Source organism: Pseudotabrizicola sp. L79 (assembly GCF_036553525.1).
In the GTDB taxonomy this organism is placed as follows: domain Bacteria; phylum Pseudomonadota; class Alphaproteobacteria; order Rhodobacterales; family Rhodobacteraceae; genus Pseudotabrizicola.
Genome location: NZ_JAZHDA010000051.1, coordinates 1 through 57671, shown reverse-complemented (window position 1 = coordinate 57671; position 57671 = coordinate 1). Strand labels below are relative to the sequence as shown.

General features: G+C 63.8%; 46 protein-coding genes and 1 tRNA gene (1 of these 47 running past the window's edge). 19 read left to right on the top strand and 28 right to left on the bottom strand.

The genetic code is table 11. The features are described 5' to 3' along the window. Window positions 1-1077 carry the 5' portion of a sugar ABC transporter permease gene (locus tag V3C85_RS12035; RefSeq protein WP_331795342.1) on the bottom strand. Its footprint begins 249 nt before the window's first position, so 1077 of the gene's 1326 nt are visible here — the first part of the coding sequence; it begins with the start codon at window positions 1075-1077; the stop codon falls past the left edge of the window. A gap of 167 nt (window positions 1078-1244) precedes the next feature. Next, entirely contained in the window at window positions 1245-2270 is a 1026-nt protein-coding gene (locus V3C85_RS12030; RefSeq protein ID WP_331795341.1) for a substrate-binding domain-containing protein, read from the bottom strand. 231 nt (window positions 2271-2501) lie between these two features. Here V3C85_RS12030 and V3C85_RS12025 point away from each other — a divergent pair, with 231 nt between their 5' ends. Continuing rightward, window positions 2502-3761, top strand: a complete 1260-nt coding sequence (locus V3C85_RS12025; protein WP_331795340.1) for an ROK family transcriptional regulator — start codon at window positions 2502-2504, stop codon at window positions 3759-3761. Next, entirely contained in the window at window positions 3758-5290 is a 1533-nt protein-coding gene (locus V3C85_RS12020) for a CRTAC1 family protein (RefSeq protein WP_331795339.1), read from the top strand. Before V3C85_RS12025 ends, V3C85_RS12020 begins: the two co-directional genes overlap by 4 nt. A gap of 28 nt (window positions 5291-5318) precedes the next feature. Here V3C85_RS12020 and V3C85_RS12015 read toward each other — a convergent pair whose 3' ends face one another. Next, window positions 5319-6635, bottom strand: a complete 1317-nt coding sequence (locus tag V3C85_RS12015; protein ID WP_331795338.1) for a cytochrome-c peroxidase — start codon at window positions 6633-6635, stop codon at window positions 5319-5321. A 162-nt stretch (window positions 6636-6797) separates the two neighbouring features. Between V3C85_RS12015 and V3C85_RS12010 the strand changes: the two genes are divergently transcribed. Beyond that, the gene (locus V3C85_RS12010) at window positions 6798-8603 is read left to right on the top strand and encodes an autotransporter assembly complex protein TamA (protein ID WP_331795337.1); all 1806 of its coding nucleotides are present in this window, start codon (window positions 6798-6800) and stop codon (window positions 8601-8603) included. After that, the gene (locus V3C85_RS12005) at window positions 8603-12745 is read left to right on the top strand and encodes a translocation/assembly module TamB domain-containing protein (RefSeq protein WP_331795336.1); all 4143 of its coding nucleotides are present in this window, start codon (window positions 8603-8605) and stop codon (window positions 12743-12745) included. The genes V3C85_RS12010 and V3C85_RS12005 overlap by 1 nt, the downstream gene beginning before the upstream one ends. Before the next feature lie 15 nt (window positions 12746-12760). Here V3C85_RS12005 and V3C85_RS12000 read toward each other — a convergent pair whose 3' ends face one another. Next, the gene (locus tag V3C85_RS12000) at window positions 12761-13582 is read right to left on the bottom strand and encodes an LOG family protein (RefSeq protein ID WP_331795335.1); all 822 of its coding nucleotides are present in this window, start codon (window positions 13580-13582) and stop codon (window positions 12761-12763) included. 88 nt (window positions 13583-13670) lie between these two features. Here V3C85_RS12000 and dapD point away from each other — a divergent pair, with 88 nt between their 5' ends. Then, a complete protein-coding gene (gene dapD / locus V3C85_RS11995) occupies window positions 13671-14498 on the top strand; it encodes a 2,3,4,5-tetrahydropyridine-2,6-dicarboxylate N-succinyltransferase (protein ID WP_331795334.1) in 828 nt (275 codons plus the stop codon). Window positions 14499-14565: 67 nt separating this feature from the next. Beyond that, window positions 14566-14901, top strand: coding sequence for a hypothetical protein (locus V3C85_RS11990; protein ID WP_331795333.1), 336 nt, complete (start codon window positions 14566-14568; stop codon window positions 14899-14901). A gap of 12 nt (window positions 14902-14913) precedes the next feature. Here V3C85_RS11990 and V3C85_RS11985 read toward each other — a convergent pair whose 3' ends face one another. Both V3C85_RS11985 and V3C85_RS11980 read right to left on the bottom strand, forming a co-directional pair. After that, a complete protein-coding gene (locus V3C85_RS11985; RefSeq protein ID WP_331795332.1) occupies window positions 14914-15903 on the bottom strand; it encodes a Hint domain-containing protein in 990 nt (329 codons plus the stop codon). A gap of 7 nt (window positions 15904-15910) precedes the next feature. Next, entirely contained in the window at window positions 15911-17488 is a 1578-nt protein-coding gene (locus V3C85_RS11980; RefSeq protein WP_331795331.1) for a Hint domain-containing protein, read from the bottom strand. A 281-nt stretch (window positions 17489-17769) separates the two neighbouring features. Between V3C85_RS11980 and dapE the strand changes: the two genes are divergently transcribed. Then, window positions 17770-18924, top strand: coding sequence for a succinyl-diaminopimelate desuccinylase (gene dapE / locus V3C85_RS11975; protein ID WP_331795330.1), 1155 nt, complete (start codon window positions 17770-17772; stop codon window positions 18922-18924). After that, window positions 18921-19340: a GNAT family N-acetyltransferase gene (locus V3C85_RS11970; RefSeq protein WP_445942014.1), complete on the top strand. Its 420-nt coding sequence runs from the start codon at window positions 18921-18923 to the stop codon at window positions 19338-19340. Before dapE ends, V3C85_RS11970 begins: the two co-directional genes overlap by 4 nt. A 73-nt stretch (window positions 19341-19413) precedes the next feature. Here V3C85_RS11970 and V3C85_RS11965 read toward each other — a convergent pair whose 3' ends face one another. Continuing rightward, window positions 19414-19920: a hypothetical protein gene (locus tag V3C85_RS11965; RefSeq protein ID WP_331795329.1), complete on the bottom strand. Its 507-nt coding sequence runs from the start codon at window positions 19918-19920 to the stop codon at window positions 19414-19416. A 334-nt stretch (window positions 19921-20254) separates the two neighbouring features. Between V3C85_RS11965 and V3C85_RS11960 the strand changes: the two genes are divergently transcribed. Then, window positions 20255-23158 carry an error-prone DNA polymerase gene (locus V3C85_RS11960; RefSeq protein ID WP_331795328.1) on the top strand — a complete coding sequence of 968 codons (2904 nt, stop codon included), beginning with the start codon at window positions 20255-20257 and terminating at the stop codon, window positions 23156-23158. 10 nt (window positions 23159-23168) lie between these two features. Here V3C85_RS11960 and V3C85_RS11955 read toward each other — a convergent pair whose 3' ends face one another. From V3C85_RS11955 to V3C85_RS11945, 3 genes are all read right to left on the bottom strand, one after another. Continuing rightward, complete coding sequence (locus V3C85_RS11955; RefSeq protein WP_331795327.1) at window positions 23169-24218, bottom strand: LLM class flavin-dependent oxidoreductase; 1050 nt, start codon at window positions 24216-24218, stop codon at window positions 23169-23171. Window positions 24219-24389: 171 nt separating this feature from the next. Beyond that, a complete protein-coding gene (locus V3C85_RS11950; protein WP_331795326.1) occupies window positions 24390-25157 on the bottom strand; it encodes an NYN domain-containing protein in 768 nt (255 codons plus the stop codon). A gap of 115 nt (window positions 25158-25272) precedes the next feature. After that, entirely contained in the window at window positions 25273-26403 is a 1131-nt protein-coding gene (locus tag V3C85_RS11945) for an S-(hydroxymethyl)glutathione dehydrogenase/class III alcohol dehydrogenase (protein ID WP_331795325.1), read from the bottom strand. Between the two features lie 178 nt (window positions 26404-26581). On the opposite strand from V3C85_RS11945, the gene V3C85_RS11940 reads away from it, so the two are divergent. Both V3C85_RS11940 and V3C85_RS11935 read left to right on the top strand, forming a co-directional pair. Then, window positions 26582-26896, top strand: coding sequence for an I78 family peptidase inhibitor (locus tag V3C85_RS11940; RefSeq protein ID WP_331795324.1), 315 nt, complete (start codon window positions 26582-26584; stop codon window positions 26894-26896). Beyond that, a complete protein-coding gene (locus V3C85_RS11935; RefSeq protein WP_331795323.1) occupies window positions 26896-27171 on the top strand; it encodes an I78 family peptidase inhibitor in 276 nt (91 codons plus the stop codon). Before V3C85_RS11940 ends, V3C85_RS11935 begins: the two co-directional genes overlap by 1 nt. 39 nt (window positions 27172-27210) lie before the next feature. Here the strand turns inward: V3C85_RS11935 and V3C85_RS11930 are convergent, their stop codons facing one another. Beyond that, complete coding sequence (locus V3C85_RS11930; protein ID WP_331795322.1) at window positions 27211-27645, bottom strand: c-type cytochrome; 435 nt, start codon at window positions 27643-27645, stop codon at window positions 27211-27213. 185 nt (window positions 27646-27830) lie between these two features. Here V3C85_RS11930 and V3C85_RS11925 point away from each other — a divergent pair, with 185 nt between their 5' ends. Further along, window positions 27831-29471 (top strand): Y-family DNA polymerase, encoded by a 1641-nt coding sequence (locus tag V3C85_RS11925; protein WP_331795321.1) that lies wholly within the window; start codon window positions 27831-27833, stop codon window positions 29469-29471. Window positions 29472-29490: 19 nt separating this feature from the next. Here the strand turns inward: V3C85_RS11925 and selD are convergent, their stop codons facing one another. Then, window positions 29491-31698: a selenide, water dikinase SelD gene (gene selD / locus V3C85_RS11920; protein WP_331795320.1), complete on the bottom strand. Its 2208-nt coding sequence runs from the start codon at window positions 31696-31698 to the stop codon at window positions 29491-29493. 129 nt (window positions 31699-31827) lie between these two features. Here selD and V3C85_RS11915 point away from each other — a divergent pair, with 129 nt between their 5' ends. Next, window positions 31828-33078, top strand: coding sequence for an RNA polymerase factor sigma-54 (locus V3C85_RS11915; RefSeq protein WP_331795319.1), 1251 nt, complete (start codon window positions 31828-31830; stop codon window positions 33076-33078). On the opposite strand, the gene V3C85_RS11910 is transcribed toward V3C85_RS11915, so the two are convergent. The 9 genes from V3C85_RS11910 to glpD all read right to left on the bottom strand — a co-directional run bounded on the left by V3C85_RS11910 (window position 33079) and on the right by glpD (window position 43596). Then, on the bottom strand, window positions 33079-34215 hold the full coding sequence (locus V3C85_RS11910) for an iron-containing alcohol dehydrogenase (protein WP_331795318.1): 1137 nt from the start codon (window positions 34213-34215) through the stop codon (window positions 33079-33081). After that, on the bottom strand, window positions 34212-35696 hold the full coding sequence (glpK, locus tag V3C85_RS11905; RefSeq protein WP_331795317.1) for a glycerol kinase GlpK: 1485 nt from the start codon (window positions 35694-35696) through the stop codon (window positions 34212-34214). Before glpK ends, V3C85_RS11910 begins: the two co-directional genes overlap by 4 nt. A gap of 186 nt (window positions 35697-35882) precedes the next feature. Continuing rightward, entirely contained in the window at window positions 35883-37610 is a 1728-nt protein-coding gene (locus V3C85_RS11900; protein ID WP_331795316.1) for an ABC transporter substrate-binding protein, read from the bottom strand. Window positions 37611-37696: 86 nt separating this feature from the next. Next, window positions 37697-37978: a DUF2160 domain-containing protein gene (locus tag V3C85_RS11895; protein WP_331795560.1), complete on the bottom strand. Its 282-nt coding sequence runs from the start codon at window positions 37976-37978 to the stop codon at window positions 37697-37699. 137 nt (window positions 37979-38115) lie between these two features. After that, window positions 38116-38919, bottom strand: a complete 804-nt coding sequence (locus V3C85_RS11890) for a carbohydrate ABC transporter permease (protein ID WP_331795315.1) — start codon at window positions 38917-38919, stop codon at window positions 38116-38118. Then, window positions 38919-39806 carry a carbohydrate ABC transporter permease gene (locus tag V3C85_RS11885; RefSeq protein WP_331795314.1) on the bottom strand — a complete coding sequence of 296 codons (888 nt, stop codon included), beginning with the start codon at window positions 39804-39806 and terminating at the stop codon, window positions 38919-38921. The genes V3C85_RS11890 and V3C85_RS11885 overlap by 1 nt, the downstream gene beginning before the upstream one ends. Beyond that, the gene (locus V3C85_RS11880; protein ID WP_331795313.1) at window positions 39806-40894 is read right to left on the bottom strand and encodes an ABC transporter ATP-binding protein; all 1089 of its coding nucleotides are present in this window, start codon (window positions 40892-40894) and stop codon (window positions 39806-39808) included. Before V3C85_RS11880 ends, V3C85_RS11885 begins: the two co-directional genes overlap by 1 nt. Window position 40895: 1 nt before the next feature. Then, complete coding sequence (locus V3C85_RS11875) at window positions 40896-41999, bottom strand: ABC transporter ATP-binding protein (protein WP_331795312.1); 1104 nt, start codon at window positions 41997-41999, stop codon at window positions 40896-40898. Window positions 42000-42009: 10 nt separating this feature from the next. Beyond that, window positions 42010-43596 carry a glycerol-3-phosphate dehydrogenase gene (gene glpD, locus V3C85_RS11870; protein ID WP_331795311.1) on the bottom strand — a complete coding sequence of 529 codons (1587 nt, stop codon included), beginning with the start codon at window positions 43594-43596 and terminating at the stop codon, window positions 42010-42012. A 286-nt stretch (window positions 43597-43882) separates the two neighbouring features. Here glpD and V3C85_RS11865 point away from each other — a divergent pair, with 286 nt between their 5' ends. Then, a complete protein-coding gene (locus V3C85_RS11865) occupies window positions 43883-44644 on the top strand; it encodes a DeoR/GlpR family DNA-binding transcription regulator (RefSeq protein WP_331795310.1) in 762 nt (253 codons plus the stop codon). A gap of 44 nt (window positions 44645-44688) precedes the next feature. On the opposite strand, the gene V3C85_RS11860 is transcribed toward V3C85_RS11865, so the two are convergent. Both V3C85_RS11860 and V3C85_RS11855 read right to left on the bottom strand, forming a co-directional pair. Next, window positions 44689-46920 carry a xanthine dehydrogenase family protein molybdopterin-binding subunit gene (locus tag V3C85_RS11860; RefSeq protein ID WP_331795309.1) on the bottom strand — a complete coding sequence of 744 codons (2232 nt, stop codon included), beginning with the start codon at window positions 46918-46920 and terminating at the stop codon, window positions 44689-44691. A gap of 1 nt (window position 46921) precedes the next feature. Then, window positions 46922-47389: a (2Fe-2S)-binding protein gene (locus V3C85_RS11855; RefSeq protein WP_331795308.1), complete on the bottom strand. Its 468-nt coding sequence runs from the start codon at window positions 47387-47389 to the stop codon at window positions 46922-46924. A 106-nt stretch (window positions 47390-47495) separates the two neighbouring features. Here V3C85_RS11855 and V3C85_RS11850 point away from each other — a divergent pair, with 106 nt between their 5' ends. After that, window positions 47496-48092: a TetR/AcrR family transcriptional regulator gene (locus V3C85_RS11850; protein WP_331795307.1), complete on the top strand. Its 597-nt coding sequence runs from the start codon at window positions 47496-47498 to the stop codon at window positions 48090-48092. A gap of 100 nt (window positions 48093-48192) precedes the next feature. On the opposite strand, the gene V3C85_RS11845 is transcribed toward V3C85_RS11850, so the two are convergent. From V3C85_RS11845 to V3C85_RS11835, 3 genes are all read right to left on the bottom strand, one after another. After that, a tRNA-Met gene (locus V3C85_RS11845) sits at window positions 48193-48269 on the bottom strand. Window positions 48270-48318: 49 nt separating this feature from the next. Then, window positions 48319-50337, bottom strand: coding sequence for a hydantoinase/oxoprolinase family protein (locus V3C85_RS11840; RefSeq protein WP_331795306.1), 2019 nt, complete (start codon window positions 50335-50337; stop codon window positions 48319-48321). 93 nt (window positions 50338-50430) lie between these two features. Continuing rightward, window positions 50431-51336 carry a hydrogen peroxide-inducible genes activator gene (locus V3C85_RS11835; protein ID WP_331795305.1) on the bottom strand — a complete coding sequence of 302 codons (906 nt, stop codon included), beginning with the start codon at window positions 51334-51336 and terminating at the stop codon, window positions 50431-50433. A gap of 153 nt (window positions 51337-51489) precedes the next feature. On the opposite strand from V3C85_RS11835, the gene katG reads away from it, so the two are divergent. Beyond that, window positions 51490-53667 carry a catalase/peroxidase HPI gene (gene katG / locus V3C85_RS11830; protein ID WP_331795559.1) on the top strand — a complete coding sequence of 726 codons (2178 nt, stop codon included), beginning with the start codon at window positions 51490-51492 and terminating at the stop codon, window positions 53665-53667. Between the two features lie 15 nt (window positions 53668-53682). On the opposite strand, the gene V3C85_RS11825 is transcribed toward katG, so the two are convergent. Beyond that, window positions 53683-54384 carry an SGNH/GDSL hydrolase family protein gene (locus V3C85_RS11825; protein WP_331795304.1) on the bottom strand — a complete coding sequence of 234 codons (702 nt, stop codon included), beginning with the start codon at window positions 54382-54384 and terminating at the stop codon, window positions 53683-53685. A 172-nt stretch (window positions 54385-54556) separates the two neighbouring features. On the opposite strand from V3C85_RS11825, the gene V3C85_RS11820 reads away from it, so the two are divergent. After that, window positions 54557-55264 carry a tellurite resistance TerB family protein gene (locus tag V3C85_RS11820; RefSeq protein WP_331795303.1) on the top strand — a complete coding sequence of 236 codons (708 nt, stop codon included), beginning with the start codon at window positions 54557-54559 and terminating at the stop codon, window positions 55262-55264. 22 nt (window positions 55265-55286) lie between these two features. Here the strand turns inward: V3C85_RS11820 and V3C85_RS11815 are convergent, their stop codons facing one another. Continuing rightward, window positions 55287-56681 (bottom strand): cytochrome P450, encoded by a 1395-nt coding sequence (locus V3C85_RS11815; RefSeq protein ID WP_331795302.1) that lies wholly within the window; start codon window positions 56679-56681, stop codon window positions 55287-55289. 157 nt (window positions 56682-56838) lie between these two features. Between V3C85_RS11815 and V3C85_RS11810 the strand changes: the two genes are divergently transcribed. Together V3C85_RS11810 and V3C85_RS11805 are read left to right on the top strand one after the other, a co-directional pair. Then, a complete protein-coding gene (locus V3C85_RS11810) occupies window positions 56839-57429 on the top strand; it encodes a hypothetical protein (RefSeq protein WP_331795557.1) in 591 nt (196 codons plus the stop codon). Between the two features lie 101 nt (window positions 57430-57530). Then, a partial coding sequence (locus V3C85_RS11805; RefSeq protein WP_304619878.1) for a GTP-binding protein occupies window positions 57531-57671 on the top strand: 141 nt, incomplete at its 3' end.

Sequence of the window (57671 nt, the reverse complement as noted above, 5' to 3'; positions counted from 1 at the left end):
GTTCAGGCGGGCCGAGGCGATGACAGCGGCAAGGCCGGTCAGCGCCCCCATCAGCGCAAAGATCTTGGTCGTCATCATCTTGGTGTTGATGCCGGCCAGCGCCGCGGCCTCGGGGTTGCCACCGATGGCAAAGACATAGCGGCCAAAGCGGGTGCGGGTCATCAGGATGGTCATGACGATGCCGACACCGATCAGGATCAGCACGGGAATGGCAAAGCCATGGCTGATGAACAGCGTGTCGGGGTCGGCCTCTAGCCCGTTGTCGCGGATATAGGCGCGCACGATGCCGATGGGCCAGGGATAGGCGTTGACCAGAAGAACCGCGCCGATCACCGCGCCACAGCCGACGGCCCCCAGAAAATACTCGGCCCACAGCGGGCGCAGCGGAAAGTCATGCTTGCGCCGCCCCGCCCGGCCCGAGATCAGCAGAAAGACGATGCCGGCACAGGCCAGCAGGCCGACGATCCAGCTGCCGGTTGATCCGATGGCGCCATATGGCCCGCCCCCCAACAGCGCAAAGGTGGAATCGACCGGAGAGATCGTCTTGCCGCCATTGGCGATAAAGGCCATGCCGCGCCAGACCATCAGCCCGCCCAGCGTGACGATAAAGGACGGGATCTTGCGATAGGCGATCAGCCAGCCATGCAGCGCCCCGATCAGCGCGCCCAAGGCAATGCCGAACAACGTGGTGATAATCCAGATCGACCAATGCCCGATGCCAAGGATATTTGGCAGGATGTCCACTTGCAGGATGCCCATGGCCATGCCCGTCACCCCGATCAGCGACCCGACCGACAGGTCGATGTTGCGGGTGACGATCACCAGCACCATTCCGGTCGCCATGATGCCGATGCTGGATGTCTGAACCGACAGGTTCCACAGGTTGCGCGGCGTCAGGAAGGCGCCGCCATTGTTGAACAGGGCACCGTAAACGTGAAAGCCAACCCAGATCAGCAACAGCGCGCCCAGCATCCCCAACAGGCGGGTATCAATCTCGGTCGCCTTCAGCAGCTTGGTCAGCGGGTTTCCGCCAGCTTTCTGCATCGGTGGGGGGGCGGAATGGGATGTATCAGTCATCTTCTGGTCCAGACTGCAGGGGGACAGAATTCAACAAGGCGCATCAGGCTGGCCCCAAGGGTTGGGGGCAGATGCAGGCCGAGCGGCGGGTAAAGGGGGCGTGTCTTAGCAAGAAAGGGTGCCGGGCACAGCCTTTGCAGGCACTGGCCCGGCACCCTAGGGCTGATTTATTCGCAGCCAACAACGCCGGGCATTGCGCCTTCGCAAGCCTGCTCTTTGGTGATGTGGCCTGCGTCGATGGCGACGTTCAGGTTGTCTTTGGTCAGCGGGGTGGGTGCCAGCAGGATGGCATTCATCTCGATGCCCTTTTCGCCGCCCGAGAACTTGGACGCACCGGCGATCGAGTCAAGTGCCGCCCCATCGGCCAGAGCCGAGGCGATTTCGCCCGCTGCCTTGCCAAGCTGACGCGCGTCTTTCCAGACCGAAACGGTCTGGGTGCCACGGGCAACGCGGTTGATGGCCGCAAGGTCACCATCCTGGCCGCCGACCGGAATGGTCAGGCCCTGCCCGGCAAGGGCTGCCACGGCACCACCCGCCATGCCATCGTTCTGCGACAGAACGGCGTCAACGGCGTTGTTGTTGGCGGTCAGGATCTGCTCCATGTTCTTCTGGGCATTTTCCGGCTTCCAGCCATCCGAGAAGGCTTCACCGACGATCTTGATCTTGCCCGCTTCGACATCGGGGCCGATCACTTCCATCATGCCTTGCAGCAGGAAACCGGCATTCGGATCACCGGGGTCGCCCTTGATGATGGCGTAATTGCCTTCGGGCTGCACGCCCTTGACGGTTTCGGCGATGATGCGGCCGACGCCGACGTTGTCGAAGGTCAGGTAAAAGGTGCGCTCGTCTTCGATCAGGCGGTCATAGCCAACGACCGGAATACCTTCGGCTGCGGCCTTTTCGATGGCGGGGCCGATGGCGTCTTTGTCCCATGCGTTGATGATCAGGGCATCGACGCCTTGGGCGATCAGCGCCTCGATATCGGTCAGCTGCTTGGCCGAGGACGATTCAGCATCGGCCGAGACATATTCATTGCCCGCCGCGGTCAGTGCGGCGACGACAGCGGCTTCGTCGATCTTCCAGCGCTCTTCCTGAAAGCTGCCCCAGGAGACGCCGATTTTCTTGCCTTCGGCGAGTGCTGCCGAAGAAAAGCCAGCCGCTGCGATCACGGCGAGCACGATTGCGTTACGCATAAGTATCCTCCCTATGGATGCGGTCTGCGTAGACCGGTCCGGCAGATTCGCCGATACGGGTGAAAAATTGCCCGTAATAAATTCAGTTGTCAAAATAAAAATAATCCGCAAACTGCGGGCTGCCTAATATCTGGTTGAAATTACGCTGCTGTGCAGCAATTTTTGGGCGGTGAGGGGATAAGTTGGCTGATTTTTACTTTGGAAGATGAATAAATGCAGGCCAGAGACCCCGTGAGCGAGGCAAATGAGGGGCGCAAGGGGGTGGGGCCGCTGATCCCGCCGCTGACCGAATCGCAGCGCCCCCTGCGGCAGCAGATCTTTGAGAGGGTGCGCGCGGCCGGGTTGATCCCCCGCGTGCAGGTCGCCAAGGAACTGGGCGTCTCGCCGGCCTCGGTGACGACGATCACATCCGAATTGATCGACTCTGGTCTGATCGAAGAGGTGACCACCGCGCGCGACGGAGAGAGCGTGCGTGGCCGGCCTGCCGTGGCGCTGGGCGTGCGGGCCAGTGCGCATCGGGTGGCGGGGATGAAGATTTCAGACCGCGAGCATACGGCGGTGATCGTCGATTTCGCGGGCAAGCTGATTGCCGATGATGCCGTGCCACGCCGCCCCGGCCCGATGACCGTGGCCGAATTGCTGGAAGCGGTCGAATCGTTGCTGGATCGGGTCTGCGCCAAGGCCGGGCTGGCGCGGGCCGATCTGTCGGCGGTGGGGCTGGGCGTGCCGGGCTATGTGGACAGTCTGGAGGGGATGGTGCTGTGGTCTTCGGTGCTGACCGACCGGAATGTGCCGGTGGCGGCCGAAGCCGCGCGGCGTCTGGGCCTGCCGGTCTGGGTGGATAACGATGCCAATCTGGTCGCACTGGCCGAACAATGGTTTGGCGCAGGGCGGGGGCTTTCGGATTTTGCGGTGGTGACGATCGAACATGGGGTGGGCATGGGCTTTGTCATGAACCACCGCCTGTATCGCGGCACGCACCGGGTGGGGATGGAGTTGGGCCATACCAAGGTGCAGCTGGACGGGGCCCTGTGCCGCTGTGGCCAACGCGGCTGCCTTGAGGCCTATGTGGCCGATTATGCGCTGGCGCGCGAGGCGGCGACGGCGCTGAACTGGGGGCACAAGGACGGGCAGTCGATCGGGGTGCTTCTGGAAAGCCTGTATGACCGTGCCAAGGCCGGGAATGCCACGGCGCGGTCGATCTTTCGGCGGGCGGGGCGGTTTCTGGCGGTGGGGTTGTCGAATGTGGTCAACCTGTTTGATCCGGCGCTGATCATTCTGTCGGGCGAAAGGATGCGCTATGATTATCTCTATGCCGCCGAAACCCTGGCCGAGATGGATAATCTGGTAATCAACACCGGGCGGGCGCGGACGCCGATCGAAATCCACGCCTGGGGCGATCTGTTATGGGCGCATGGCGCGGCGGCTTTGGCCTTGTCGGCCGTTTCGGAAAGCCTGTTGGCGCAAAACCGCGAGATGGCAGCGCAATGATCCGGCTGGTCTTTGGTCTTTTGCTGATCGCCGCGCCGGTCTGGGCCGAGCCTGCCTTTGTGAACCGCGCGGGCGCCCTGCCGGCGGCGCAGGTCTATGATGGCGAGTGGGAGCATTATGTAGGCGGCGGCGTTGCGATTTTCGATTGCGACAATGATGCCCGGCCCGATCTGTTTGCCGCAGGCGGCAGCAATCCGGCGGCACTGTTTCGCAACACCACGCCTGCGCCGGGGGCGGATATTGCCTTTGAACGGGCAGAGTTTCCGGCCATGACGGGCGTGACCGGGGCCTACCCGCTGGATGTCGATGCCGACGGGCTGCTGGATCTGATGGTGCTGCGGGTGGGGCCGAATGTGCTGCTGCGCGGGCTGGGGGCCTGCCGTTTTGCCGATGCCACAGCCGAATGGGGTTTGGAACCGGGCGATCACTGGACCACCGCCTTTGCCGCCACATGGGAGCCGGGGAACAACTGGCCCAGCTTTGCCGTGGGCAATTACGTTGATCTGAAAGACCCGACCGGCCCGTTCGAGGCCTGCGACGCCAACCAGTTGCATCGCGGCGGGGCAGGCCGGTTTGAACCGCCCCTGCCGATCACCCCCGGCTTTTGCGCCTTGTCGATGCTGATTTCTGACTGGAAACGGACAGGCAGCCCCGAATTGCGCATCTCGAACGACCGGCAATATTATGTGCGATCAGGATATGAACAGATGTTCACCCTGCGCCCCCTGCGCGAATATGGCGAGGCCGAGGGCTGGCCCAAGGTGCGGCTGTGGGGAATGGGCATTGCCAGCCGCGACATCACCGGCGACGGTTTGCCCGAAGTGATGTTGACCTCGATGGCCGATCAGTTGTTGCAGATCAACACCGGTGGCGGGGTGATGAAAGACGCGCCCTATGGCATCGGCACCTATGCGACCACGCCCTATACAGGCGATGACGGGCGGCCATCGACGGGCTGGCATGCCGAATTCGGCGACATCGACAATGATGGGCGCGACGATCTGTTCATTGCGAAGGGCAATGTGAACCAGATGCCGTCAAACGCCATTCACGACCCCAATAACCTGCTGATGCAGCAGGCCGATGGCACCTTTGTGGAAAAGGGCGATGTGGCCGGGGTGGGCACTGTCGAACGGTCGCGCGGGGCGGGGCTGGTCGATCTGAACGCAGACGGGCGGCTGGATATTGTGGTGATCAACCGCCGGGCGCCGATGGAAATCTGGCAGAATGCAACCAAGCCGACGGGCAACTGGGCCGCAATCGACCTGCGCCAGCCGGGGCCGAATGCGCGGGCCGTTGGCGCCTGGGTCGAGTTGCGCAGCGGCGGGCAGGTGCGAACGCAAGAGATCACCGTCGGCGGCGGCCATGCCTCGGGCCATGCGACGCCGGTGCATTTTGGCCTGGGCACAGCCACCCAAGCCGAGTTGCGGGTGATCTGGCCCGATGGTGCCACCTCCGCTTGGGTGCCCTTGCCCACCGGGCGGGTTGTGGCCGCGATGCGCGACGGCGACGCCCTGCGGTTAGAGTGACGCCGCAGCACAAGGACGGGCCTGCCCCCTATTGATCGACCGGCAGGCCGCTGGGAACGTGATCGGGCACGCCAAGCCGGCCCGTGCGGGCTGTCGGGCTTTCCAGACTGCCAAGAAAGGCAAGGATGTCGGCCAGTTCCGTCTGCGACAGCGCGACGGGGGTTTGTGTGACCGCCGCGGCGATGGCCGCGTATTCCTCTTTGCCGTCAAGCAGGGCCCAATCGGGTTTGGCGGCATCGAACGGGGCCAGCACGGCCTGCGGCTGATAGCGGGCCAGCCCGGCCACCGGATCGATATGATGGCGCAAAAAGGCGGCAAGATCGGCATGGGCCCCGGCATGGCCATAGGGCGCCGTCAGGGTGATGTTGCGCAGCGATGGGGTGCGAAAGGCGTAACGATCGGCCGGATCATTCGTGACCCGCATCCGGCCAATGTCACGCTGATGGCGTTCAAACCGTTCGCCCTTGCCGGGGCCAAGCTGCGGCTCTCCCATCGCGTGGAAATTATGGTCGGTCTGGAATGGGCCGGAATGGCAATCGGCACAACCGGCCTTGCCATAGAACAGGTCCATCCCGGCCTTGGCCGCGCCGGTCAGCGGGGCCTCGCCGCGCAGATGGGCGTCAAACGGGCTGTCATCCGACCGGAATTCAAAGGCCACGAAATCGGCGATCATGTTCGAGACATCGGAAAATTCCAGCTTGCGGCCACGGGTTTCCGGGGCGGCCTGATCATACAGCGCGCGATAGTCAGGGATGCTTTCGACGCGGGCGGCGATCTTGTCCCATGCGCCGCCGGGCGCGGTGATGATGCCCTGACGCACGGCAATGGCGATCTCGTTTTCTTCGTAATGGCCGGCCATTTCATCGCCCGACAGCACCGGGAACATGTTTTGCGCCGACAGGATCGACGAAAAGCCCATCACCATTTCATCCTCCAGCGGCGTGCGCAGGCCCGAGGCGCGGCTGGCGTCTTTTTCCAGCCGCCCATCGTGGAACAGGCGGGTGAATTCATGCGCGCCAAGGTTCCACAAGGCGGGCGCATTGCGCGGAATGCGCTGTTCGGGCAGGTTGTCCGGGTCGGCTGTGCGGCTGGGGCCAAGGCCGATCCCGCCCTCTCCCAGGGCCAGCGACTGACCGTCGGATGTGCCAAAGCGGGGGTGATGGCAGGTGGCGCAGGCGATGGTGCGGTTGCCGGAAATCACCTTGTCATAGAACAAAAGCTGGCCCAATTCGGCCCGCGCCATCTCAATCTGGCGGAAATCGGCCTCTGTCACGGGAACGGGAACCGGCGTGTCGGCGTTTGCTGCAAGGGTCGTGGCAAGAAAAAGCAGGGGCGTGATGCGCATGGTGGCTTCCTTGAGTTCGGGCAAGACTAGCCGTGGGGCAGGCCTTGGCAAAGCGGAATTCTCACGGTTCTGTTGGCGCGCGTTGCACAATCACGCGCGACTTGCGATACTGTTGATTGTACGATTTGGAGTTCGCCCGTGACGCACCGATTTTCTCGCAGATTGCCGCTTGGGATATCGGTGTTTCTGGCCACCAGTCTGGCTGTAACCCAGATGTCGGTGGCGCTGGATGGTGTGCAATTCAACGTGGTCGGGCAGGATGAGGATGTCGGGGCCGATCTGCGGGCCTCGTCCTTGCTGCTGGCGCTTGAAAGTGACGCGCCCGATGATGTGTTTGCCGCGGCACAGGCCGAATACGGGCGGCTGATCGGGGCGCTGTATGCGCGCGGTCATTATTCGCCGGTGATTTCGGTCAAGATCGACGGGCGAGAGGCCGCGTCGATCGCCCCGCTGGATACCCCCAAATCGGTGGGCCGCATTCAGGTGTCGGTTGATCCGGGGCCGGTCTTTGCCTTTTCGGAAACGCGGGTGGCCCCTTTGGCGGCGGGCACCGATCTGCCCGATGGTTTCCGCAAGGGAGAGGCTGCGCGCAGCGGCACCGTCAAGGCGGCTGTGGCCGCAGGGGTCGAGGGCTGGCGCGATGTGGGCCATGCCAAGGCTGCCGTTGCGGGGCAGCGCGTCATTGCCGATCACCGTGCCAGCGAACTGGCAGTTGATGTCAGCCTGACGCCGGGGCCGCGGCTGCGGTTTGGCCCGGTGGTGATCAATGGCAACGAACGCACCCGCACCAATCGGGTGCGCAAGATTGCGGGCCTGCCCGAGGGCGAGGTGTTCAGCCCCGCCGAGGTTGAGAAAGCCGCCAACCGCCTGCGCCGCACCGGGGCGTTCAGTTCCGTCAGCATCACCGAAGATGAACAGATCACCGCGCCCGACCTGTTGGGTATGACGGTGACCGTGGTGCCCGAAAAGCCGCGTCGCCTGTCATTCGGGGCCGAGATTTCCAGCCTTGACGGGCTAGACCTGACCGCGCTGTGGATGCATCGCAACCTGCTGGGCGGGGCTGAAAAGCTGGTGATCGAGGGCGAGGTGTCGCAGATCGGCGCGCAGGAAAACGGGGTGGATTACCGCCTTGGCGTCACCATCGAAAGACCTGCCACGCTGACGCCCGATACCACGCTGCAATTCTCGACAGAATTTGAGCATCTGGACGAGCCGAATTATCTCTCGGACGGGGCGACGGTGGCCCTGGGGTTTGCGCATATCTTCAGCGACACGCTGTCAGGCCGCATCGGCGTGGGCTATGAGTTTGAGGATGGCAAGACGATTGCCGATGACGGCAGCGTGGTGGGCACGTTTCAATACAAATCCCTGACCCTGCCCATTGGCGTGACATGGGACAAGCGCGACAGCACAACCGATGCGAAAAGCGGCTTTTACATCGATGCCGAGGCCAAGCCGTTCCTGGGCTTTGGCACCACGGATTCGGGCCTGCGCGCCTATGGCGATCTGCGCGGCTATTACGGCTTTGGCGCTGACAAGCGGTTTGTGCTGGCCGGGCGCGTTCAGGCCGGGGCGGTGTTTGGGGCGTCGCTTTTGAACACCCCGCGGGATGATCTGTTCCTGTCAGGCGGCGGCGGCACCGTGCGGGGCCAGCCCTATCAATCCTTGGGCATCGAGATTCCCAGTGGCGGCACGACCTATACGGTGGGCGGCAACCGCTTTCTGGCCACATCGCTGGAGGCGCGGGTAAAGGTGACAGAGACGATTGGCGTTGTCGGCTTTGTCGATGCGGCGCGGGTGGATGAGGATTCGTTCTTTGGCGCCAGCGGCGACTGGCATGCCGGGGCGGGCTTTGGCCTGCGCTATGCCACCGGCATCGGCCCGATCCGTCTGGATGTGGCCGCCCCCGTGCAGGGCACGACGGGCAATGGCGTGCAGATCTACGTCGGCCTTGGGCAGGCATTCTGATGCGGCGCCCCCTTATCCCCCTTGCGCTGATCGCGCTGACCCTTGCCCCGCAAGGCATGGCCCAGGAAACCGATGAAACCCGCGAAGACCGTGGTCGCATCGTGGCCTTTATCGAAGACAATCTGTCGGGCGCGGGCCGGCAGGTGATCTTGCGTGATTTCGAGGGGGCCTTGTCCTCGCGCGCCACCGCCTCGCAATTGACGATTGCCGATGATCAGGGCGTCTGGCTGACGGTGAATGACATCGTGCTGGATTGGAACCGGGCCGCGCTGCTGACCGGGGCCTTGTCGGTGAATGAACTGACAGCGGGCGAGATCATCGTTGACCGCGCCCCCGTGGCCCAGGCCGATGCGCCCGCGCCCGAGGCAACGGGCTTTAGCCTGCCCGAACTGCCGGTGTCGGTGAATATCGGCAAGATCAACGCCGCCCGCGTGGTGCTGGGCGAAAGCCTGATCGGCCAGGCGGTGGAAGGCACGGTTTCGGCATCGGTGGCGCTGAACGGCGGGCAGGGCGACGTGTCGCTGTTGATCGACCGCACCGATCAGGGGCCTGCGGGCCAGATCAACCTGCAAGCCAGCTATGACAATGAAACCCGGCAACTGGCCATTGATCTGGCGGCAGTCGAGTCGGCAGATGGGCTGGCGGTCACTCTGCTGGGCATTCCGGGCCAGCCTTCGGCCGATCTGACGGTGCAGGGCCAAGGCTCGCTGGATGATTTCGTGGCGCAGATCGCCTTGCAAACCGATGGGCAAGATCGCCTGTCGGGTCAGGCGGCGCTGCGTGCCGGGGCGGCCGAGGGCGATCAGGCGTTCAGCGCCGATCTGTCGGGCGATCTGGCCCCGCTTTTCGTGCCAGAATATCAGGACTTTTTCGGCGATACCGTGGCGTTGCAGGTAGCGGGCCAAAAGGCGGCCACCGGTGTTCTGGATGTGTCGGCCCTGTCGATTACCACCAGCAGCCTGCAACTGGATGGCGCGCTGCGCCTTGCCGGGGATGGCCTGCCCGAGCAGTTGCGCCTGACCGGGCGGCTGGCCAATCCGTCGGGGGCGGCGGTTGTGCTGCCGGTGGGCAGCCCGGTGGCGCTGGATGGTCTGGATCTGGACATCGCCTATGACAGCCGTCAGGGCGAAACATGGACGGCACGCCTGACCGGGCAGGGCCTTGATCTGCCACAGGTGCAGATCCCGGCCTTTGATCTGGCCGGGTCGGGGCGCATCAACCGTCAGGCGAATGATCCGCTGTTTGGCGGCACATTGCGCGGCACGGTTGGCGGCATGGTGTTTGACGATGCGCGCCTGTCGCAGGCGATTGGGGCCGATCTGGCCTTGGAAACCCGGTTCTGGTGGCAGCGCAGCGCCGATGTGTTCAGCATCGGCAATCTGACAGCCACCGGCCAAGACCTTGCGCTGCGCCTCTCGGGCGAGGTGGACGGCCTGTCGGCAGGGCTGCGCCTGAATGGGCGCGTGCAGGCCACCGCCAGTGATCTGGGCCGCTTTTCCGGGTTTGCCGGGCGCGATCTGGCCGGCGCGGGCGAGGTGCTGCTGACCGGTCAGGGCAGCCCCTTGGGCGGCGATTTTGACGTGGATCTGCAAGTGGTGGGCACCGATCTGGGGGTGGGCATCGCGCAGGTTGACAGCCTGCTGGCCGGGCGATCCCAGCTGGATCTGGCCGTGGTGCGTGACCCCACGGGCACCGAACTGCGCCGCCTTGCCCTGCGCAGTCTGGCCGTTTCGGTCGATGGCAGCGGGCAACTGGATTCTGATACGGCGCAGGCCGAGATCACCTTTACCGTGCCTGATCTGTCGGTGGCGGGGGCTGGCTTTGGCGGGTCGGCCAGTGGTCAGGCCAGCCTGTCGGGGCCGCTGATGCAAGGCCGGGCCGATATTGCGGCCAATGTGCAGGCACAGGATATTCAGGTTTCTGTGCCCGAGGTGGACCGCCTGTTGGCAGGCCGCACCCAGATTGATTTCGCAGGCGCGCTGACAGATGCGGCCTTGCAGATCACCCGCGCCGATCTGCAAGGCCAAAGCTATGCAGCGCAGCTGTCGGGCATCGTTTCGGCCGATGTGAATGACATCGCGGGCAGCGTTTCGCTGGCTGATCTGTCGGTGATCCGGCCCGAATATGGCGGGGCGGTGCAGGCCGATTTCACGGTGCAAGGCACGGTGGATCAGGCGGCGCTGACGCTGAACGGCGCAACCACCGATCTGGCGATCGGGATTGCCGAGGTGGATGGCCTGCTGCGAGGCCGGACTGTGGCCAGCCTGACCGCCGATCTGCAAGGGCAGGCGCTGAACATCGCCTCGGCCCGGATCGAGGGGCAACAGGTGACGGCGCAGGTGCAGGGCCTGCTGGATGCCAAGGGCAGCGATGTGACCGGCCGGGTGGAACTGACCAATCTGGCCACGGTGCGCGCAGGGTTTGGCGGCGCTGTCGCGGCAGATTTCACCGCCAAAGGCACAGTTGATGCGGCGGCGCTGACGCTGGCGGCCACGGCGCGCGATTTGCGGGTGGGGCAGTCGCAGGCCAATGCGCTGTTGGCGGGGGCCACCAGCCTTGATGCCGTGGTGCGTGTGCAGGATGGCCAGTTGCGCATCGACAGTGCCCGGTTGGATAACCCGCAACTGACGGCCAGTGCCGCAGGTCAGGTGGCAGGTGGGGCACAATCGCTGGAACTGGACGCGCGGCTGGTGAACCTTGCGCTGCTGCTGCCCGAATTTCCGGGGCCCGTCACCCTGCGCGGCACAGCCGCCGAACAGGCGGCGGGCTACCGCGTCGATCTGGCGGGCACCGGGCCGGGGCAGATTGATGCCACCATCCGGGGCCAGATTGATGGCGATTTTGGCGGCGGCGATCTGGCGATTGCCGGCTCGGCTCAGGCGGGGCTGGCCAATCCGTTTCTGGGCACGCGCGTGCTGTCGGGGCCGATTGCGGTGGATCTGCGCCTGAACGGGCCGTTTGCCCTGTCGTCGCTGTCGGGGCGGGCCACCCTGTCGAATGGCCGGATGGCCGATGCGACCTTGCCGTTTTCGCTGACCGATCTGTCTGCCGATATTGGCCTGAACGCAGGGCAGGCCGATGTGACGGTGTCGGCGGGCGTTTCGACCGGCGGGTCGCTTGGCGTGCGCGGCGGGATCGGGCTGGCCGCACCCTTTGCGGCCGATCTGGGCATCACCCTGTCGGGCGTGGTGGTGAAAGATCCGCAGCTTTATCAGACCCTTGCCAATGGTCAGCTGCGGCTGGCCGGGCCGCTGACCGGGGGCGCGGTGCTGTCGGGCCGGATCGCTTTGCCCGAAACCGAGATCCGCATCGCCTCGACCGGGCTGGGGGGGGCGGGTGATCTGCCGGGGCTGGAACATCGCGGCGAACCGGCGGCAGTGCTGGAAACCCGCCGCCGCGCGGGCCTGCTAGAGCAGACGCAGGACACCAGCAGCACCCCGCGCCGCCCCTATGGGCTTGATCTGGTGATCTCGGCCCCGAACCGATTGTTCATCCGGGGCCGTGGCCTTGATGCCGAATTGGGCGGTGAACTGCGCGTGGCGGGCACCAGCGACAATGTGATCCCGTCGGGCGGGTTTGATCTGATCCGGGGGCGGTTGGAAATTCTGGGCCGCAGGCTGGACCTGAGCGAAGCCTCGATGCAGCTTGAGGGCAGCTTTGACCCCTTTCTGCGCATCGTGGCCAGCACCGAGGCCGATGGCGTCACGGCCAATGTGGTGATCGAAGGCCAGGCAACCGACCCGACCGTCAGCTTCACCTCATCGCCCGATTTGCCAGAAGAGGAAGTGATCGCCCAGATCCTGTTCGGCAAACGGCTGGAAAGCCTGTCGGCGCTTCAGGCCGTGCAACTGGCCAATGCAGTGGCCACATTGGCGGGCCGGGGCGGCGAAGGCATCGTGTCGCGCCTGCGCAGCGGCATCGGCCTTGATGATCTGGATGTGCAGACCACCGATGACGGATCGGCCCAACTGACGGCGGGCAAATACATCACCGAGAATGTCTATTCCGAAGTGACAGTCGATCAGACCGGCAAAAGCGAGATCAGCCTGAACCTTGATCTGACCGACAGCATCACGGTGAAAGGCCGGGTCGGCAATGATGGCGACACCGGCCTGGGGCTTTACTACGAAAAAGACTACTGACGCAGGGGCAGCGCCCTAGCAGCTGGGTTGAAACGCGTCGATGATGGCAATCGCCTCATCGGCGCTTTCGACATAGTGGAACAGGTCCAGATCCTCGGGGCTGATCGTGCCCGCCTCGGCCAGGGCTTTCCAGTTGATGATCGTTTCCCAAAAGTCGCGGCCGAACAGCAAAAAGGGCACCGGCTTCATCCGCTTGGTCTGGATCAGGGTCAGGCTTTCAAACATTTCATCCAGCGTGCCAAAGCCGCCCGGAAAAACGCAGATCGCCTTGGCCCGCATCAGGAAATGCATCTTGCGAATGGCGAAATAGTGAAAGTTGAAACACAGGTCAGGCGTCACGAATTCATTGGGCGCCTGTTCATGCGGCAGCACGATGTTCAACCCGATCGACTGGCCGCCCGCCTCATGCGCGCCACGGTTTCCGGCCTCCATCACGCCGGGGCCGCCGCCTGTCATGATGACGTTTTCACGGCCATAGCTTGACATGCTGCGTTCGGTCATCAGCTTGGCAAAGATGCGGGCCTGTTCATAGTATTTCGACAAATCGGCCAGCATCGGCGTCTTGGCGCTGTCTTTCTGCGCCGGGGCCGGGATGCGGGCGCCCCCGAACAGAACGATGGTCGATTCAATCCCGCGTTCATCCATCACCAGTTGCGGCTTCAGCAATTCCAGTTGCAGACGCACGGGCCGCAATTCCTCACGCGTCATGAAATCCATGTCGCTAAAGGCCAGTCGATAGGCGGGCGCGCGGGTCTGCGGGGTGTCGGGCGTGCGGTCCGCGGCGGCAATATCCTGCTGGCTGTCGCGGAACGGGTGATTGCGGGGTTCGTCTTTCATCGCTGCCATATCCTGCCTGTGCATTGCGTGGTCTTGCGTCTAGCCTTATAGGCTAGGCCCGACAGGACCAACCTTAAAGGGGCAGACCATGCAACATGCCGATCTTGAAAAGGCCATCGAAGCGGCGTGGGACGCCCGTGACGGCATCACCCCCGCCACCAAGGGCGAGGCCCGCGACGCCATCGAGGCCACATTGACCGCGCTTGACAGTGGCGCTTTGCGGGTGGCCGTGCGGCAGGCCGATGGCCAGTGGCATGTGAACCAATGGGCCAAAAAGGCGGTTCTGCTGGGCTTTCGCATCAAGGATATGGAACTGCAGTCGGGTGGCCCGCAGGGCAGCGGCTGGTGGGATAAGGTGGACAGCAAGTTCCACGGCTGGGGCCCCGATCAGTGGAAGGCCGCAGGCTTTCGCGCGGTGCCCAATTGCGTCGTGCGCCGGTCGGCCTTTATCGCCAAGGGCGTGGTCCTGATGCCATCTTTCGTCAACCTCGGCGCCTTTGTCGATGAAGGCACGATGGTCGATACCTGGGCCACCGTCGGGTCTTGCGCGCAGATCGGCAAGAACGTGCATCTGTCGGGCGGCGTTGGCATTGGCGGTGTGCTTGAACCGATGCAGGCCGGCCCCACGATCATCGAAGACAACTGCTTTATCGGCGCGCGGTCCGAGGTGGTCGAAGGCTGTATCGTGCGCGAAGGCTCGGTTCTGGGCATGGGCGTGTTCATCGGCAAATCGACCAAGATCGTCGATCGCGAAACCGGCACCGTGACCTATGGCGAAGTGCCCGCCGGGTCGGTGGTGGTGGCCGGGTCGATGCCGTCGAAGAACGGGATCAACCTCTATTGTGCGGTGATCGTGAAAAAGGTCGATGCGCAGACGCGGTCGAAAACCTCGATCAACGAATTGCTGCGCGACTGATCTGTTGCACTGTGGCGGCCAGCCCATCCCGGGCTGGCGCCTGTTTGCCCCGACCCCCGAGGTTGCCATGACTGAAAAAACCGCCAAGGAAAAGCGCCCGCAACAGGTCTATGCACTGGTTGTCGAGGTGGGCCGCAAGGCAGATGACGGCCTGCCCGCCAAGGCCACGGGCGGCGCGCTGCTGTGCTATGCCAGCGGTGTGGATGAGGCCGAGGCCGTGCGCGAAACCGTGGCCATCCTTAAAGAGGCCGATCTGGCGGTGCTTGAAGTGCAGGGCCTTGGCACGCTAGAGGAACGCCGCGCCGCGGGCGAAGACATCGGCCCCGATGATGAAGAGCTGATGCAGCGCGCGCTGGAAGAAAACTCGGTCATCGTGGCGCAGATGACGCCGTTTTTCGACTGACCCTGCCGCCGGTCAGGCCGCGCCATGGCGGCTGCGGCGACCAATCAGGCTGACCAGTTGCTGCGCCTCGTAAGGGTGCAGAATGGCGCGGGGGGCCTCGCCGGTCAGGCTGTGGCTCAGGATCTGCAACCCATCGGCCAGCAGCAATTCGGGCAGGCCAAGGTCGATCGACACGCAATCCATCGCCGCGCGAAAGCTGTCGCGCCGGGCAATGCTGCCATCGGTCAGTGCATCCGCCTGCACCAGCACCTCTTCCTCGCCGAACATGTATTCCACTTCGGGGCCGTTCAGCACCACCAGCTGATCTGCACCCAACAGCACATCGCTGCCCTGCCCCAGAAACGGCGCGCGCAAGATCACGGGGGCAAAGCTGCCCCGGCTGGGCAGGCGCAAATGATGCATCCGCAAAACGGGTTGCAGGCCGTTGTCAACGGTTCTGACCATATCGCCCGGGCGCAGGTTGCCCGCCGCCACTGCCCCGCGCGCGGTTTCAATCGGGGTGCGCAGGCCAATCCAGGGTGCCCGCTGCGGCGGCTCGCTGCCTTGGGTCACGCCAAACCACAACAGCGCCGGATGCCGTGATCCGGTGCCATCGGGGCGGCACAGATCGGCCAGATCGTTGTGATCCAGCATGATCGGGTCGCGGCCCGTGGCGCGCAACTCGGTGCCCGATCCGATGCGCGAAAAGGTCATCACCCAACGGTCGGCCAACTGGTTCCAGCCATAGGTGATGCGCGCCGTGCCATAATCCATCGGCAAGGGGCCGGGCAGCACATGGCGGCGCACCCGGTTGCCAAGGCGATGCAGAAGAATGATCCCCGCCGTCGCATCCAGAAAGATCGAAAAGGTCTGGGCTGTGTCGCCCGTGGGTTGCCAATCCAGCACTACCGCCGTGCTGGCCAGTGGCAGGGATACCTCACAGATGAACACCGCCCGCCGCAACGGCTGCAAGGGCCGGTTGGGGGGCAGGGTCAGATCTGACAGGGCGATCCAGTCTTGCATCTTTGCCTCAGGCCGCCGTGGCCGCAGACAGCAGCAGTTGCGCCTCATAACCCTTCAGCAGGCGCCGCGCCGCAAGGCTATAGCCTTGGCCGGTCAACGGGTCGAGTTCGGGAAAGATCGACCGGATTTCGTCGATGATCGCCGCTTCAAACATCTTGGTGCTTTGCGGCCCCGGCAGGAAACTTTCAGTCGTCAGCCCGGCCGAGGACACAAGCTGATGCCTGTCGAACAGAATATGCACATAGTCCACCTCGCCCCCTTCGCGGCGGCGCACGGTGCGTCCATTGACCAGATCCTGTGCCGCCACCAGAACCTCGGCCTCGCCAAACAGCAACTCGGCCAGGCAATCGCGCACCAGAACCCGGTGCTGCGGCGAAACCAGCAACCTGCGATGGGGGCCAAAGGTGCCCGCGCGGATTTCAATGGGCGCAAGGTTGCCAAGGGCCGGCACCCGGCGCTGCCCGATCCAGCGCACCGGTTGCGGCCCGTCATCCTTGGTGATCACCAGATCACCGGGCTGCAACGCCTCGACTGGGCGCTCTCCCTCGGGGGTCAGGATCATCGTTCCTGCCACAAAGCAGGGAATGGTGGTCACACTGACAAGCCCGGTGGCGACATTGCTGTTCGGCCCGGTGACGGTATAGGTGAAATTCACCGTTTCGATGTCACCATTGCCGATAACGGTGATCGTGCCATCGGCATTCAGCCGCACTTGCTGGCCCGATGGCAGGGTGATCACCTGCCCGGCCACCACATTCACCCCGTTGATCTGGGTGATAACCAGATTGCCCGACAGGGTCGAAACGTCATTGGCCAAAACATCAATCGTCGTCTGCCCGGTGGCAAACATGGTCGCCAGATCATCACGCGGCACAAGCTGCGTCTGCACACTGTCACCCACGATGATCAGGTTCGAATCGTAATTGGCATCCCCCGTATCGGCCACCCCGATGCGGATCGAATTGACCACACCCGGATTGACCGGAATGGTCAGCGTCAGGGTGATGGTAAAGCCATCCATCTCGGTGTTGTAGGAATCGCCGGTGTTGTCGATGAACAGGTTGGGCTGGGTATTTGGGTTGATGTTGTTGATCGACGTCCGGCCATTGCCAACCGTCACCGGAACATAAGTGCCGTTGATCCACACGCCCACCACGTCATTAAAGCTGGAATTCACATATTCGGGGTATTCTTCCGAACTGAAGACGAATTGCATCGTCATCACATTGCCCGTGGGGATGAAATTCACATCCAGCCACACCGCGTCATAGGTGGTCGCGCCCGCAATCGTATTGAACTGCGAACTGTTGTTGGTGCCCGACGTGTCGGTGGTCGTGCCGGTTGACCGGTTCGGATCACCGCTGGATTGGGTAAAGTCGCGCACATTGCCGGTGGACAGGATCACCCCGGAACTGCTGGGCAACACGCCGGGCGCCACCTGCCCGTTGGTGTAGGTGGCCGAACTGTTGGTCGGCCCGGAATAGCTGGCCCCGGTCACCGTAACGCCATTGCCGAAAATCGCATTCGCCATCGTCGTCGCACTGGCGTTGACGTTGTAATTCAGCTCAGAGCCAGTTGCCGGCATAGAGGCGCTCTCCGGACAGAGAGACAGGACATAGCCTTTGGCCGGATGCAGATCCGGTCATCGGTCGTATCGGGTGGGTGCGTTGACCCTGCTCGTGCCCTGCCTCAGGACTTATTATTCAGTGACTTAAAAGTTATCAAACTTTGGCCAAATGCAACACATGATTTTGCCACATTCCTTCGGGCATCGGCCGATGCCCCGGTTTTGCGTCACTTTGCTGCAACAGGCAGGGCCGTTGCAGCCCTGATCGGGGCGGGCTATGCCTTGGCAAAAGGATGGAGATGCCGATGACCCGCCCCGTGGATGCCGCCCAACTGACCGCCGATCTGATCCGCTGCCCTTCGGTCACCCCGGCCGAGGGCGGGGCCCTGGCCCTGCTGGATCGGCTGTTGTCGGATGCGGGCTTTCGCTGCACACGGGTTGATCGGAACGGCATCGCCAATCTTTACGCCCGCTGGGGCGCGCGCGGCGCCAACCGCAGCCTTGGCTTTAACGGCCATACCGATGTGGTGCCGGTGGGCGATGTGGCGGCATGGACGCACGACCCGTTCGGGGCCGAGATCGTCGATGGCTGGATGTATGGGCGCGGGGCAACCGATATGAAATCGGGCGTTGCCGCCTTTGCCGCCGCCGCCATTGATTTCGTCCGCGACACGCCCCCCGATGGCGCCGTGATCCTGGCCATCACCGGCGATGAGGAGGGCGATGCGCAAGACGGCACCGTGGCCCTGCTGGATTGGATGGCCGAACAGGGTGAGCGGATGACCCATTGCCTTGTGGGCGAGCCCACCTGCCCGAATGACATGGGCGAGATGATGAAGATCGGCCGCCGCGGCAGCATGACCTGCTGGTTCACCGCCACCGGGGTGCAGGGCCATTCGGCCTATCCGCACCGCGCGAAAAACCCGATGAGCGCGCTGGTATCGCTGCTGGCGCGGTTGCAGGACAAGCCGCTGGACGATGGCACCGACCATTTCGACGCCTCGACCCTGGCCATCACCACCATTGATTGCGGCAACCCCGCCAATAACGTGATCCCGGCCAAGGGCACGGCCACCGTAAACATCCGCTTCAACGATCTGCATACGGGCAGCAGCCTGACCGACTGGCTGAAATCCCATGCCCAGACGGTCGAGCGGGAGACAGGCGTGCACATCGCCTGCCGCATCCAGATTTCGGGCGAAAGCTTTCTGACCCCGCCGGGCGAATGGTCTGACATGGTCGCCCGCGCGGTGCAGGCCGAAACCGGGCGCCAGCCGGTGCTGTCCACCTCGGGCGGCACATCGGATGCGCGATTTGTGAAAAACCATTGCCCGGTGGTGGAATTTGGCTTGGTGGGCAAGACCATGCATCAGGTCGATGAACGGGTGCAGGTCGACCAGATCCACCAGCTCAAGGCGATCTATGCCCGCATCCTGCGGGATTATTTCGCATGATCGACATTCGCCCCACCCAAGACATCGCCACCTGCCGGATGCTGCGCCGCAAGGTCTTTATCGAGGAACAGGGCGTCAGCGAGGCCGATGAAATCGACGACAAGGATGATGACGCCATCCACCTCTTGGCCACGGTCGATGGCGTGCCCATGGGCTCGGCCCGCTTGCTGCTGATGGGCCAAACGGGCAAGATCGGCCGCGTCTGCGTGCTGCCCGCGGCGCGCGGCACCGGCCTTGGCGCGGCGCTGATGCGGGCGGCGGTTCAAGAACTCCGCCGCCAACCGGGCGTCACCCAAGCCAAACTGGGCGCCCAAACCCACGCCCTTGGGTTCTACGAACGCCTCGGCTTCACCGCCCAAGGCCCCATCTACGACGACGCCGGCATCCCGCATCGGGATATGGTGATGGGGTTGTAGGGGGCAGGGGGGGCTGAAGGGCGGCTGTGCGGACGAAGCGGACGTTGCTCACAACAGCGTCTAGTTTGCTTCGTCAGTTTCCCAGCATCTGCGAGAAGGTCATGTCAACACGACACATTCGGCAGGGCGGCCCTCCATCCTCTAAAGTCAGGATATCGCCATCAGAGACCTCTTCCACACCCAAGTCATCATGGATTCGGTTGGCCTCAAGAATTGCAAAAATCCCTCCCCGATCTGCAAAGCTACCGGGGAAAGTGACAGTGATAGTGTCGATCACGGTGGGAGTTTTCGGGGTGCCTTGACTGATCTGGATTGTCTCCCCGGACCAGTTGCCGGTCAGAACGTTAAATTGACCGGGATTCCACATAAATGTGCGGCCATCCTGAGCGAAGTATACAACGCCTGATCCGTGCCTATCAGATAAGAATCGGGCAGTTTTTCCCGCCAGGTCATTCGACACCGTGCTGGGGGTGGACGCGGCTTCGCCCTGCTGCGCCAAGACATAACCGGGCCAGCCCATCAAGAGAGATGACACCGAGGCCGCACTCAACACGCATAACATCGCTTGAACCTTCCACATTCCCTTGCCCCTTGCGCGCCATAAATGGCGCAATCCAGCCAAGTGTATGGCTTTCAACAGTGACCAAACTTTGTCGCGAAGACTCTGTCTTCATCTATGGCGGATGACCGCAATGGGCTCAAAGCCGACATCGCTTCGTTGCACCCCAGGGCGCTGAAATTGGCGTGGATTGCGCCCTGCGGTCCTGTTTCAGGGGGCTTGGGGGTGCCTTTCCCTGTCTGCACGGGGGGTGTACGGGGGGTGTATGCAGGGTGACAGGGGCAAGGCACTGGAAAGTTGTCTTGGCTCACGCTAGGTTTGTTCTTGATTTGTTCATGAATGGCCCCCCGATTCCATGCCCGCTGCCGAGCTGTGCGCCCTGACCAATTTCACCTTCCTCACCGGGGCGTCGCACCCCGAGGAGATGATGCAGGCTGCCCATGATGCGGGGTTGGTGGCGCTTGCGGTGACGGATGTGAACAGCCTTGCCGGGGTGGTCAGGGCGCATCAAAAGGCGCGGGATTTGCGGCGTGAAACCGGGTCTGCGCCGCGCCTGATCCCCGGTGTGCGGCTGGTGCTGACCGATGGTTTTGCGGTCACCGCCCTGCCGCGGGACCGGGCGGCTTGGGGCCGGATTTGTCGTTTGATTACAAAGGGTAACTTGCGGGCGCCCAAGGGGGAATGTCATCTGGAACTGGCCGATCTGCTGGAATGGGGGCAGGGGGCAGAGCTGCTGTTGCACCCCCCCGGCCAGCGTCTGACGCCGGTGGCGCGGCCCCAGCGTCAGACCGGCTGGCAGGCCCAGGCCGGGCGTCTGGCTCAGGCTTTTCCGGGCCAATGCTCGGTGGTCTTGGCTCCGCATTATGATGGGCAAGACCGGGCCCGCATGGCCCGCCACGCCGCCCTTGCGCAGGCCCTTGGCCTGCCCACTGTCGCCTCGGCCTTGCCGATGTTGCACCACCCCGCCCGCCGCCGTCTTGCCGATGCGCTGACCGCCATCCGCCTTGGCCGCCGCGTGGTCGATCTGGGCCGCCACATCCTGCCCCATGGCGAACAACGCCTGCGCCCCAAGGCCGCGCTTTTGCAGCTGTTCGCCGGGCATGAGGGGGCGGTGGAAAACGCTGTGCAAGTGTCTGAACGCGCTGCATTTTCCTTGGATGAATTGCGCTATGAATACCCGTCGGAAATCACCGGTGGCGAAACCCCTTCGGCCCGTCTGGCCCGCCTGTCTGCCGAGGGCCTGCGCCGCCGCTATCCCCAAGGCGCCCCCGCCAAGGTGCAGGCGCAGATGGCCCATGAACTGACCCTGATCGCCAAACTGGGCTATGAGCCTTATTTCCTGACCGTGCATGACATCGTGGCCTTTGCCCGCTCACAGGGCATCTTGTGTCAAGGGCGTGGCTCGGCCGCCAATTCGGTGGTCTGCTATGCGCTTGGCGTCACCTCGGTTTCGCCCGAGGTGGGCACCATGGTGTTTGAGCGGTTCGTCAGCGAGGCCCGGAACGAACCCCCTGATATTGATGTAGATTTTGAACATGAACGGCGCGAGGAGGTGATCCAGCACATCTATGCCAAATACGGCCGCCACCGTGCTGGCCTTTGTGCCACGGTGATCCACTACCGGGGCAAGCGGGCCGTGCGCGAGGTGGGGGCGGCGATGGGGCTGACCGAAGATACGCTGTCGGCGCTGTCGTCACAGATCTGGGGCTTTGGCGGGCCAAAGGCGATTACCCCGGCGCGGCTGGCCGAAATCGGGCTTGACCCGACCGACCGCCGCCTGATGCAGACGATGCGTCTGGTCGAGGAAATTCAGGGCTTTCCCCGCCATTTGTCGCAGCATGTGGGCGGGTTCATCATCACCGAAGGCCGGCTGGACGAATTGGTGCCGATCGAAAACGCCAGCATGGCCGATCGCACCGTGATTTGCTGGGACAAGGACGATATCGACACGCTGGGCATCCTCAAGGTCGATATTCTGGCCCTTGGCATGCTCAGTTGCATCCGCAAAGCCTTTGATCTGGTTGAAAAACACCATGACCGGCATGTTGATCTGGCCAGCCTGCCGCCCGAAGACCCTGAAACCTATGACATGCTGTGCAAGGCCGACAGTCTGGGGGTCTTTCAGGTGGAAAGCCGGGCGCAGATGAACTTTCTGCCCCGGATGCGGCCGCGCAGCTTTTACGATCTGGTGATACAGGTGGCGATCATCCGCCCCGGCCCCATTCAGGGCGATATGGTTCACCCCTATCTGCGGCGCAGAAATGGGCAAGAGGTGGTCACCTTCCCCTCGGATGCGCTTGGTGCGGTTCTGGGCAAGACGCTGGGGGTGCCGCTGTTTCAGGAACAGGCCATGCAGATTGCCATTGTCGGTGCTGGCTTTACCCCCGAGGAGGCCGACCGCCTGCGACGGTCTCTGGCGACGTTCAAAAAGCACGGCAATGTCAGCGAGTTTCATGACCGCTTTCTGGAAGGCATGCGCCGCAACGGCTATGACACCGATTTTGCGGCGCGCTGCTTTGCCCAGATCGAGGGCTTTGGCAGCTATGGTTTTCCCGAAAGCCATGCGGCCAGCTTTGCCCATCTGGTCTATGCCAGTGCCTGGTTAAAGCGCCATCATCCCGGCATTTTCGCCTGCGCCTTGCTGAACAGCCAGCCGATGGGGTTTTACGCGCCTGCCCAGATCGTGCGTGATGCACGCGACCATGGGGTGGTCGTGCTGCCCGTCTGCATCAACCGCAGCGACTGGGACAACCAGATGGAGGACCATGACAAGGGCCTTGCCCTGCGGCTGGGGTTCCGCCAGATCAAGGGGATCGACGCCGAGGAGGCACAATGGATTGTGGCCGCGCGGGGCAATGGCTATACCGAAGTGACCGATGTCTGGCGCCGCGCCGGGGTGCACCCTGAGACGGTGGTTTGTCTGGCCGAGGCCGATTGTTTTGCCAGCCTTGGCATCGTGCGGCGGGCCGCGCTGTGGGAGGCCAAGGCGCTGACAGCCCCAAAACCGCTGCCGCTGTTTTCCCAAGGGCTGGAGGGTGAGGGGATTGTCGAGCCGAAGGTGCAGTTCCGCGAGATGACGATGGGTGAGGCGGTGGTAGAGGATTACCTCTCGATGCGGCTGAGCCTGCGGTCACACCCCATGGCCCTGCTGCGCCCGGTTCTGACCCCGGCCAACACGGCAGAGCCGCCTTGGGGGGCATCGAGCCCCCACGCGGCGGCGTTGCCACGGATGGGGGCACCGACGCCCTGCATCGGGTAACAGGCGGCGGTCAGGCCGGCACCCGATCAGAGGTCATCATGTCACGCACCATCGGAATCACCCGTTCGCCATACAGCCGGATACACTCCATCAACTGCGCATGCGGCTGCGGGCCGGTGGAATATTTCAGATCAAACCTTTGTATTTTCAAGGCCTTGGCTGCCGACGCAATCTTGCGGGCCACCGTTTCGGGGCTGCCGACATAAAGCGAACCATGCTCGACTTCGGCCAGATAGCGGTCTTTGGTGACGGGGGGCCAGCCGCGTTCGCGGCCCAAGCGGCCAAACATCTCGCGGTAATGCGGCCACAGGGCCTCGCGCGCGGCTTCATCCGTTTCGGCGACGAAACCGGGGGAATGCACGCCAATCGGGCGGGCCTTTTGGCCGAACTGGTCCACCGCGCGGTGATACAGATCGACGTAGGGCACGAACCGCCGCGGATCGCCGCCAATGATTGCCAGCATCAGTTGCAGATCCTGCCGCACCACCCGCACCACCGACTCGGGGCTGCCCCCGACGCCAACCCAGGTGGTCAGGCCCTTTGGCCCCAAAGGCGGATAAACACGCTGATTCCTGAGCGGGGCGCGGGTCTGACCGCTCCATGTAACTTTATGATCGCGGACAAGTTTTGCGAAGAGATCCAGCTTTTCCTCGAACAGTTGTTCGTAATCCTGCATGTCATAGCCAAACAAACCATAACTTTCGCTGAACGACCCGCGCCCCATGATCGCCTCGGCCCGGCCATTTGACAGGGCGTTCAGGGTGGAAAAGCGTTGGAACACGCGCACCGGATCATCCGAAGACAGCACCGTGACGGCGGTGCCAAGGTGGATGCGGTGTGTGCGCCCGGCGATGGTGGCCAGCACGATTTCAGGCGCGGAAATGGCGAAATCGTCGCGGTGATGTTCGCCCAAGCCTATGAAATCAATGCCAGTTTCATCGGCAAGGACAGCCTGATCCACCACGTCGCGCAGCACCTGATCCATCGGCGTCAGGGTGCCGTCTGGCTGGTGTGTGACATCGCCAAAGGTATCAAGGCCCAGAGAAAGTGCTGCTGTCATGGCGGTCTCCTTTGGGCCAAAGATAGGCCAGCGACGCCCTTGTGAACAGGCGCAGGCCCGCAGGGTTACTCTGCATCAATGCACCAAAGTGCTGTGCCAATCATGTGGTTTTGCCGTGGTGCATCTGTGGTGCATCTGTGGTCACAGCCGCACCACGGCCATCTGCGCGCTTTAGGACAGGTCGCGCAATTCCAACTGGCCGCCCGGCCCGTGGCGCAATTCGAACCGAGGCAGCTTGCGCACCAGATCAGACAGCTTGGCCGCGCCATAGGTGCGGGTGTCGAAATCGGGGTTGGCCTGCGTGATGAACTGGCCCAAGGGGCCAAGCGTATACCATTCGCCATCCGGGTCGATGGCGCGCATTGCGGCCACGATCAGCGGAATGGCGGTCTGGGCGGGTTCTTTGGCGGTGCTGCGCGCCACGGGTGTCTCGACCCCGGCCGCGCGCGGGCGCACCACCTCCTCTGGGTCGGCCCCGCCAAGGTTCTCGACATAGATGAACCGCTTGCAGGCCATGCGAAAGGCCTCGGGCGTTTTCTTTTCGCCGATGCCATAGACATCAAGGCCCTGTTCGCGGATGCGCGCGGCCAGCCGGGTGAAATCGCTGTCTGATGAGACGAGAACAAAACCGTCGAACAGGCCGGAATGCAGAAAATCCATTGCGGCGATCACCAAGCCGATGTCGCTGGCATTCTTGCCCTTGGTATTGGCAAATTGCTGATCGGCAACAAGCCCGAGTGCGGCCACTTTCTTGGCCCATCCGCCCAGGCGGGCCGCCGACCAGTCGCCATAGATGCGGCGCACACTGGCCTCGCCCAGTGACGCGATCTCTTCGAAAATCGCCTCGGCATGGCTGGCCGGGATATTGTCGGCGTCAATCAGGACGCAAAGACGGGGGGTGCGGGCAGTCGGGGTGCGGGGGGCGCTGAGATCGGCCATGATGGTCCTTTTTTCCGCAGTCTGCCCGATTGCGCCCAGAACCGAAAGGCCCTGCCGGCCTTTATCTTGGTCGCGCCAGCGGTGGGGGCAGGCTGTGGCCCGCCCCCGCGTGGTATCAATACACCACCACGCTGCGGATGGATTTGCCCGCATGCATCAGATCAAAGGCTTCGTTGATCTTTTCCAGCGGCATCACATGGGTGATCATGCTGTCGATCTCGATCTTGCCGTCCATATACCAATCGACGATCTTGGGCACATCGGTGCGGCCGCGCGCGCCACCAAAGGCGGTGCCCTTCCAGACCCGGCCTGTCACCAGTTGGAACGGGCGGGTTTCGATGACGGCACCTGCCGGGGCGACGCCGATGATGATCGACTGGCCCCAGCCGCGGTGGGTGCATTCCAGCGCATCGCGCATCACCTTGACGTTGCCGGTGCAGTCAAAGCTGTAATCGGCCCCGCCGATCTTGTCGAACGGCGTCTTGGTCATCTCGACGATGTGGTTGACGACGCTGCCCTCGATTTCCGTGGGATTGACGAAATGGGTCATGCCGAATTTCTCGCCCCATTCCTTTTTGTCATTGTTCAGGTCAACGCCGATGATCATGTCGGCCCCGGCCATTTTCAGGCCCTGGATCACGTTCAGGCCGATGCCACCAAGGCCAAAGACCACGGCCTTGGCACCGATTTCGACTTGGGCGGTGTTCAGCACCGCACCGACGCCGGTGGTGACGCCACAGCCGATATAGCAGATCTTGTCAAAGGGGGCGTCCTCGCGGACCTTGGCCAGGGCGATTTCGGGCATGACCGTGTGGTTGGCAAAGGTCGAGCAGCCCATGTAGTGATAGATCGGCGTGCCATCCAGCATTGAAAAGCGGGTGGTGCCGTCGGGCATCAGGCCCTGGCCTTGGGTGCTGCGGATCGCGGTGCAAAGGTTGGTCTTGCGCGACAGGCAGCTGGGGCATTCGCGGCATTCGGGGGTGTAAAGCGGGATGACATGATCACCGGGTTTCAGCGAGGTGACACCGGGGCCGCATTTCACCACGACGCCTGCGCCTTCATGGCCCAGAATGGCGGGGAAGATGCCTTCGGGATCGGCGCCGGACAGGGTGAATTCATCGGTGTGGCAAATGCCGGTGGCCTTGATCTCGATCAGAACCTCGCCCTCTTTGGGGTCGTCAAGGTTCACCTCCATGATCTCAAGCGGTTTGCCGGGGGCTAGGGCAACGGCGGCACGGGTGCGCATGGGCGGTTCCTTTCTGATGCGATTTGGCGGGCAGGCTGGGCGAAACTTTGGGCCAAGGCAACCCGTGATGCGACAGGCCAAGGTGTTTTCGCGTCGGCCTGCTCTTGCCCGTGGGGGGTGGACGGGGATAAGCTTTGGCGATTGAATGCAGCCCTCTGCCGTGAGTTCATTGCACGCTATGCCGTTTCATCGCCCTTTTGTGCTGGTGTCGCTTGCCGTTCTGGTGGGGTGCGGCGGCTTTTCGCGTGTGATGCCGCCGGGCCGCGCGGTGCTGGAGCCTGCGCTTTTGGCGCAACGGCAGGAGGAAGGCTGCGGCGCAGAGAGTTTGGAGCGGCTGCGGGGCGCGCATTTCACCCGGCTGGCCGAGGTGCGCTTGCGCGGGCAGTTGCGGGTGTTGTGGCCGCAGCAGCGCATCACGCGTGATCTGATGCCCGACCGGCTGAATGTGCAGGTTGATGGGACGGGTCAGATCTTGAAGATGTTTTGCGGATGATGGGGCGGGGTTCGGGTCTGGGGCTGGCGCTGCTGCTGGCGGGCTGTGTTGCGCCCGAGGGGCCTGATCGCGTGCCGCCTGAGCGCGGGGCCTGTGGCGCCGGGGAATTGCAGGGGCTGGTGGGGCAAAGCGGGGATGTTCTGGCCCGCATGACATTGCCCGAGGGCACGCGGATCATCGGCCCTGTCACGGCGGTGACGATGGATTACCGGCCTGATCGGCTGAACATCGATCTGGATGCCGCAGGGCGGATCACGCGGGTTCATTGCACCTGACGGTAGGCCTGCCCCGCGGGGGGGCAGGCACCGGATGTGTCAGATACGGTAGTCAGTATGGCATGCCTTGCACGAGCCGCCGATGGCACCCATGCCCGCCTTGATCGAATCGACCGAGGCCGGATCAAGGGCTGTGGCCGCCGTGTTCAGGGCGCTGGCCTTGGCGACGAAATCATCCCAGTTTGTCCAGATTTCGGGCTTGGCTTCGGCCACAGGGTCGGTGGCTTGGGTTTCGAATTTGGCGGCAATATCGGCCGAGGCCGCGACGAGCGCATCTTTGGCGGCACTGGCGGCGGCGGCGTCAAATTCGGTTTTGCCACCGGCCATATCGCCCAGAACCTTGGTGTTCATGCCGATCGTGCTCATCAAATCCATCCGCGCCTTGACGGTGGGGTCTTGCACCCCTTCTTTCGCCACGGCAACGCCGGCCACAAGCACAAGGCCCGCAATCAAACCCTTGGTGATAAATGTCATGCTTTCGCCCCTGTTGGTTGAGTCAATCGGCCCAGTATAGGGCAGGTCGTGAGTCGGGGAAGTGGTCTTGTCACGTTGCTTTGGCGTCTCACGCCATTGTCATGATGGGGGCACAGAAGACTCGCCTTGGGCTGTGCGGGGGGGTAAACAGGAACATATAGTGAACAAACAGCTGAGTCGCCCCAATGGCCCTGCGTCGTGTGTTGTCTTTGTGGTTTCCGCGTCTGGCGGTGGAGCGCGTGCTGCGGGCGCGGCGCGATGTGATGCCGGGGCCTTTTGCCGTGGTGGGGATGCGCGATCAGGCGCAGGTTCTGATCAGCCTGAACCCGCAGGCCGAGGCGGCGGGACTGCGGCTGGGCCAGCCCCTGCGCGATGCGACGGCGATCTGTGCCCATTTGCTGACGGCGGCGGAACATGCGCCGGGCGACCGTGCCTTTCTGGCTGCGCTGCGGCGCTGGGCGGGCAAGTTCAGCCCTTGGGTGGCCGAAGAGCCGCCCGATGCGCTGGTGATCGACCTGACGGGATGCGCGCATCTGTTTGGCGGAGAAGAGGGGGTGCTGGCGCAGATGGCCGAAGATTGCGCCGATCTGGGGCTGACGGTGCGGGCGGCGGTGGCGGATACGCGCGGCGCGGCCTGGGCGCTGGCGCGCTATTCGGGGGCCGTGGCGCAGACCGACCGCAATGGGGATGCCATTCAGCAAGAGGCGCGGGCCACGCGGTCGCGGGCGGTGACGCGGCGGGCAGGGGCGGCGGCCCTGCCGCTGACCGGGCCTTTGGGGGTGATTGCGCCGCCGGGCACGATGCGGCAGGCGCTGGCCGGGCTGCCGTTGCCTGCGCTGCGGTTGCGGCCCAAGGTGGTGACCTCGCTGGGGCATCTGGGCTTGCGGCGGGTGGAAGACATTGCCGGCCTGCCCCGTGCGGCCCTGGCGCGGCGGTTCGGGGCCGATACGCTGACGCGGCTGGATCAGGCCTTTGGTCAGGTTTCGGAACCGGTCAGCCCGGCACGGGCACCGCTGCATTTCGCGGTGCGGATCAGCTTTCCCGAGCCGATTGGCCTGGTGGAGGATGTGGCGGCAGGGATTGACCGCCTGTTGCCTGTGCTTTGCGCCAAGCTGAAGGCCAAGGGGCGCGGGGTGCGGCTGTTGCGGATCGAGGCGCAGCGGGCAGATGGCACGGCCGACTGGGCCGATATCGGGCTGGCCCGCGCCACGTATGAGGCCGACCGCCTGCGCCCGCTGATCGCGATGAAGATTGCGGGCTTTGATGCGGGGTTCGGCTTTGACCGGTTGCGGCTGGAGGCGCTGGAAACCGAACTGGTGCATCAGATTCAGCATCGCGGCCATCTGGATGCAGCGGCGGCGGCGATGGCGCGGGTCAAGGATGGGCCAAGGTTTGATGATCTGGTGGCCAAGCTGGGCACGCGGCTGGGGCAAGAGGCGGTTGTGCGGCTGCATCCGGCCGACAGCCATATCCCGGAAAAGACCTTTTCGGTGCTGACCGCCGCGTGGTCTGCGCCTGCCAGCGGCGAATGGCCCGAACCGCGCGCCCCCCGCCCGGTGGTGATTTTCCGGCCCGAGCCGGTGCAGGCCCCCGACGACCGCAGCCCGCCTGCCCGCTTTCGCTGGCGGCGGCGTGATTTTGCGTTGCGCGTGGCGGTGGGGCCAGAGCGGCTGTTGCCGGAATGGTGGTGGGATGACCCTAACTGGCGCAGCGGCCCGCGCGATTACTGGCGGATCGAGGCGGAAAGCGGCGATCGGCTGTGGCTGTTCTATGCCCATGGCGGAGAGGCCTCGGGCGGCTGGTTCTGTCAGGGCCTGTTTGCCTGAACGCGCCCCATGCGCGGGCTTACAGCAGGGTGATGCGCCCCTGATCGGGGCGGTCGGGCGCGCTGATGCGCCCGATCACCGTGGCGCTTTGGCCCGCGCCGGCAAGGGCGGCCAGCATGGGTGTCACAAAGGCGGGCGGCACTGTGGCCAACAGCCCGCCGCAGGTTTGCGGATCGAACAGCAGGTCGGTTCTTGGCCCGGTGGGGCCCTGGATTTGCCAATCCAGGGCCGCGCGGTTTTCTGGCATCAGGGTCGAGGCCACGCCCTGTGTGGCCAGATCAAGCGCGCCGGGCAACAGCGGAATGGCATCAAGCGTCAGCGTGGCCGACAGGCGGCCCTTGCCCAGCATTTCCCACAGATGACCGGCCAGACCAAAGCCGGTGACATCGGTCATCGCCGTGGCCCGTTCGCGCAGCAGCAGGGCGGCTGGCCCCAACGGGCGCTGCATGCTGGCAATGCAGGTGGCCCAGGCCTCGCCCAGCATCAGGGTGCGGTCGGTCAGCCGCGACAGGCCCATTTCGGCGGCCAGCACCACGCCGGTGCCGATGGGTTTGGTCAGCACGATGGCATCGCCCGGTGCGGCCCCCAGTTTGGGGATCGGCAGGCGCGACAGGCCGGTGACGGTAAAGCCCAACGTCAATTCATCGCCGACGCTGGTATGCCCGCCCGCGATATCGGCCCCGGCGGCGCGAAAGACGGCCGAAGCTGCGCCCATGATCTCGGCCAGCATGCGCGCCTGCACATCAGGCGACAGGCGGGGCAGGGTGATTTGCGACAGGGCAATCTGGGGGTCGGCGCCCATGGCCCAGATATCGCCCAAGGCGTGAATGGCGGCCAGACGTGCCATCAGCGCGGGGTCGGTGACAAAGGCGCGCAGGTGGTCGGTGGTGATCACCTGCCGCGCGCCCCCCACTTGCAACAGCGCCGCATCATCGCCGGGGCCAGACAGCAGATCCTGGCGCTGTGGGGGCGGCAGGGCCTGCATTGCGGCACCAAGCGCGCCGGGGCCGACTTTGGCACCGCAGCCGCCGCACATCGGCTTGTCGCCCAAGGCCTGTGCAAGGCCGGTGGCCTGTTGGCGGGGCAGGGCCGGTTGGGGCATGGTGGGATAGGTTTCGAACTTTTGCATGAAGCTGCGGTCGATGCGGTCTTTCAGCCGCCACAGCCAGGCCCCGCCGCTGCGCAGACCGAATTTGTCGGCCACGGCGCGTTGCTGGCCCATCGAGATCAGTTTGAGGTAATCTTTCTGCGGCTGATAGCGCCGCATCGCGGCACCCGAGGCCGCCGCGCGCAGGTTGTGAAACAGGATCGGGGCCTGACGCACGGCATAGACCCCGGCCTTGGGGCGGGGGGCATGGGCCATATGGGCACAATCGCCCGCAGCAAAGATCTGCGGGTCAGAGCTTTGCAGGCTGGGCGAGACGGTGACAAAGCCATCCTGCAGTTCAAGCCCGGTCTGGGCCAGCCAGCCCTGTGGCCGCGCCCCGGCCACCGACAGGGTGAAATCCGACGGCAGATTGGTGCCGTCAGACAATTCCACCCAATCGCGGCTGATGCGGGTGGTGGTGGTATTGGTGCGCAGGGTGATCTGATAGGCTTTCATCGCGGCCAGCAACGCCGATCGGGTGCCCGCGGCGATGCCCGGCAGGGCGGTTGGCCCCTGTTCCAGCACGGTGATCTGCGGATCAAGGGCTGCGCCCTGCAAGCGGTGCGCCGAGGCAAGGGCAAGCTCGACCCCGCCCACACCGGCCCCGATCACGGTGATCCGGGGTTTGGGCGGGGCCTTGGCGACAAAGGCTTCCCATCTGTCGGCATAGGCGCCCAGGGGCTTGGCCGCGACACCATGGTCGGCATAACCGGGGATCTGCGGGAGGTCAGAGGCGATGCCGATGTCGATCGAGGCGACGTCATAGGCCAGCACCCGGCCCGAGGCGAGGGTGGCGGAGCGGGTGGCCGGGTCAAGGCCCACCACACGGTCAAGGATGACGCGCGCACCGGCAAACCGGGCCAGCCGCACCAGATCGATCATCAGGTCGCGCTTGGCGTAATGGCCGGCAATCGCACCGGGCAACATGCCCGTATAGGGCGCCACTGGCCCCGGATTGACCACGGTCAGACGCGCGCCCGCCAAGGGGCGCATCCCCCACATGCGCAGCACAAGTGCATGGGCATGGCCGCCGCCGATCAGCAGGATGTCTTGGGTCAGGGGCAGAGAAGCGTGCATCATTCGGTCCTTGGTCAGTGGCGCGGACCCTAGCGCCAGTGTGGGCCGGGGGCGAGGGGGGGCGTTGTCACAGGACCGTGCAAGGCTGTTTCCCGCTTGCCTGCTGGGGTGGGCTGCGCCTAGGTTTCGGGCATGAAATCAAGAACCAGTATCGGCATTACCCCCACCCAGCGGCTGGCCATGTCTGGGGCGTTGCAGTCGGTGCTGCGCGTCTTGCGGATGGATGCCGAGGCGCTGGCCGCGTTTCTGGAGGAGCAGGCGGCCGAAATTCCGGCGCTGACTTTGCGGCCTGCGGTGGTGCCTTTGGGGGATTGGCTGCCGCGCTGGTCGGGGCTTGGCCTTGGCGACACCGGGCAGGCGGCAGAGATGCCGCAGGCAGAGCCCAGTCTTTTTGCCCATGTGACCGCCGCCCTGCCCGGTTTGGTGCCGCAGTTGGCCGACCAGCAGATCGCTTTGGCGCTGACCGAGGCTTTGGAGCCGACCGGATGGCTGGGCCGTGATCTGGCCGGGGTGGCCGCCGAACTGGCGGTGCCGGTCAGCCGGGTGGCGGCGGTGTTGCAGCAGATGCAAAAGATAGAGCCTGCGGGGTTGTTCGCCCGTGATCTGGCCGAATGCCTGCGTTTGCAGGCCGTTGATGCCGGGGTGCTGGACGGGGTGATGGCCGTGCTGCTGGACAATCTGGCGCTGGTGGCCAAGGCTGACTGGCCCAGGCTGGCCGGGCTTGCAGGGTGCAGCGTGGCCGAGATTCAGCAGGGTTTTGCGGTGCTGCGCGGGTTCAACCCCAAGCCCGGCACCGCCTTTAGTGCTGTGGCAAGCCCGCTGCGCGAGCCGGATTTGTTGGCGCGCAAGACCCCGGTGGGCTGGAGTGTGGAGCTGAACCGTTCAAGCCTGCCGACGCTGGCGATTGAGGAAACAGACGCCAGTGCCCCCCGCGCACGCGACGTGCTGCGGTTGATCCAGACCCGCAATGCCACCCTGTTGCTGGTGGGGCGGGCGATCCTGGCGCATCAAAGCCGCGCGCTGGACCAGGGGCCAACCGCGCTGCGCCCGCTGACGATGCAGGCGCTGGCAGAGGAGTTGTCGTTGCACAAATCAACCATCAGCCGGGTGGTGGCGGGCACGGCGGTGGATACGCCCTTGGGCAGTTGGTGGCTGCGGTCGCTGTTTTCGGCCGATATGGGCGGCGATCAGGCAAGCGCGGCCCTGCGGGCGCGGCTGGCGCGGTTGGTGGCCGCAGAAGACAAGGCGCGGCCCCTGTCGGATCAGGCCCTGGCGCAGGCCCTGTCGGGCGAGGGGGCGGCGATTGCCCGCCGCACCGTTGCCAAGTATCGCGCCGCGCTGAACATCGCGCCTGCGCATGGGCGGCGCAGGCCAAGCGGCTGATCAGCCCGCAGCGTTCAGCACGGCGATCAGATCTGCCATCGACAGGGGCACGGGGTTGCCCTTCATCGACGAGGCCCCCTGCGCGGTCTGGGCCACCTGTGCATGGTCTTGCGCGGCCAGCCCCATGGCCGACAGGCGCGGCAGGCCCGCCCCATGGGCCCAGTCGGCCAGTGCCATCGGCGCATCATCGGGCGGGCAACCCAAGGGGCCAGCGATCAGGGCGCAGACCCTGTCGGCCCGCTCTTGCGCCGGGTCGCTGCTGCGTTGGCGGTTCATCGCCAGCACCGGCCCCAGCAAGGCGCCACAGATCTCGCCATGCGGCGCGCCTGTCATGCCGCCGATCACCCCGGCAAAGCCGTGCACCGCCCCCAGCCCGGAATTGGCAAGGGCCAGACCGCCACAAAGCGAGGTCCAGGCCAAGACATCTCGGGCCGCCGCGTCTTCGCCTGCGGCCAGCCGCATCAGGGCGGCAAGGCCGGGGCCGATGGCGGGCAGGGCAATGGCATCGCTGTAGGGGGTGGCCTTGCAGGACAGATAGGGTTCGATCACCTGGGTGACGGCATCAAGGCCCGAGGCCAGTGTCACCCCTGCCGGGCAACCATCGGTCAGCGCCGGATCGACAATCGCCACACGGGCAATCATCCGGTCATCGCGCAGGCTGACTTTGCGGCCCTGTTCGGGCACACCGATGACGGCGTTCTTGGTGACCTCGGCCCCGGTGCCCGCCGTGGTGGGCAGGGCGATCAAGGGCAGTGGATCATGGGTCAGCGGCAGGGCCTTGCCCACGCCTTCCAGATGGTCCAGGGGTGCGCCCGTCGCGGGGATCATGGCCGCCAGGGCCTTGGCCAGGTCGATGACCGAGCCGCCCCCAAGGGCGATGACCGATGTGGGGGCAAAGGCCCGCAGATCTGGCAGTGCCTGTTCCAGCATTGCCAGCGTTGGCTCGCCGGGGCAGGGGTGGCGATGCACCGTAGCCCCCCCGGCCTGCAAGGCATCGGCCAGCCAGTCAGAGCGCCGCGCGCTGCCGCCATGCACCAGGAGGACACGCTGACCAAACCCAAGTGCCAGCGGGGCGGCCTGTGCGGCGGTGCCGCGCCCGAACAGAATGCGGGGTGGCTGAAGGATGGAAAAGGTCATACGGACATCGTTGCCTGGACGGCGCGCTGCCAGCGGGCATATTTGGCGCTGCGGTCGGTTTCGGACATGGCGGGTTCAAAGCGGCGCTGCAAGGCCCAGCTTTTGGCAAACTCGGCCGGTGGCGGGCACAGCCCGGCCTGCATCCCGGCCAGATAGGCCGCGCCAAGGGCGGTGGTTTCGGTGACCACGGGCCGATCCACCGGGGCGCCCAGAATATCCGACAGGAACTGCATGGCCCAGTCACTTGCCGTCATGCCACCATCAACGCGCAAGACCCCATCGGCTGCGGCCCCCCAGTCTGACCGCATGGCCTGCAACAGATCGCGGGTCTGATAGCCGACGCTTTCCAAGGCGGCGCGGGCCAGTTCGGCAGGGCCGGAGTTGCGCGTCAGGCCATAGATCGCCCCCCGGCAATCGGGCCGCCAATAGGGTGCGCCAAGGCCGGTGAAGGCTGGCACCAGCACCACGCCTTGCGCGGCATCGGCGGCCTCGGCCAAGAGCTGCGTCTCTTTGGCCTCGCGGATGATTTTCAGCCCGTCGCGCAGCCATTGCACCACGGCCCCGGCAATGAAGATCGACCCTTCCAGCGCATAGGTGGTCTGGCCGTTCAGCCGGTAGGCGATGGTGGTCAGCAGCCGGTTGGTCGAGGGCACCATGTCGCTGCCCGTGTTCAGCAGCGCAAAACAGCCCGTGCCATAGGTTGATTTCATCATGCCGGGGGCAAAACAGGCCTGCCCGACGGTGGCGGCCTGTTGGTCACCGGCCACGCCAAGGATCGGAATTTCATGCCCGAACAGATCGGCGCGCGTGGTGCCGAAATCGGCGGCGCAATCCTTGACCTCGGGCAAAAGCGACATCGGCACATCCAGCAGGGCGCAGATTTCGGCATCCCATTCATTGGTGGCAATGTTGAACAGCATGGTGCGGGCGGCGTTGGTGGCATCGGTGGCATGCACCCGGCCCCCGGTCAGCTTCCAGATCAGAAAGCTGTCAACGGTGCCAAAGGCCAGCTCCCCGGCTTTGGCCCGCGCGCGTGCGCCCGGCACATGGTCAAGCAGCCACTTGACCTTGGTGGCCGAAAAATAGGGGTCCAGCAGCAGGCCGGTGCGGGCGGTGATCATCGCTTCGTGCCCGGCGTCTTTCAGCGCGGTGCAGGTGTTGGCGGTGCGGCGATCTTGCCAGACGATGGCATGGTGGATGGGCTGGCCCGTGGCGCGATCCCAGATCAGGGTGGTTTCGCGCTGGTTGGTGATCCCGATGGCCGCGATGTCGCCCGCGTCGATGCCCGCCTTTTCAATCACGGCGCGGGCTGTGCCGGCCACGGTGGACCACAGGTCAGAGGGATCATGCTCGACCCAGCCGGGGGCGGGGTAGAGTTGCGGAAATTCCTCTTGCGCAAGGGCGACAACCTTTAGGCCCGCGTCAAACAGAATGGCGCGCGAAGAGGTGGTGCCTTGGTCGATGGCAAGGATATGGGGCATGGCGTCGGGCCTTTGTCTCGGTCGGTTCGGGGCCGGAAGGACAACGCCTTTGGCCCGCACAAAGCCCCACGCATTGGGCGCAAGGCTGCGGCGCAGACCCGGAATTTGCGACAATTCCGGGCAAATTTCTTGCAAGAAATTTGCGGGAGGGCAGCTTGCGCCGCCCTCCCTTGATCCCTTGCGGGATCAGTTTTGCCAGGATTTGATCAGCTCGTCATACGAGATCGTCTCGCCTGCGGGCTTTTCGTTTTCCAGTTTGGCCACCGGGGCACCCGGGGCATCCAGCCAGACCTGCGGATCTTGCGGTTCGTTCATCTTCGGGCCGATGTCGCCCTGAACGCCTGCGCGCTCCAACCGCTCCAGCACCTTTTCCTGCTCTTCGCACAGGGCATCCAGCGCCTCTTGCGGGGTTTTGGCCCCCGACATGGCGTCGCCGATGTTCTGCCACCACAGCTGTGCCAGCTTCGGGTAATCGGGCACGTTCGTGCCGGTCGGCGACCACTGCACGCGCGCGGGCGAGCGGTAGAATTCGACCAGACCGCCCAGTTGCGGTGCGCGATCGGTGAAGGACTGATGCTGGATCGTCGATTCGCGGATGAAGGTCAGGCCAACATGGCTTTTCTTCACGTCCACGGTTTTCGAGGTGACGAACTGCGCATAGAGCCAGGCCGCCTGAGCGCGATCGACCGGGGTCGATTTCAGCAGGGTCCACGAGCCGGCATCCTGATAGCCGACCTTGGTGCCTTCTTGCCAATAGGCGCCATGCGGCGAGGGGGCCATGCGCCACTTCGGCGTGCCATCCTCGTTCATGACTGGCAGGCCTTCCTTGACCATGTCAGCGGTGAAGGCCGTATACCAGAACATCTGCTGGGCAATCGAGCCTTGGGCCGGAACCGGGCCAGCCTCGCCAAAGGTCATGCCTTGGGCCTCTGGCGGGGTGTATTTTTGCAGCCATTCGATGGCCTTGGTCACGGCATAGACGGCCGCGGCATCGTTGGTTGCCCCGCCGCGTGTGACGCAAGAGCCGACGGGACGGCTGTTTTCATCCACCCGGATGCCCCATTCATCGACCGGCAGGCCGTTGGGTTCACCCACGTCGCCCATGCCAGCCATCGACATCCAAGCATCGGTATAGCGCCAGCCCAGTGACGGGTCTTTCTTGCCGTAATCCATGTTGCCATAGACACCCGTTGCCGGGCCACCGGCATAAGACATGTCGCGGCCGGTAAAGAACTCGGCGATGTCTTCGTAAGCCGACCAGTTCAGCGGCACGCCAAGGTCGTAGCCATACTTGGCCTTGAAGTCTTCTTGCGTCTTGGGATCGTTGAACCAGTCATAGCGGAACCAGTAAAGGTTCGCGAACTGCTGGTCTGGCAGTTGATACATCTTGCCGTCTGGCGCGGTGGTGAAGGACTTGCCGATAAAGTCGTTCACATCAAGGTTCGGGTTGGTGACCGCCGCGCCTTCGCCTGCCATCCAGTCATCAAGGATGCGGGCCTGCTGATAGCGCCAGTGGGTGCCGATCAGATCCGAGTCGTTGATATAGGCGTCGTAGATGTTCTCGCCCGTTTGCATTTGGGTTTGCAGTTTTTCGACCACATCGCCTTCGCCGATCAGGTCATGGGTGACCTTGATGCCGGTGATGGCCGTAAAGGCCGGGGCCAGAACCTTGGCTTCGTATTCATGGGTGGTGATGGTTTCCGACACCACCTTGATTTCCATGCCGGACAGCGGCGCCGCGGCGTCGATGAACCATTGCATCTCGGCCTCTTGGTCTGCACGGCTGAGCGTGGACAGATCGCCGATTTCGGCATCGAGGAAGGCCTTGGCCGCATCCATATCGGCCCAGGCCGGGGCACTGCCCATGGCCATCAGCGCAAGCGCCATGGCGGTTGTGGTTTGGCGTAATCTCATCATTTATCCTCCCAGATTGTGAGACATTCGTTCAGCAGTCAGCCGGGGCTGGGGTCGCATCCCGCCCCCCGGCGGTTGTCACTTGACTAGACCCAGCGAAATACGGCTGCGGCATAGACAAGGCAGAGTGCAGACGCGCCCCAAAGCGGCGTGCCCGCGAAGAAAAGCCAGATCAGGTGAATGAAGGCCGACCCCAGAAGGGTGATGAACAGCCGGTCACCACGGGTTGTCTCGATCCGCAGCACGCCGATGCGCGGCGTTTCGGGAAAGCGGATCGCCAGCAGGGTCATCGTCACCAGCAGGCTGGCAATGACCCAGAAGAACAGCGCCACGGGCAGGGTCCAGGCCATCCAGCCTTGCGCGACCATCGGGGCGAACCAGTCGATTGCGCCGTCCTTGCGGGGGGCTGCCATGATCAGCGCCACAAGGATAGCGGCCATGGTTGCGACGGCGCCCAGGGTGATGGCCGTCCAGTTGACGCGGCGGGTTGCGGTTGTGTCGGTCATCACACCCTTCCCAGGGCAAAGCCCTTGGCAATGTAGTTGCGCACGAAATAGATCACCAAGGCGCCGGGCACGATGGTCAGCACCCCGGCAGCGGCCAGCACCCCCCAATCCATCCCGCTGGCCGAAACGGTGCGGGTCATGGTGGCGGCGATGGGTTTGGCGTTCACCGATGTCAGGGTGCGCGACAGCAGCAGTTCAACCCATGAGAACATGAAGCAGAAGAAGGCCGCGACGCCGATGCCACTGGCGATCAGGGGCATGAAGATCTTGACGAAGAATTTGGGGAAGGAATAGCCGTCGATATAGGCGGTTTCGTCGATCTCCTTGGGCACGCCCCGCATGAAGCCTTCGAGGATCCAGACGGCCAGCGGCACGTTGAACAGGCAATGCGCCAAGGCCACGGCGATATGGGTGTCGAACAGGCCCACGCTGGAATACAGCTGAAAGAACGGCAGCGCAAAGACGGCGGGCGGGGCCATGCGGTTGGTCAGCAGCCAGAAGAACAGGTGCTTGTCGCCCATAAAGCTGTAGCGCGAGAAGGCATAAGCCGCAGGCAGCGCGACCGTCAGCGAGATCACCACGTTCATGGTGACGTAGATGATCGAGTTGACATAGCCCATATACCAGCTGGGATCGGTCAGGATCACCGCATAGTTGCGAAAGGTCAGATCGCTGGGGAACAGGGTAAAGGTGCTGGTGATCTCGGTGTTGGTCTTCAGGCTCATGTTCAGCAGCCAGTAGATCGGCACCAAAAGAAACAGCAGATACAGCACCATCACGATGGCTGAGGATTTCATGCGCATCAGTGGGACTCCCCTTGTTGGGCTTCGGCGCGGTCAAGGCTGGTCATGACGGTGTAGAACACCCATGACACCAGCAGGATCACCAGGAAATACATCAGGCTGAAGGCGGCGGCGGGGCCAAGGTCGAACTGGCCGACAGCCATCTTCACCAGGTCGATGGACAGGAAGGTGGTCGAGTTGCCGGGGCCGCCCCCGGTGACGACGAAGGGTTCGGTGTAGATCATGAAGCTGTCCATGAAGCGCAACAGCACAGCGATCAGCAGCACGCCTTTCATCTTTGGCAGCTCGATATAGCGGAACACGGCCCAACGGGATGCCTGATCAATCTTGGCGGCCTGATAATAGGCCTGCGGAATGGATTGCAGCCCGGCATAGGCCAGCAGGGCGACAAGCGATGTCCAGTGCCAGACATCCATGACGATCACGGTGATCCAGGCATCCAGCGGATCGTTGGTGTAGTTATAGTCAAACCCAAGTGCTGCCAGAGTATGGCCCAAAAGGCCGATATCGACGCGGCCAAAGATCTGCCAGATCGTGCCGACCACGTTGAACGGGATCAGCAGCGGCAGCGCCATCAGCACCAGCACCACGCTGGCCCAAAAGCCCTTTTTCGGCATGTTCAGCGCGACGAAGATACCCAAGGGCACCTGAATCGACAGGATGATCGCGGTGAACAGGATCTGCCGGCCAAGTGCGTCATGCAGGCGGCTGGAGGTGACCATTTCCTCAAACCATTCAAGCCCCACCCAGAAGAACTGGTTGTTGCCGAAAGTGTCGTTCATCGCATAGTTGACCACGGTCATCAGCGGAATGACGGCAGAAAAGGCCACCACCACCAGCACCGGCAGCACCAGGAACCAGGCCTTGTTGTTGACGGTCTTTTCCATCAGGCAGCCCTTTCCACAGAGGTGGCGCTGACGCGCCAGTCATCGGCATAGACGTTGATCTTGTCGGCCACGAAACTGACATGCGTCATGTCGGCCCCGATGGGCAGGCCCTCGGGCACCACGATGTTCAGCGGTTGCCCGGCCGCTTCGGCCCGCACCAGACGGTGGCGGCCCACATCCTCGACCCGGCGAATGCTGACGGGCAGGCCCTCGCCCTTGGTCAGCACGGCAAATTCGGGGCGGATGCCAATTTGGGTGCGGCCCGTTATTGGCCCATAGGCCGCACCCAGCTGGACCGAAGCGCCTTGCAGGTGCGCCCGGTTTCCCTCGATTTTGGCATCAAACAGGTTCATCCCCGGCGAGCCGATGAAATAACCCACAAAGGTATGGGCCGGGGTTTCAAACAATTCCTGCGGCGTGCCCATCTGCACCACGCGGCCATCATACATGACCACCACCTTGTCGGCGAAGGTCAGGGCCTCGGTCTGGTCATGGGTCACGTAGATCATGGTATGGCCGAACTGGCGGTGCAGTTGCTTCAGCTGCGTCCGCAACTCCCACTTCATATGCGGGTCGATCACCGTCAGCGGTTCGTCGAACAGGATGGCGTTCACATCCTCGCGCACCATGCCGCGACCAAGGCTGATCTTTTGCTTGGCATCGGCGGTCAGGCCCTGGGCCTTGCGGTTCAGCGTTTCTTCCATGCCGATCATGCGGGCGATCTGGGCCACGCGGTCGGCGATATATTTGGCATCCATGCCGCGATTGCGCAGCGGGAAGGCCAGATTGTCCCGCACCGTCATGGTGTCGTAGACCACCGGGAACTGAAACACCTGTGCGATGTTTCGCTGGGCCGTGGCGGCATCTGTCATATCGGTGTCGCCAAACAGCACCCGGCCCTGGCTGGGGCGCAACAGGCCCGAGATGATGTTCAACAGCGTTGATTTCCCGCAGCCCGAAGACCCCAGCAGCGCATAGGCCCCGCCGTCATCCCAGACATGGTCCATTTCCTTCAGCGCGAAATCAGAGTCTGATTTTGGATTGGCCGAATAGCTGTGCGCCAGATTTTTCAGTGTGATGCGGGCCATCTTATGCCGCCCCCTTCAATTCATCCAAGGCATAGGCTGCCGGGGCCGCAAGCTGGCCATTGGCGTCGAACAGATAGACATGGGCCGGGTCAAGCCAGAGGCTGACATGATCGCCCGGTGTCAGATCATGCACGCCATGCACCAGCCCAACCCAGCGGTCGTCGCCGTGGTGAATATGCAAAAAGGTTTCTGATCCGGTGATTTCCGACACGCCCAAGACACAGGGGAATTCCACGGCTTGCCCGGAATGTTTGTTCATTTCCAGATGGTTGGCGCGAAATCCGGCGGTATAGCGGCCATCGGGCAATGCGGCAAAGACGCCATCGGCGGGCGCATTGGCGCGGTCGCCAAAGTTGATCCGGTGGCCTTCCTTGAAACATGAAACGAAGTTCATCGGCGGGTCACTGAAGACACGCGCGGTGGTCATGTCGGCAGGCTGGCGATAGACCGTGGGCGTGGGGCCGAATTGCGCCACCCACCCCTGATGCAGGGCCGCAGTATGGCCACCCAGCAAAAGTGCCTCTTCCGGTTCGGTTGTGGCATAGACGAAAATCGCGCCGCTGGCTTCGAAAATCCGGGGGATTTCGACCCGCAATTCTTCGCGCAGTTTGTAGTCAAGGTTGGCCAGAGGTTCATCGAGGAGCACAAGCCCCGCCCCTTTGACCAGTGCCCGCGCCAAGGCGCAACGCTGCTGTTGGCCCCCCGAAAGTTCCAGCGGTTTGCGATCAAGCATCGGGGTCAGGCGCATCATCTCGGCGGTTTCGCGCACGCGACGGTCAATCTCATCGCGTGCCACACCCGTGATGCGCAGGGGCGATGCGATGTTTTCATAGACGCTGAGGCCGGGGTAGTTGATGAATTGCTGATACACCATGGCGACGCCACGATCTTGCACGCGCACGCCGGTGACATCCTGACCATCCCACAGAATGCGGCCTGTGGTGGGGGCATCCAGCCCGGCCATCAGGCGCATCAGGCTGGTCTTGCCCGACAGTGTGGGGCCAAGCAGCACGTTCATCGTGCCTTTCTGCAACGTCAGGGTGGTGGGGTGAATATGCACCCGCCCCGCAACCACCCGACTGACGCCCTCCAACTGCAATGCCATGCCCGTTCCCTTATTCCGCCGCCGGGCTGACCGCCCGGTTTTCCGTCATGAAAGTCTCAAGCGCCGCGATCTGATCGGCCGTCAAACGCAGCCCCAGTTTTGTGCGCCGCCAGACGATATCGGCCGCATGTCGCGCCCATTCCTTGTTCATCAGCCAAGCCACCTCGGCCTCGGTCAGGGTGGCGCCGAAATCGCGGCCCAGATCGGCCATGCTGCGCGCGTTGCCCAGCACGTCAAACACCTCGGTGCCATAGGCGCGGACCAGACGGGCGGCGTGGTAGTCGGACAAAAAGCCAAACTGCGCCTTGACCCGTGCCACCAGTGCCGCCACCCCGTCATGCGGGAAATCGCCGCCGGGCAGGGGCACGCGGGCTGTCCAGATGCCTTTGGTGCCCGGAAAGAACGGCACGATCTTTTCCATCGCGCTTTCGGCCAGGCGCCGATAGGTGGTGATCTTGCCGCCAAACACGTTCAGCAAGGGCGCGCCGTTCTGATCCAGCGAGAGCACATAATCGCGCGTGGCCGCTGTCGCCGATTTTGCCCCGTCGTTATACAGCGGACGCACCCCGGAATAGGCCCAGACCACATCGGCCTTGGTGACCGGCTTGGCAAAGTAGCGAGAGGCAAAGGCCAGCAGGTAATCACGCTCTTCATCGGTGCATTCGGCGGTGCCGGGGGCGCCCTGATGATCTTTGTCGGTTGTGCCGATCAGGGTGAAATCCTGCTCGTAGGGGATGGCAAAGATGATGCGCCCGTCTTCGCCCTGAAAGAAGTAGCAGCGGTCATGGTCAAACAGCTTGCGCGTCACGATATGGCTGCCGCGCACCAGCCGCACACCTTCGGTCGAGTTGATGCGCGCCACATTGCGGATCACATCTTCCACCCAGGGCCCGCCGGCATTGACCAGCACCTTGGCGCGGTGGGTGGTGCGGCCTTCGGGGCCTTGGACCTCCACTTCCCAATGGTCGCCGGCGCGGGTGGCGCTGACCACCTTGGTGCCCACCATGATCTGTGCGCCGCGCGCTTCGGCATCGCGCGCGTTCAGCACCACCAGACGCGAATCTTCGACCCAGGCGTCGGAATATTCAAAGGCGCGCTGAAACTTGGGGTTCAGCGGCTTGCCCGCCGGATCGCGGGTCAGATCCAGCGTGCGGGTTGCGGGCAGGATCTTGCGCCCGCCCATCGTGTCATAAAGGAACAGGCCCAACCGGATCAGCCACGCGGGGCGACGCCCCTTCATCCATGGCATGACCACCCCCAGCAGACGGCTGGTCGGGGTATCGCTTTCGAACCGCATGTCGCGGTGATAGGGCAGAACAAAGCGCATCGGCCAACTGATATGGGGCATCGCAACCAGCAGGGTTTCGCGCTCTTCCAGTGCCTCGCGCACCAGACGGAATTCGAAATATTCCAGATAACGCAGACCGCCATGGAACAGCTTGGTCGAGGCCGACGAGGTTGCCTGCGCCAGATCGCCCTGTTCGGCCAGAATGACCGACAGGCCGCGCCCCGCGGCATCGCGCGCGATACCGCAGCCGTTGATGCCGCCACCAATAATGAAAAGATCGGCCAAAGCAGGCCGCGGGGCATCAGACACGTCGCATTCCTCCCTTGGAAGGGTGGCCCCTTCACTTGGCAGAACCCTGCACCGACTCGGTTTCAGGCGTCAACCTTGTTTTTTCGCTTTTGTGCGCTTTGATCGAAAACGAACATTTGAAAACAGATAAACCGCCGATTATTCTGGGATTGACGCCCAATCCCCGCGAAAAATGCTGCAAGCGCGCAAAAACGAATGCAGTCGCAGCAATTCTGAAGGCTGGTCGGGGCGGGTGATGCGTGGCAAACAGGGCGGGATCGGGCGCAGAACCGACGGGGGGAAGATCATGGCCGTGAACATTCGCCAGACGGAAATTCTGGAAATCGCCCGATCCGAAGGGCGGGTGGTCGTCGAAGACCTTGCCCAAAGGTTTGACGTGACCTTGCAGACCATTCGCCGCGATCTGACCGAACTGGCCGAAGCCGGGTTTCTGGACCGCGTTCATGGCGGGGCTGTCACCCGCACCGGTGTGTCAAACATCGGCTATGAGGCGCGGCGCAAGATGAATGAAACCGCCAAGGCCGCCATTGCCAAGGCCTGTGCTGCGATGATCCCTGACAATTCGTCGATGATCCTGAACCTTGGCACCACGACCGAGGCCGTGGCGCGTGAGTTGGTGCACCATCGCAACATCACCGTGGTGACCAACAACATGAATGTGGCGAATACGCTGGTCAGCAATCCGGGATGCGAGATCATGGTGGCTGGTGGCATGTTGCGGCGCAGCGATGGGGGGCTGGTGGGTGAGCTGACGACCCAGTTCATCGAGCAGTTCAAGGTTGATTTTGCCGTGATCGGCACCTCGGCGCTGGATCGTGATGGCGATCTGCTGGATTTCGATCTGGCCGAAGTGCGCGTCAGTCGCGCCATCCTGCGGCAGGCGCGGCAAAGCTTTCTGGTTTGCGATCATTCGAAATTCGGGCGGTCAGCGCCTGCCCGCATTGCCAGCCTGTCAGAACTGGATGCGGTTTTCACCGACCAGCCCCTGCCCGGCAGTCTGACGCAGGCCTGTGAGGGCTGGGGCACCAAGGTGGTGGTGGCGGGCTAGGGCCAAAGGGGGCTGCCCCCTTTTGGCCCTTGGCGGCGTTGCGTTCAGGCGAAGCTGAAGGTTTTTGACAGCGGCAGGCTGCGGGCGCGGGTGCCTGTCAGGGCGAACAACGCATTGGCCAAAGCCGGGGCGGCGGGGGGGGTTCCAGGCTCGCCAATGCCGCGGATCGGGCCGCCGCTTTCCAGCACCTGCACCTGAATGTCGGGCAGTTGATTGATGCGCAGGGGTTCGTAATCCCAGTAATTGGGCTGTTCGACCCGGCCTTGGGCAAAGGTGATTTCGCCCCGCACCGCCGCCGACAGGCCAAAGACCATGGCACCCGAAACCTGCGCCTCGATATTGCGCGGATCAAGGGCCACGCCGACATCAACAGCGGCCCAGGCCCCGGTGATGCGGATGCCCGCCTCGGTCTGTTCAACCTCGATCACCTGTGCTGTTGGCACCCCGAAGGACAGGCAATAGGCCACACCCAGGGCGCGACCGGGGCGCGGGGTGCCCCAGCCCGACATCTGGGCCACCGCGTCCAGCACGGCGCGGGACGGATCATGAATCAGATGGTCGCGGCGAAAGCCAAGCGGGTCGGCCCCCGCCAGATGCGCCAGTTCATCGATGGCGCAATCGTGGAAAAAGCCGTTCTGGCTGGCCCCGACCGAGCGCCAAAAGCCCAAGGGCACCGTTTTGGGGGCGCGATAGGCCGAGACGCGGTAGTTGGCAAAGCCATAGGGCTGTTCCCAGGCACCTTGGGCGATGGTCGAATCCGGGCCCGCCAGCGGTATGCCGATGCGCTCGGCCATGGTTTCCATGATCGAGGGGGCACAGGTCGAAAAGTCAAAGCTTTCGACCTTGCCTGCCGTCAGCGTGGCCCGCACCCGGCCTGTCGCCATTGGGCGATACATGTCGTGGGTCATGTCTTCTTCGCGGCTCCAGGTGACCAGAACCGGGGTGCCGGCCATGGCGCGGGCCACTTGTGCGGCCAGCACGCTGGCATCCACCTCGGCCCGCCGACCAAAGCCGCCGCCCATGACGGTGGTGTGAACGTCCACCGCCTCGGTTTCCAGACCCGCGGCCTTGGCGGCATGTTGTTGCACCAGACCGGGGGCCTGCGTGCCAACCCACAGCGTCAGCTTGCCATCAACCAGATGTGCCGCAGCCTGCATCGGCTCCATCGTGGCATGGGCCAGATGGGGCACATGATAGTCTGCCTCGAACACCTCGCCCGTCGCGGTGGTGATGTCACCATCCTCGCGCATCACGGCATCCAGACGCTCTGGGGTAAAGGATTGGGCGATCTGGTCGCGCATCTCGGCGCTGCTGGCGGGATAGGGGGCGGGGGCCCAGTCAAAGTCTATCGCCTCGGCGGCCTGAATGGCATGCCAGGTGGTTGCGGCAACAACAGCCACCCCGCCGGTCAGCGGGATGATCCGCTCGACCCCCGGCATCGTCTCGGCGGCACTGGCATCATAGCCGTTCATCGCCGCACCGAGATGCGGGTTCATCTTGACGGTGGCAAAGCGCATGCCGGGCAGGCGCACATCCCCCGCAAACAAGGCCGTGCCGGTTGATTTTGCCGGAATATCGACGCGGGGCAAGGATTTGCCCAACAGCGTCCAGTCGGCCCGCGCCTTGAGGGGGGGCATATCGGGCAGGTCGGCAGCTGCTGCCGCCTCGGCCAGATCGGCATAGGGAATGCGGGTGCCGTCGGGGGTGACAACGGCCCCGGTCTCGGTGCGCAGATCATCCGCCGGCAGCCCGGTGCGGGCCGCCGCCGCCTGCACCAGGGCCGCCCGTGCCACAGCCCCCGCAGCCCGCATCTTTTCGTATCCGTCCGGGATAGAGGTTGACCCGCCCGTGATTTGCAGGGCCAGAAACTTGGCGGGCACGGCCATGGCATGGCGCATGGTGCGCGCCAGCCAACTGTCATCGGTGGGGGCAAAGGGCACCCCTTCCTCAAGCATTGCGGCGTTGTAATAGGCTTTGGCGGGCGGGCCGTGCATCACTTGCACCTGATCCCACGGCACATCCAGTTCTTCGGCCACCAGTGCGGCGAGTGTGGAGTGAATGCCCTGACCCATCTCGGCCCGGGGGGTGATGATCGTCACGCCGGTTTGGTCGATCACGACATAGGGCGTGATCACGCCGCCCTTGTCGCCTGCGCTGTCTTGCAATGGGTTGGGGTAGGGCGTCAGAAAGCGCCAGGTGCCAAAGGCGACCCCGCCCAGAACGGCGGCAGAGCCGATCAGAAAGCTGCGGCGGGCAATGGTTCCGATCCGGCTCATCTCATGCCTCCTGCAAACGCTTGGCGGCATCCTGCACGGCGGCCCGGATGCGGGGATAGGTGCCGCAACGGCACAGATTGCCCGCCATCGCCTCGTCGATCTCGGCCATCGACGGGGCAGGGTTTTCGGCCAGCAAGTATGCGGCCTGCATGATCTGCCCCGACTGGCAATAGCCGCATTGTGCCACCTGATGGTCGATCCACGCCGCCTGCACTGCATGCAGCGCGGCTGGCGTGCCCAGACCTTCGATCGTGGTGATGCGGGCCCCGGCAACATCGGCCAAAGGCGTTTGGCAAGACCGCACCGCAACCCCGTCCACATGCACCGTGCAGGCCCCGCAGGCCGCAACCCCGCAGCCGAACTTGGTGCCCGTCAGGTTCAACCCGTCGCGCAGCGCCCAAAGCAGGGGCGTGTCATCGGGCAGGTCGATCACGGCTTGGGTGCCATTGACTGTCAGAGTGGTGGCCATCGGTCTCTCCATTCTTGTTCTGACAAAGTGGGCGCAAAATGTCAGAAAGTCAAATGACAGTTCAAAAGAATTTTGTCAGCCCCGCGAAACCCGCTAAGACGGGTGTATGGACGGCCAAAACAGCATCACCGACAAACAATCAGACATCCTTGCCGCGGCCTTGCAGGCCTTTGCCGCGCAGGGGTATCGGCGCACATCAATGGATGACATCGCCCGCCATGCGGGCATGTCGCGCCCGGCGCTGTATTTGCACTACCGCAACAAGGAAGATATCTTCCGCAGCCTTGTCGATCAGTTCTTTGCCCAAGCCCTGCGCGGAATGGGGGCTGCGCTTGCCACCCCCGGCCAAAGCCCCGAGCAGGCGCTTGCCGCCGCCTTTGCCGCCAAGGATGGCACCTTGATGGAACTGGTCTTTACCTCGCCCCATGGCGCGGAATTGCTGGAGGCTGGGGCCAGCCTGACCGCTGATATCATGCAGCGCGGCGAGGCGGCCAAGATCGCGTTGCTGACCCGGTGGCTGCAAACGCTGGATATTCCGGCCGATATTGGCCCGCCCGAGGCCGTGGCCCGCACCATTCTGACCGCTGCCATGGGCCTGAAATATCCGGGGCAGACGCTGGAGGGGTATCGCCAGGGCCAACGTCACCTGGCCCGCCTGTTCGCCCGTGCCATTGCAAACCATGGGGTTGAACCCACAGCGTGATGCCGATGGGGCAAACCCTTGCCGTCAAAGGCTGAACCCAAAACGGCAACCGCTGGGGCGCCGAGCTGCGCGATCACGGGCCGGTCATGTCTGGAAGAAGTGGTGGCGAGGGAGAGACTCGAACTCTCGACCCCACGATTATGAGTCGTGTGCTCTAACCAACTGAGCTACCTCGCCACTGGCGGGCGTGGTATTGTGCTGCGGGGGGCGCGTCAAGGGCAAATCTTCATTCTGCTGCATCTCGATCATGCGCCACGCGGGGGCGGCCCGTCGCCGTGACGGAAATGGTGGCTTCGATGAACATGGTCCGGCCTTCGATATCGGCCTCTTTCACGTCGCGCGTCACATTCAGATGCACATCCACCGCCCCGGCCCGCAGGGCGCGTGCCGTGGCTTCGGTTTCCAGCGCCGATTGCATCGCTGCAAGGGCGGCGTCGCGGTCGTTGAACACCTGCACCCCATCGGGCAGGTGGGCGGCAAAGCGGCCCTCGGCGGGAGAGGTGATGTTGCCAGTGGCCCGTTGGGCGACCTGGCCCACCACGGCGCCGATGGCATTTGCGACACCGGCATGTTCGGGCAAGATCATCTCGCATCCCAGCAGCGTGCCAACCGCGCCGTAATACGACGGGGCCGACGCGCCAAGGCCGATGACGGGCACCCCCAGCCGTGCCGTCAACTGGATTACGCCGCGATGCCCGGCCAATCCGGCCCGCAACAGCGGGTGGCGGGCCAGGGCCTCGGGCGGGTCGGTGGCAAAGGCGGGATCTTCGTCAAAGGCCGCTTCCAGCAGGCATTCGGCGGTTTGCGCGGTGACCTGATCGACAATCATCTGCGCCAGAACCGCCGGATCAGTGGCGAAGCGTTCACCCGCCCCGTTGCGCCGCCGCCCCAGCAGGCGCAGCGCCTTTTCCGCAGCACTGCCATCCCAGGCGTCAAGCCGACCAAGCGTGTGGCTGGCATCCGACGGGGTGACGCCCGCGATCATCACCAACCCGCGCGCCACCAGCCGTTCCAGCGCGGCGACCTCTAGACGGCTGGTCAGGGCCTGTGCCATTGGCATGGGCTGCGCGATCCGCGCCAGAACGGTGATTTCGCGCGGGCTCAGGCCCCCGGCTTGCCCGCCCATCGGCACCACGAAACGCCCGTCATGTTCACCGCTGGTATCGCTGGACAGCGCCCTGTCCAAAGCGGCATGCACCATCGGCCCATGATCAACGGCCAGCAAGGACACCGGGATCAGCCGCCGCGGCCCAAGCCGCAGGCCGCCCGTCAGGCCCTCGGTCACCAGATGCACCTCGGAATCGCCCCCAAGGCCGGTGGTGCGCATCGCCACGGCCTCGACCATGGTGCGAAAACCGCCAACCCGCGCGCCCTGCGGATCAATCTCGGGCAATCCGCCGCGCAAAAGGGCAACATCGGTGGTCGTGCCGCCGATATCTGACACCAACGCATCTTGCGCCCCGGTCAGCCAGCGGGCACCGACGATACTGGCGGCAGGGCCGGAAAGGATGGTTTCTATCGGGCGTTCGCGCACCATGGCGGCAGAGATCAGCGCGCCATCGCCGCGCACAACCATCAGGGGCGCATCAATGCCGACAGCGGCCAAATGGCGTTCGCAGGCCGCCACCAAGCGGTCGATCATGCCGATCAGCCGGGCGTTCAACACAGCGGTCAGCGCCCGCTTGGGGCCGTTCAGATTGGCCGACAGTTCATGGCTGCACGTGACGGCCCGGCCCGTGACGCGGCGGATCAGATCGCGGGCGGCAATTTCATGCGCGGGGTTGCGGGTGGCAAAGCGGGCGGCAACGGCAAAGCCCATTACCTGATCACCCAACTGGGCGACGGCCTGTTCCAGTGCCGCCAGATCAAGGGGGGCCAGCTCTTGCCCGGCATGGCCGTGGCCGCCGGCAAAGCGCAGAACCGGGTCACCCTTCAGGGCGTCGTCCAGACCGGCCCGGGCCTCATCTCCGGCATCAAAGCCGATGAAGATCAGAGCCACGCGCCCGCCCTGCCCCTCGACCAGCGCATTCGTGGCCAGCGTGGTGGACAGCGACACAAGCGTGATCTCTGACGCCTGCACCCCCGCCGCGGCCAGGGCGGCATCCACCGCCCCCCCGATGCCAAGCGCAAGATCGGCGCGGGTGGTCAGGGATTTCGCCTTGCCGATCACCTCGGTCGCGGCTTCGTTCACCACAACGGCATCGGTATAGGTGCCGCCGGTATCCACGCCCAAAAAGTAACCCATCGTCGCCCGCCTTTGTCGTCTCTGGTTCCAGCTAGGCCGGATCGTGGGAAAGATCATCCCCGGATGCGACATTTCCGGTCGCAGATGGGCCGATCAGCGGGCAGTCCGTTGGGCCAGACCCACGCTGCGCACAATGCGGGCCACATCTTCCAACTGCTTGGCAAGGGGCGAGGATTTGCGCCAGACCATGCCAATCGTCCGGCTGGGAGAGGGGGCAGGCAGCCGTTGCAGCGCCACCTCGGCCGAGCGCGTTTCGATGCCCAAGGCCATTTCGGGCACCAGGGTCACGCCGATTCCGGCGCCCACCATCTGCACCAAAGTGGCCAATGAACTGCCTTCCATCATCTCACGCGAGGCGGTGGGGGAAAGGCTGCAAAAGGCCAAAGCCTGATCCCGAAAGCAATGCCCCTCTTCCAGCAGCAGCAGCCGCATTTCGCGCAGCATGGCGGCATCAGGCACCGGGCGGCTGGCTTCGTCGGCGGGGCGGACCAGAACGAAATCCTCGTCGAACAGGGCCACTTCGGTCAGCGTCGGCTCTGACACCGGCAGGGCGACGATCGCGGTATCCAGACGCGCTTCCAGCAGATCGGCGATCAGCTTGCCTGTCACCGCCTCTCTGGGGCGCAGATCAAGGCCGGGGTAACGGGCCGAAAGCTGGGTGATCACCCCCGGCAACAGATAGGGGGCCACGGTGGGAATCACGCCGATGCGCAGCCGCCCCAGCAGGGGGTGTTGGGCAGCGCGCGCCATATCCTGCAACTCATCCACCGACCGCAGGATGTCGCGCACGCGGGCGGCGAATTCTTCGCCCAGACCTGTCAGGCGCAGCTGGCGGGTGGTGCGTTCAACCAGGGGTGCGCCGACCAGATCTTCCAGTTCCTTGATCTGCATGGACAGGGCAGGTTGGGAAATGGCGCAGTCTTCGGCGGCCCGGCCAAAATGGCCTTGGCGGGCCAGGGCATCAAAGTAGCGCAGGTGTTTCATGGTCAAGGGGTTCATAAGGTAAACTTATTGCACTGTTCAGAAAATGCAATTAGGCATTATGAAACGCAGATGTTAGAACCATTCCATATCAGGATTTGCCTGCCGATCATGCCGCTTTGCTGGCCATTGGCGGGCGTTTGACACAACGACAACCAGTTGGAGGATACCATGGACGGTAACGATATTCCCGCCGGCAAATGCCCGGTGATGCACGGCGGCCTGACAACCGCAGCCGAATCGAACACAGCCTGGTGGCCCAAGGCGCTGAACCTGGACATCCTGCACCAGCACGACACCAAGACCAACCCCATGGGCAAGGGCTTTAGCTATCGCAAGGCGCTGGAAAAGCTGGATGTCGAGGCGCTGAAGAAAGACATGCATGCGCTGCTGACTGACAGCCAGGATTGGTGGCCGGCAGACTGGGGCCATTACGGCGGTCTGATGATCCGCCTCGCCTGGCATTCGGCCGGGTCGTATCGTCTGGCCGATGGCCGTGGCGGTGGTGGTGCGGGCAACATCCGTTTCGCGCCGCTGAATTCATGGCCCGATAACGCCAGCCTTGACAAGGCACGGCGCCTGCTGTGGCCGCTGAAGAAGAAATACGGCAATGCTGTCAGCTGGGCTGATCTGATCATTCTGGCCGGGACCATTGCCTATGAAAACATGGGTCTGAAAACCTTTGGGTTCAGCTTTGGCCGCGAAGACATCTGGCACCCCGAGAAAGACGTGTATTGGGGCGCGGAGAAAGAGTGGCTGGCACCGTCGAACAGCCGCTATGGCGATCTGGCAAACCCGGCCACCATGGAAAACCCGCTGGCCGCTGTGCAGATGGGCCTGATCTATGTGAACCCCGAAGGTGTGAACGGCCAGCCCGACCCGGCCCGCACCGCCCTGCATGTGCGCGAAACCTTTGCCCGCATGGCGATGAACGATGAAGAAACCGCCGCCCTGACCGCAGGTGGCCACACCGTTGGCAAGGCCCACGGGAATGGCGATGCTGCCGTTATCGGCGCGGCCCCCGAAGGCACCGAGGTCGAGGCTGGCGGTCTGGGCTGGTCGAACCCCAACTTCAAGGGCACGGCGACGACGGCCTTCACCTCGGGGATCGAGGGCGCCTGGACGACCAACCCGACGAAATGGGACATGGGCTATTTCAAGCTGCTGTTCGGCTATGAGTGGGAACTGACCAAGTCGCCCGCGGGTGCCAATCAGTGGCGGCCGATCGGCATCAAGGAAGAAGACATGCCGGTGGATGCCACCGACCCGACCAAGCGTGTCATGCCGATGATGACCGATGCCGACATGGCGATGAAGGTGGACCCGATCTATAACGAGATCTGCCAGAAGTTCATGGCCGACCCCGCCTATTTCGACGATTGCTTTGCCCGCGCCTGGTTCAAGCTGACCCACCGCGACATGGGGCCCAAGGTGCGTTATTTCGGCCCCGATGTTCCGGCCGAAGACCTGATCTGGCAAGATCCGGTGCCCGCAGGCCGCACCGATTACGATGTGGCGGCGGTCAAGGCCAAGATTGCGGCTTTGGGCCTGTCGGTGTCTGACATGGTTGCCACCGCATGGGACAGCGCCCGCACCTTCCGCGGGTCTGACATGCGCGGCGGTGCCAATGGCGCCCGCATCCGCCTTGCCCCGCAAAAGGACTGGGAGGGCAATGAGCCTGCCCGTCTGGCGCGGGTGCTGGCCGCGCTGGAGCCGGTGGCGGCTGCGACCGGGGCCTCGATTGCCGATGTCATCGTGCTGGCAGGCAATCTGGGTGTCGAGCAGGCTGCCAAGGCCGCAGGCTTTGACGTGACCGTTCCCTTTGCGCCGGGCCGTGGTGACGCGACCGACGAGATGACGGATGCGGCCTCGTTCGATGTGCTGGAGCCGCTGGCCGATGGCTTCCGCAACTGGGTGAAGAAAGACTACATCGTGACCCCGGAAGAAATGATGCTGGACCGGGCGCAACTGATGGGTCTGACCGCGTCGGAAATGACCTGCCTTGTCGGCGGTCTGCGCGTGATCGGTGCCAATCACGGCGGCAGCACGCATGGCGTGTTTACCGACCGCGTTGGTGCCCTGACGACCGACTTCTTCACCAATCTGACCGACATGGGCCTGTTGTGGCACAAGGTCGAGGGCAAGCCCTATGAGCTGCGTGACCGCAAGACCGGTGCCGTCAAGTTCACCGCAACCCGCACCGATCTGGTGTTCGGTTCGAATTCGATCCTGCGCGCCTATGCCGAGGTTTATGCGCAAGACGATGCCGCCGAGAAGTTTGTGGCCGATTTCGTCGCGGCTTGGGTCAAGGTGATGAATGCAGATCGTTTTGATCTGACGGTTCAGTAAAACCCGGTTTCCGGGTCAGGGTTGGGGCCGCCTCCTTGGGGCGGCCCTGATCACAGCCGCCACCCGCTTTGCTATTGCCGCACTGCCCTTGACCGAAGGGTGAATGCGATCAAGCTGGTGGTAGGACCAGTCGCCATGCGGCACCAGATCGGCCAGCGACACAAAGGTGACGCCCGCGTCAAAGGTTGACATCGTGGCGATGCGGCGATCCAGTTCATCGCCCGCTGCGCGGCAGCCCTTGATCGGGGTAAAGGTGCCGGGGTTGCGCAGATAGCCCAGATAGATCACCCGCGCCCCCGATTGCCGGATCGCGGCCACTTGTTGCGGAATGGCCCCGGATCGGCCATCGGCACTGACCAGCCGGTCAAGCGTGCCCTGACACAGCCCGCAGCCACAGCCAAACAACAGATCATTCCCCCCGCCGTTCATCACCACCCAATCCCAGTTGCCGGCCCGGTATTGCGCCGGAATGCTAAGGCCAGCCGCACCACTGATCGGCAGGAAATAGAAATAGCGCGCGGCAGAGACGGATCTGTCGATCACCTCTTGGCCCAGTTCGGTTTCCAGCACATTGCCGACAGCCTGATTGCCGCCCCGGTTTGAGGCCAGCATGGAATCACCCATGATGAAGATTCGCGCCTGGCTGCCGTCGCCCATGGCCTCTCCACAGCCGATCAGCAGCAAGAAGGTAAGAATGCTTAGGAAAATCTTGGGCATGACACCACGGCGATAGGTAAAGTTGGCTGCTAGATGCCCGCGAACCGTGGCGCGAATATGGCATCGGGGGCCAAGTTGTCGGCCCCGGCCCGCCCAACCCGGGGCCGGATGTTGCGAAACGGCGATGCCATCCCCATCTGTCAGAAAACCGGATCAGTTATAGGGGTTTGCCGTGATCAATGCGAAATCGCTTCTCGATGGGCTTATGGGCCAGATGAATGCCGCAACAGGCGGGCAGGGGGCTGGCGGCCTGGCTGGCAAGGCCAAGGGCGCATGGGACAATCAGTCATCGCTGGGCAAGGGGGCGATTGCCGGGGGGCTTTTGGGCCTGTTGCTGACGGGCAGCGGCAAGAAGATGCTCAAGACCGGTGCCAAGGTCGGCGGCGCAGCCTTGATCGGTGGGCTGGCCTATAAAGCCTATGAAGATTGGAAGGCTGGCAAATCGGTGCAGGCGGGGGCCGAGGCTGGCCCCGTTGCCTTGCCGCGCCCCGAAGGAACGGTCTTTCTGCCGTCAGACCCGGTGGCGGCGGATGATCTGGCCACCCGCCTTTTGCAGGCCATGGTCGCGGCGGCCAAGGCTGATGGGCATGTCACCACGCGCGAACGGGCCCGCATTTCCGAACAACTTGAACAGGTTGGGCTGGGGGCCGAGGCCGAGACGCTGATCCGCGCTGAACTGGATGCGCCGCTGGATGCAGGCCGGATTGCCGGGCTTGCCCGGTCTGAGGAGGAGGCCGCCGAAATCTATGCTGCCTCGCTGCTGGTGGTTGACCCCGAGGCGCCTGCGGAAAAGGGCTATCTGGCGATGCTGGCAGCACGTCTGGGCCTGCATGACGATCTGGTGGCGCATCTGCATGCGCGGGCCGCACAACTGGCCTAAGGGCAACTGGCGCGCGCGCGGGTCACGCGCGCTCGACCATCAGCCAAACCCCGCCTTCGGGCCGCAGGGTCAGGATCATCACGGGTTTGGGCACTTTGCCCGGCACCAGTGCAAATTTGAACCGCGCCAACAGGGTGGCCAGAATGATCACCGCCTCTTGCAGGGCAAAAGACGCCCCGATGCAGATGCGTGGGCCATCGCCAAACGGCAGATAGGCAAACCGGTCAATCGCCTTTGGGTCGGCAAAGCGGTTCGGCGCAAAGTGATCGGGGTTGTCCCACAGCTTGTGGTGCCGGTGCAGCGCATAGATCGGCAAGATCACGGTGTCACCCGGCCGAACCTCGCGCCCGCACAACTCATCATGGGTGCGGGCACTGCGCGACAGAAAGGCAGCGGGCGGATACATCCGCAGGGCCTCGTCCACGATTTGGCGGATCAGCGGCAGGGCGGGCAGATCGGCGGCTGTGGCAGCACGATCACCACAGGCCGCCTGCGCCTCTGCGCGGGCCGCAGCCTGAACCGCCGGATCAAAGGCGCAGAGATACAAGGCCCATGACAGGGTCAGCGCCGTCGTCTCGTGCCCGGCCACGATAAAGGTCAGCAGATTGTCGCGCAGTTCCGCCGTGGTCATGCGGCGTTCGGTCTTGGGGTCAGCCCCGGCCATCAACAGATCCAGCAGATCCGGCACCGGCTTTGCGCCTTCGGCCCGACGTTGCTCGATCGCGCGGTCGGCCAGTTGCTTGGTCTGGCGCATGGCGGCCCCGGTCAGCATCCGGGTGGGCCGGGGCACCCAGGCGGGGGCGCCAATGATATCCAGAAACGAAACCTTGGCGGTTTGGGCGATATACTGTTCAATCGCCTGGTGAACGGACTCGCTGTCAAAGCCCTTGCCGTCAGAAAAGGTGACATCGGAAATCACCTCGAATGTGGCTGACACCATTTCGTCGAACAGATTGACGGCCCGCCCGACACCCGCGGCAATACGCGCCGACGACCGTTCGGCCGCCGCTGTCATCACCGGGGCCAGGGCCGAGACATTGCGGTGGCTGAACACCGGCGCGGCGGTGCGCCGTTGCCACATCCATTCCGCTCCTTCGGCCACGAACATGCTGTCGCCGATGGCAGGTTCGAGAATCAGTTTGGTGACCAGCGATTTGGGATAATCATCCACCTTGTCGCGCAACACCCGGCGCAGGCCTTCCGGGTCCATCAGCATATGCCACCGCTTGCCCGTCTGGCCCGAGATGATCGGCGCATGGGTTGCGATCTCGGGGATCAGTTCCAGCACATTGCGACGCCCGGCTTGCAGCGACCCCCAGATGCCCAAGGGTTGCGTGGCCAGTGGCACGCGCACCGGCAAGGCAGGCGTGGGATGTGCGGGTGGGGCGCTGTCGTCCAACTGGTGCTGCGTACTCATCTCACCCTCCGTTTGTGCAGATATAGGTGCTCTTGCGCCGATGTCACGCAGGGCGCACCGCGACTTGCGCCGCAGGGCGTGACGGGCTATCCCCAGACAATCTGATCGGGGGGGCGATATGTTCAAGCCAGTGTTTGCCGGACTTTTTGCCTGTGCCATGCTTGCGGCTTGCGCAGCCGAAGGTGTGCTGGACGAACCGGTGCCCTTGGGCGACTTTGCCCTTGGGCTGAACATCGTCGTTGCCGACAATGCGCAAAAGGTGCCGATCAGCCGCGATGCCACCGAAGAAGAATGGGAAACCGCGATGAAAAAAGCGGTGGCCGACCGGTTTGGCCGCTATGAAGGCACGCGCCTTTATAACATCGGCATCTCGATCGACGGCTATGCACTGGCCCCGCCCGGTATTCCGGTGGTGGCGGCACCCAAGTCGGTTCTGGCGATCACGGCCAATGTTTGGGACGATGCCGCGCAGAAAAAGCTGAACGCCGAAGGCAAGCAATTCACGGTGTTTGAATCGCTGTCGGGCGATACCATCGTCGGCTCGGGCCTGACCCGGTCAAAGCAGGAACAGATGCAGGCGCTGTCGTTCAATGCCGCGCGCAAGGTGGAAGAGTGGTTCTTGCAAAACCCGGAATGGTTTGGCCTGACCGAGGCGGATGTCGCGGCGGCAAAAAAGGCCCGTGCCGATGCTGCCAAGGTGGCAACTGCTGAAAATGCCACGCCCAACCCTGTGCCTCCCCCCAAGTGAGGCTTGATTTTCCCTTTGCTACGGCTTAATTGCCCGCCCGTGTATCACGGGGTCTTGCGGCCATTCTTGGTCTGACCCCCCGAATTCAAGGGCGCTTCGGCATGGCAAAGGCAAAGTTTGAACGGAACAAACCGCACGTCAACATTGGCACGATTGGCCACGTTGACCACGGGAAGACGACGCTGACGGCGGCGATCACGAAGTATTTTGGCGATTTCCGCGCCTATGACCAGATTGACGGT

Bases quoted from the DNA above. Each gene is read 5' to 3' on its own strand.
- V3C85_RS12030 (WP_331795341.1), bottom strand. From the start codon at position 2,270: ATGCGTAACGCAATCGTGCTCGCCGTGATCGCAGCGGCTGGCTTTTCT.
- V3C85_RS12020 (WP_331795339.1), top strand. From the start codon at position 3,758: ATGATCCGGCTGGTCTTTGGTCTTTTGCTGATCGCCGCGCCGGTCTGG.
- V3C85_RS12015 (WP_331795338.1), bottom strand. From the start codon at position 6,635: ATGCGCATCACGCCCCTGCTTTTTCTTGCCACGACCCTTGCAGCAAAC.
- V3C85_RS12005 (WP_331795336.1), top strand. From the start codon at position 8,603: ATGCGGCGCCCCCTTATCCCCCTTGCGCTGATCGCGCTGACCCTTGCC.
- V3C85_RS12000 (WP_331795335.1), bottom strand. From the start codon at position 13,582: ATGAAAGACGAACCCCGCAATCACCCGTTCCGCGACAGCCAGCAGGAT.
- dapD (WP_331795334.1), top strand. From the start codon at position 13,671: ATGCAACATGCCGATCTTGAAAAGGCCATCGAAGCGGCGTGGGACGCC.
- V3C85_RS11990 (WP_331795333.1), top strand. From the start codon at position 14,566: ATGACTGAAAAAACCGCCAAGGAAAAGCGCCCGCAACAGGTCTATGCA.
- V3C85_RS11985 (WP_331795332.1), bottom strand. From the start codon at position 15,903: ATGCAAGACTGGATCGCCCTGTCAGATCTGACCCTGCCCCCCAACCGG.
- V3C85_RS11980 (WP_331795331.1), bottom strand. From the start codon at position 17,488: ATGCCGGCAACTGGCTCTGAGCTGAATTACAACGTCAACGCCAGTGCG.
- dapE (WP_331795330.1), top strand. From the start codon at position 17,770: ATGCCGATGACCCGCCCCGTGGATGCCGCCCAACTGACCGCCGATCTG.
- V3C85_RS11970 (WP_445942014.1), top strand. From the start codon at position 18,921: ATGATCGACATTCGCCCCACCCAAGACATCGCCACCTGCCGGATGCTG.
- V3C85_RS11965 (WP_331795329.1), bottom strand. From the start codon at position 19,920: ATGTGGAAGGTTCAAGCGATGTTATGCGTGTTGAGTGCGGCCTCGGTG.
- V3C85_RS11960 (WP_331795328.1), top strand. From the start codon at position 20,255: ATGCCCGCTGCCGAGCTGTGCGCCCTGACCAATTTCACCTTCCTCACC.
- V3C85_RS11955 (WP_331795327.1), bottom strand. From the start codon at position 24,218: ATGACAGCAGCACTTTCTCTGGGCCTTGATACCTTTGGCGATGTCACA.
- V3C85_RS11950 (WP_331795326.1), bottom strand. From the start codon at position 25,157: ATGGCCGATCTCAGCGCCCCCCGCACCCCGACTGCCCGCACCCCCCGT.
- V3C85_RS11945 (WP_331795325.1), bottom strand. From the start codon at position 26,403: ATGCGCACCCGTGCCGCCGTTGCCCTAGCCCCCGGCAAACCGCTTGAG.
- V3C85_RS11940 (WP_331795324.1), top strand. From the start codon at position 26,582: ATGCCGTTTCATCGCCCTTTTGTGCTGGTGTCGCTTGCCGTTCTGGTG.
- V3C85_RS11935 (WP_331795323.1), top strand. From the start codon at position 26,896: ATGGGGCGGGGTTCGGGTCTGGGGCTGGCGCTGCTGCTGGCGGGCTGT.
- V3C85_RS11930 (WP_331795322.1), bottom strand. From the start codon at position 27,645: ATGACATTTATCACCAAGGGTTTGATTGCGGGCCTTGTGCTTGTGGCC.
- V3C85_RS11925 (WP_331795321.1), top strand. From the start codon at position 27,831: ATGGCCCTGCGTCGTGTGTTGTCTTTGTGGTTTCCGCGTCTGGCGGTG.
- selD (WP_331795320.1), bottom strand. From the start codon at position 31,698: ATGATGCACGCTTCTCTGCCCCTGACCCAAGACATCCTGCTGATCGGC.
- V3C85_RS11915 (WP_331795319.1), top strand. From the start codon at position 31,828: ATGAAATCAAGAACCAGTATCGGCATTACCCCCACCCAGCGGCTGGCC.
- V3C85_RS11910 (WP_331795318.1), bottom strand. From the start codon at position 34,215: ATGACCTTTTCCATCCTTCAGCCACCCCGCATTCTGTTCGGGCGCGGC.
- glpK (WP_331795317.1), bottom strand. From the start codon at position 35,696: ATGCCCCATATCCTTGCCATCGACCAAGGCACCACCTCTTCGCGCGCC.
- V3C85_RS11900 (WP_331795316.1), bottom strand. From the start codon at position 37,610: ATGAGATTACGCCAAACCACAACCGCCATGGCGCTTGCGCTGATGGCC.
- V3C85_RS11895 (WP_331795560.1), bottom strand. From the start codon at position 37,978: ATGGTCGCGCAAGGCTGGATGGCCTGGACCCTGCCCGTGGCGCTGTTC.
- V3C85_RS11890 (WP_331795315.1), bottom strand. From the start codon at position 38,919: ATGCGCATGAAATCCTCAGCCATCGTGATGGTGCTGTATCTGCTGTTT.
- V3C85_RS11885 (WP_331795314.1), bottom strand. From the start codon at position 39,806: ATGGAAAAGACCGTCAACAACAAGGCCTGGTTCCTGGTGCTGCCGGTG.
- V3C85_RS11880 (WP_331795313.1), bottom strand. From the start codon at position 40,894: ATGGCCCGCATCACACTGAAAAATCTGGCGCACAGCTATTCGGCCAAT.
- V3C85_RS11875 (WP_331795312.1), bottom strand. From the start codon at position 41,999: ATGGCATTGCAGTTGGAGGGCGTCAGTCGGGTGGTTGCGGGGCGGGTG.
- V3C85_RS11865 (WP_331795310.1), top strand. From the start codon at position 43,883: ATGGCCGTGAACATTCGCCAGACGGAAATTCTGGAAATCGCCCGATCC.
- V3C85_RS11860 (WP_331795309.1), bottom strand. From the start codon at position 46,920: ATGAGCCGGATCGGAACCATTGCCCGCCGCAGCTTTCTGATCGGCTCT.
- V3C85_RS11855 (WP_331795308.1), bottom strand. From the start codon at position 47,389: ATGGCCACCACTCTGACAGTCAATGGCACCCAAGCCGTGATCGACCTG.
- V3C85_RS11850 (WP_331795307.1), top strand. From the start codon at position 47,496: ATGGACGGCCAAAACAGCATCACCGACAAACAATCAGACATCCTTGCC.
- V3C85_RS11840 (WP_331795306.1), bottom strand. From the start codon at position 50,337: ATGGGTTACTTTTTGGGCGTGGATACCGGCGGCACCTATACCGATGCC.
- V3C85_RS11835 (WP_331795305.1), bottom strand. From the start codon at position 51,336: ATGAACCCCTTGACCATGAAACACCTGCGCTACTTTGATGCCCTGGCC.
- katG (WP_331795559.1), top strand. From the start codon at position 51,490: ATGGACGGTAACGATATTCCCGCCGGCAAATGCCCGGTGATGCACGGC.
- V3C85_RS11825 (WP_331795304.1), bottom strand. From the start codon at position 54,384: ATGCCCAAGATTTTCCTAAGCATTCTTACCTTCTTGCTGCTGATCGGC.
- V3C85_RS11815 (WP_331795302.1), bottom strand. From the start codon at position 56,681: ATGAGTACGCAGCACCAGTTGGACGACAGCGCCCCACCCGCACATCCC.
- V3C85_RS11810 (WP_331795557.1), top strand. From the start codon at position 56,839: ATGCTTGCGGCTTGCGCAGCCGAAGGTGTGCTGGACGAACCGGTGCCC.